Genomic DNA, 56,908 nt, shown 5'->3' with positions numbered 1-56,908 from the left:
GGCCTCCGGGGCATCCGCGCGTACGCCGGCTGAGCCGGTGCTGGAAGAATGGGCCGTCATCTCCCGTTCTGCCTGACATGAACCACCCGGCCTGAACCGCCTGGCTTGACCCCCGGAAGGATGCCCGCCGTGAGTCCCCGCCGTGCCCGCCGCCGCGGCCCGTTCGAACGCCCGGACGGCCGTGCCGTACGGCCGGTGGGCCCCCAGGTGGCCGGGGTGGACCGCGTGGAGAGCGCACACGACGGTGAGTGGGTCGTCCGCAACGTCTCCGGCGCCGCCCAGGGCAAGGCGTACCGGTGCCCGGGGTGCGAGCAGGAGATCAGGCCCGGGCTGCCGCACGTGGTGAGTTGGCCGGCCTGGACCGGGGGAGAGGACGAGCGGCGGCACTGGCACACCGCGTGCTGGCGCAACCGGGCCAACCGGGGTCCGGGCCGCAGCCGTTACTGACACGAGCTTTCGGAGTGGGAATGGACATCAGGGCGTCCACGGTGCTGCCTGCCCGGCGCGAGGACATCGAGCTGCAGACGGCCGACGGGCTGACCCTCGTCGGCGAGGTGGCGGTGCCGGAGAGCCGGCCGCCGGTGGCGACGCTGGTCTGCCTGCATCCTCTGCCCACCCACGGCGGGATGATGGACAGCCACGTGCTGCGCAAGGCGTCCTACCGGCTGCCCGCGCTCGCCGACATCGCGGTGCTGCGCTTCAACACCCGGGGCACGACCTCCGACCGGGGCACCTCCCAGGGCGCCTTCGACGGCGGCGAGGCAGAGCGGTGGGACGTCGCCGCCGCCCTGGAGTACGCCGACTTCCACGACCTGCCGAACCCCTGGCTGCTCGGCTGGTCGTTCGGCACGGAGCTGGCGCTGAAGTGGGGCCGCGACCCGATCGTGCGGGGCGCGATCCTGCTGTCGCCGCCGCTGAAGCGGGCCGGTGACAAAGACCTGGTCGCCTGGGGCGAGTTCGGCCGTCCTCTGGTGGCCCTGGTGCCGGAGCACGACGACTACCTGCGGCCGGAGGAGGCCGTACGCCGGTTCGCGACGGCGCCGCAGGCGGAGGTCGTCGGCGTGGAGGGGGCCAAGCACCTGTGGGTCGGCGAGCCGTACGTGCGGATCGTGCTGAACGAGATCGTCAAGCGCGTGAACCCGGCCGCCGCGCCGCTGCCGACCACGGTCTGAGCGTGACCGGCGGGCCGCCTGGGGTCGCGAATCGGTGACGAACGGCGGCGGCGGGCGCGCGGCGCGTTACCGTGACCTGATGCAGCTCTACTCGCGATCCGCCGGGAGCGGCCTGCCAGTCGTCCTGCTCCACGCGTTCCCCCTGTCATCCGCGATGTGGCTCGCCCAGCGCGAGGGCCTCGCGCCGGTCTGCCGGGTCATCACGCCGGACCTGCGCGGCTTCGGTGGCACGATGCTCGGCGACGACGAGCCCTCGGTCGACCTCATGGCCGACGACGTGGCGCACCTGCTCGACCAGGAGGGCGTCGACCGTGCCGTGGTCGGCGGCCTGTCCATGGGCGGCTATGTGGCGATGGCGCTGTGCCGCCGCCACCCGGACCGCGTACGCGGCCTCATCCTCGCCGACACCAAGGCCCAGGCCGACCCCGAGCCGGCCCGGGCGAACAGGGAGCGGATCGCCGCGGCGGTCCTGGAGAGCGGCACGGGCATCCTCGTGACCGAGTCGCTGCCCCCGATGCTCGGCGCGACCACCAGGGAGCGCAGGGGGATGGTCCTCGGGCGCGTCCGCGGGCTCGTCCAGGCGGCGCCGCCCGCGGCCGTCGCGTGGGCCCAGCGGGCGATGGCCGCAAGGCCGGACGCGTTCGGCACGTTGCGGTCCCTGACCGTTCCGGCGCTGGTGGTGGTGGGCGAGGAGGACGAGCTGTCGCCGCTCGCGGACGCCCAGGCGATGGCGGAGGCCATCCCGCAGGCGCGGCTCGCCGTCATCGAGAAGGCGGGCCACCTGTCCGCCATCGAGCAGCCCGAGGCGTTCAACCGCGTCGTCGCGGAGTTCGTCAAGTCTCTCGACTGAGCCGGGAGGCGGAGACGCTGACACGAGAACCGAGACGCGGCCACGAGAACCGAGACGCGGACACGAGAACGGGGCCCGGCGATGCCGGGCCCCGTTCGTTCAGCCGTCAGACTCCCCGATTGTGCCAGTGGCTACTCCTGCCACCATTCCGCGTCGTCGTCGCTCTTGGTGGAGCTGATCGGCTCGACGGCCGGAGCGGCGGGCACGGCCGGCTTGTCCACGACCGGCGGAGCCGACAGGGCCGGCTTCGCGGGGGCCGCGGCGACGGGCGCGGGCTCGGCGTCCATGCCCGGCAGCGGGGCGCCGCCGAGCAGCTGCCGGAGCTGGGCGAGGTGGCTGGTGATGCTGTCGCGCTGGCGGGTGAGCTCGTCCACCTGGCGCTGCATCGCCGTACGGGTGCGCTCGGCCTCGTTCTTGGCGTCGGTCACGATCGTGTCGGCGCTGGCCTTGGCGTCGGCCACGAGCTGGTCGGCGTTCTTGCGGGCGTTGGCCAGCAGCTGCTTGGCGTGGGTGTCGGCCTCGCGGCGGGTCTGCTCGGCCTGCTGCGTGGCCTTGGCGGCCCGCTGCTCGGCGGTGGCGGCGCGCTGCTCGGCCTCGGCGACCAGCTTCTGGGTGTTGGCCTGGGCGGTGGCGTGCCGCTCGGCCTCCTGGCGCTCGGCCTCCTCGCGGCGGGCGGCGAGCTGGATCTCGAACTCCGCCTCGTCCTGGGCGCGCTTGGCCTCCGACTCCTCCAGGATCCGCTGCGCCTGGGCCCGCATCTCGTCCGCCTGACGCTTGGCCGTGGTGAGCACCTCGTCGCGCTCGCGCTTGGTCGAGGCCCGCAGCTGGGCCACCTCGCGCTCGGTCGTGGTGCGCAGCTTGGCGATCTCGCGCTCGGCGTCCGCCCGCTTCTCCGCGACCTCGTGGTCGGCGGTGGCGCGGATCTTGGCGACCTCGCGCTCGGTCGTGGCGGTCAGCTCGTCGGCCTCACGCCGGGCCGTCGACCGGATCTCCTCCGCGTCGCGCTCGGCGGTGCTGCGCATCTCCTCGGCCTCGCGCGCCGCCAGCGCCCGCTTCTCCGCCGCCTCGTTCTCCGCGGCCGCCCGCAGGTCGGCGGCGTCCACCTTGGCGGCGGCGCGGATCTCGTTCGCCTCCGACCTTGCCGCCTGGACGAGCTCGGTGGCCTGCTCCTCCGCGAGCCTGAGCAACTGCTCGATGCGGGCGCCGAGACCGGAGTACGTCGGCCGCTCCTGCTCCTGCAACTGGCGCTGCGAGTCGGACAGCTCCCGCTGGAGGGCGCCGATCTGTTCCTTGGCCTGACGCAGTTCGGTGTCGAGGGTCTTCAGGTGGTCGTGGACCTGGTGCCGGTCATAACCCCGGAGCACCACGTCGAATTCGCGAGATGGGGCGTCCTCGAAGAAGTTGTTGAGCTGGGCGTCGATGTCGGACTGCATGAGGCTCGATCCTGGTTGTCGAGACGGCTACAGGGGCCGGACGGGGGGTCGGTTCCGAGGCGGGGAAGCCGGTCTGGCGTCCACGTCCGGTGGTACGCCAGCGTACTCCGGTACTGCCGCGTTGGAGGCCCCCTCCGACTTTCTGCGCGACTTGTTACGTATGAACGTTTCTTGCGTTTGTCTAGCGCCTGGACGTCTCGACGAGCTCGGTGAGAACCCCTCCCACATCCTTGGGATGCAGGAACGCGATCGAGGCTCCCATCGACCCGTGCCTGGGCCGCTCGTCGATCAGGCGCACGCCCTTCGCCCCGATCTCCTCCAGGGCCTTGGTGACGTCCGCCACGCCGTACCCGATATGATGCACGCCCTCGCCCCGCTTGGCGAGGAACCTGCCCACGGCGGTGTCGGGGTGCAGCGGTTCGAGGAGCTGGACGTACGACGCGCCCTGGTCGCCGTCGGCCACGTGCAGCATGGCCTCGCGGACGCCCTGTTCCTCGTTCACCTCCCGGCTGACGACGGTCAGGCCGAAGACGGACTCGTAGAACTCGATCTTCTCTTCCAGGTTGTGGCAGGCCACGCCCACGTGGTCGATGCGCAGCAGCATCGGGTCTCCCCTCGCCGTTCCCGTCCCGCCGCCCGATTCCGGGCGGCCGTACTACTCATGGGTATGGTGACACCGTCGCCCCGATCTCATAGTGGAGGGTCTCAATGTCTGGTTCCGTCATCGTCGCCGGAGCACGTACACCGATCGGACGGCTCCTCGGCTCGCTCTCCGACCTGTCCGCCGTCGAGCTGGGCGGGATCGCGATCAAGGCGGCGCTGGAACGGGCGGGCGTCTCCCCTGACCAGGTCCAGTACGTGATCATGGGACAGGTGCTCCAGGCCGGGGCCGGTCAGATCCCCTCGCGCCAGGCGGCGGTGAAGGCCGGCATCCCCATGACCGTGCCCTCCCTCACCATCAACAAGGTGTGCCTGTCGGGCCTCGACGCGATCGCGCTGGCCGACCAGCTCATCCGCGCGGGCGAGTTCGACATCGTCGTCGCGGGCGGCATGGAGTCGATGACCAACGCGCCGCACCTGCTGCCGGGCCTGCGCAAGGGCGTGAAGTACGGCAGCGCCGGGATCCTGGACGCGATGGCCTATGACGGGCTCACCGACGCGTTCGACCAGATCGCCATGGGGGAGTCGACCGAGCGCCACAACGCCAGGCTCGGCCTGACGAGGGAGGAGCAGGACGAGTTCTCCGCGCGGTCGCACCAGCGCGCCGCCGAGGCCACGGAGAAGGGCCTGTTCGACGACGAGATCGTCCCGGTGCCGCTGCCACAGCGAAAGGGCGGTGATCCGGTGCTGTTCTCCGCCGACGAGGGCATCCGCAAGGACACCACGGCAGAGGGCCTGGCGAAGCTGCGCCCGGCGTTCACCAAGGACGGCACCATCACGGCAGGATCTGCCTCGCAGATCTCCGACGGCGCCGTGGCCGTGGTCGTGATGTCGAAGGCCAAGGCCGAGGAGCTGGGCCTCGAATGGCTGGCCGAGATCGGCGCGCACGGCAACGTGGCCGGGCCGGACAACTCGCTGCAGTCCCAGCCCGCCAACGCCATCACACAGGCGCTGGCCAAGCAGGGGCTGACCGTCGGCGACCTCGACCTGCTCGAGATCAACGAGGCGTTCGCCCAGGTCGTGCTGCAGTCGGCGAAGGAGCTCGGCGTCCCGCTCGACAAGGTCAACGTCAACGGCGGCGGCATCGCGCTCGGCCACCCGATCGGCGCGTCCGGCGCGCGGATCGTGCTGACCCTGGCCCACGAGCTGAAGAGGCGCGGCGGCGGCCTCGGCGCGGCCGGCCTGTGCGGCGGCGGCGGCCAGGGCGACGCGCTCATCATCCGGGTTCCCGCGCCCGGCGCCTGATCGGAGCCGCAGGTGGACGTCCGTGAGCTTGTCGGCCAGGCGAGACAGGGACGGCCGCGCGCGGTGGCGCGGCTGATCTCGCTGGTGGAGAACGCCGTCGAGAACGCCGCGAACCCTGGCCACCCTGGGCACTTTGGGAACGCCGGGAACGCCGCGCAGGGCGCGGGCACCGCCGGGGAAGACCGGGCGGCGTCCGCGGCGGCGAGCCGTGCGCTGCGCGAGGCGATGGCCGAGCTCGCCACCGGCGCCGCCCGGCCGCACCCCGCCAGGGTCATCGGCCTGACCGGCTCTCCCGGCGTCGGCAAGTCGACCTCGACCGGCATGCTCATCCGCGCGTTCCGCAGGCGCGGCAGCACGGTGGGGGTGCTGGCGGTCGACCCGTCCAGCCCGTTCACCGGCGGCGCCCTGCTCGGCGACCGCGTACGCATGCAGGACCACGCGACCGACCCGGGCGTCTTCATCCGCAGCATGTCGAGCCGGGGGCACCTGGGCGGGCTCGCGTGGGCCACGCCGCAGGCGCTGCGCGTGCTGGAGGCCGCCGGGTGCGACGTGATCCTCGTCGAGACGGTCGGCGTCGGGCAGGCCGAGGTGGAGATCGCCCGCCTGGCCGACACGACCGTCGTCATCCTCGCGCCGGGCATGGGCGACGGCGTTCAGGCCGCCAAGGCGGGCATCCTCGAGGTCGCCGACGTCCTGGTGGTGAACAAGGCCGACCGCGATGGCGTCCAGACGACCGTGCGGGAGCTGCGGAACATGACGGGCCTCGTCGAGACGCCGTGGCGGCCCCCGATCGTCACGACCGTCGCCTCCAAGGGGGAGGGCGCCGACGACCTGCTCGCCGCGCTGGACAAGCACCAGGCATACCTGGAGGAGTCCGGCGAGGCGCGCAGGCGGCGGCTGGCCAGGGCCCGCGACGAGATCGAGGCCATCGCGCTGGCCCAGCTCCGGTCGCGCTTCGCCGTGCTCCACGGTGACCGTCTCGACGCGCTCGCCGAGCGGCTGCTGGGCGGGGAGACCGACCCCTACGCCGCCGCCGACGACCTCATCGCCGCGCTGCGCTGAGGTATCGGGCCGCGCTGAGCTGTCGGGCTGCGCTGAGCTGTCGGGCTGCGCTGAGCTGTCGGGCTGCGCTGAGCTGTCGGGCCGCGCTGCGGCACCGGGCCACGCCCCGGCCCGTACGGCTCTCGCATCGCGGCGGCCGACGGGTCAGGGCTCGCCGGCGTACTTGACCGTGATCTTCGTGAAGCCGAGGGACTTCAGCATGCCCTCCAGCATGGCCTTGGCGTTCTGGTCGGCCCGGGAGCGCAGGTCGCCGGCGGCGGCCGCGTCGCCGATCTTGCGTTCGGCCAGGACGTAGAGCTCCTGCTGGTTCTGCGGCGACGACGACAGGAAGTCGGAGATCCGGTCGAAGATGCCCCGCTCCTGCGCGAAGACGTACGACCGCTTGTTGTCGAGGTTCGGCTTCTCCAGCTCGGCGTGCGGCAGCCGCACCGTCACGGTCGTGCGGTCCGCAGAGACCGTGAAGGCGTCTTTGGGCAGCGACGAGAAGTCCACGTAGGCGTCCACGGTGCCGGCGCCCACGAAGAGCGTGCGGGAGCCCTTGATCGCGTCGGGGAGGAACTTCGCGTCCTTCTCCAGGTCGACGATGACCTGGAAGTCACCGGTCGCGGCCTCGAAGCGGCTCAGGTTCTGCACCGACCGGAGCAGCGCGGGGCCGCTGCGGTCGATGGTCTGCTCGCCCAGCGGGTTGAGCCAGGACAAGGTCAGCCGGGCGCCGACCACGAGCAGCAGGACCACGAACAGCAGGCCGGCGAGCACCCGCCAGCCGCGCCGGGAGCGGGGTGCGGGGGCCCCGGCGCGCGCCGTGGCGTCGGTGGCGGCGCCGGAGTCGGCCGGCGCGAACGAGGGACGGGTCTGACGGTCCACGGGAGGAATCTTCCCGGTATTCCCGCGATCTCACGCTCGGCAAGATCATTTCTGCCCCCAGGCCGTTCTTCGGCCATCCCAAAACCCGTCTTCCGCCCGGTCCACCGGCCGGACGGGCCCGCGCCGCAGCGCTCACGCCCTGCTTGGTTGCGGGGCGGGCTTCCATCGCCACGCTCCCGTTCCCGGCCCGGTGGCCGGGTGCGGCCTCGCCTGCAGTCCGGCGGCCTACCGCGCGTCGCGCCCGGGTCCGCCCGGTGCGGGGCGCGGACTGTGCGGCGGGGCGGGGCGCTGCCCGGTCTCGCTCACCGCCTGCGGGCACTATGTGGCGGGCGCCAGGAGCGTGCCGGGCACGCCCGCCACGCCGGGGTCGTCCTGGGGGCCGGCGTCGCCGGGGTCGGCGTCGCCCTTGGCAGGCTGGGCGCGGTCCGTGGGACCGCCGTCAGAACCGCCGTCACGTCCGCCGTCACGAACGTCGTCGCGTCCCCCGGGGCGTGCGACGTGTCCGGGACGCCCGTCGCCGCCGGGTTGCGAAACCCCGGACCGCGGACGGCCGGACCGGTGGCCCTTGACCGGTGAGGGTCTCGTGCCACCGGGCCGTGCCTGCGTGCCGGGCTGCGGGCGGCCGGGCCGGTTCTGGACCTGTGACGGGCTCGCGCCGACGCCGCCGGGCCGTGCCTGCGCTCCGGGCCTTTCCTGCGCACCGGACGCGCCGGGCCTTTCCTGCTGCGCTCCGGGACGGTCAGGGGAGGCGGCGTCACCGGGCCTGCCGGTCCTTCCGGGCCGCCAGGGGCGCGACGGCGCCTGGCCCGGGACCCACGGGCCGCCTCTCCGGGCGCCTTCGCCGTTCGGCGCGTCCCACCGGCCCGGATAACCCGGGCGGCCCATCGGACCCTGTCCCATCGGACCCTGTCCCATCGGACCTTGTCCCATCGGGCCCTGACCCGCCGGATCCTGGCCCGCCGGGCTCGCGGCGGGAGACGGCCACACCGGGGCGGCCGGACTCGGGCCGATCCACCCCGGACCGGTCTCGCCGCCACGCGGGTCCGCGTCCCGTTCCCAGTCGGCGGCGGGGCCGGTCGGCATGCCGGTGGCGACGGCCGTACCCGTAGGAGTCGGCTCGACCGGATAGTCCGGCGCGTACGCCGGGGTGGGGTTCACCGGATACCCCGACGCGACGGGGTCGGCGGGCCGGGTGCCGCCGCCGAAGTGCTTGGCCTGCAGGCCGCAGGAGACGAAGTCGGAGTAGAACATGCGCAGCCAGTCGTGCCGCTGGGCCTCGCTCAGTTCGGAGAACCAGATGGCCGCCTCGTGGTGCTCGCGCAACGGTCCGTTGGGCAGCGCGGCACCCCGCAGCCAGGCGACGACGATACCTCGGTAGCCCGCGGCCACGGTGCCCGTGCAGGGGCGGGCCAGGCGGTCGAGGAACTCGGTGGCCGCCCGCTGGGCGTACCCGGACCCGAGGTCGTCGATGTGGACGACGACCAGTCCCGGCCCCGCGGGGTCCTCCTCGCCGTACGCCCGCTGCTCGACCCTCTTGAAGGCGGCCGGCGTGCCGTTCAGGCGCATCGCGAGCGCGGTGAACACGGTGGCGAGCTCGGCCAGGCCCCCGCGCAGCGCCGGATGCACGCAGACGCTGATCGGCCATTCCTGGCAGACGAGGCGTTCGCTCACCGTTATCGTCCGCGGCCCGGTGACGAGCCGCGCCGCGCCGGTCCCGGCGGCCAGCACGGCGATCACCGCGGCGGCCAGCGCCAGTGTCCGCCGGGTCACCAGGGCCACCCACCCGAGCAGCAGCGCGGTGCTGAGCCCCAGCAGCCACAGCGTCTGGTCCGCGTAGGCGGTCTCGCTGACGCCGGAGAGCAGGTCGTACGGCTCCCCGGTGCCGGGCGCGAGCCGGTCGGCCCAGTTGGGCCCGGCGGCCAGCCAGGTGAACAGCCCGAATGTGCCGGCTCCCGCGATCAGCGGGACGACGACGACCGGCACGAGCCAGCCGAGGATCCAGCCGACCACGACGTACAGCCCCAGCCCGGCGACGGACATCGCGAGGCCGCCGGGCAGCAGCGGCCCGCCCTGCCCGGTCAGCGCGGCGCGCAGCCCGAGCAGCAGTACGGTGGCCCCGAAGGAACCGGTGACGACCGCGGTGATCGACAACGGCGCCCTGGCGGCCCGCCACGGCGTCAGGACACGGCCCTTTTCCGCGCGGCGCCTGCGGAACGCGACCCAGGCCGCGAACGCGGCGCCGAGCGGCCCCGTCAGGCGCAGCGAGCCGATGACGGCCGCCACTATGTCGTCCCAGTCCATGAAACCGGGAATGAGGACGCTCCACGCGGCGACGAGCGCGAGCACGAACAGCACGGTCGCCGCGACCAGCGCGCCGTGTCTCAGCTCACCGCGTGAACCGCCCCTATGCTCACCCACAGCAGGGCGCGGCCCCTGGCCACGCCGCCGAAGTCCGGCGCGCATGCGGCGCCGGGACAGCGATGCTGTCCATTGAGAATCTCCCCCGTGTCTGTGTGAGCGGTGCGCGAACCCACGCCGTTCCCCGTGGCGCTGGTTCGCCGGCCGGCCTCGCCTCGTCCGCCGTCGGACGCGTCCCCCGCGGACCCCCGTCCGCGAGACGTCCTCTAGCAGACGGGGTTCCCCGTGCCGCCGGGTTTGCCGCCGCCTCACCTTTCGACGTGGCAACCATAACGGAGCGTGACCCGCACGGGGGGAGTTCTGGGGTCAAGGAATGAATCCGGTTACGCTCGGTGCGCCGGTCGATCTTGGCCGGCGTCGCGCTACCGTATATCGCTGTGTCCGTTCCGCCCAGCTCAGAGCCGCCGCCCACGGGTGGCCCCCGGCCGCTCAAGCTCCCGTTCGACCCGATCGAGCGGGCGGCGCAGACCTGGCGTTCGACGTTCGGGCCGTCGTCCGCCATGGCCGCCGTCACTTCGATCATGAGAGCCCATCAGATCCTGCTGGCGCAACTGGACACGCTGCTCAAGCCGTACGACCTGACCTTCGCCCGGTATGAGGCGCTGGTGCTGCTCACGTTCAGCCGGGCCGGGTCGCTGCCGCTGTCGAAGATCGGCGAGCGGCTGATGGTGCACCCCACGAGCGTCACCAACACCGTGGACCGTCTCGAACGGGCCGGCCTGGTCCGCCGCATGCGCAACCCGCGGGACGGCCGCGGCGTGCTCGCCGAGATCACCGACGAGGGCCGGGACATCGTGCGACGGGCCACGGCCGACCTGATGAACGCGGGCTTCTGCATGGGCATGTACGACGACGCCGAGCTGGACGAGATGTTCGGCCTGCTCAGGACCCTGCGCGTCGCCGCGGGCGACTTCAGCTCCTGACGCGGGCCGGGGAATCAGACGCGGGCCAGCATCGCGAACGAGCCCCGGGCGAGGGCCTGCAACTCGGCCTCCGCCGAGGTCTCGTCCAGTGCGGCGCGGGGGTCGCCGGCGAGCGCGGTCACCACGTACGTCCTGCCCCCGGCGTCACGGGCGAGGAAGCCCATGGCGAGCACACCCGGCTCCGACCCGCCCTTGTACCAGACGGTGGGCCACGCCTTCGGGTCGAGCCCCAGCCCGGCGCCGCCGGCCGACAGGGCCTCGTCGAGGGGCGGCGTGTTCAGCGCCGACAGGCCCGCGTACGCGCGGCAGACGTCCTCCGGCGAGGCGAACCACTCCAGCCTGTCGATGTCCCTGGGCTTGTTCCACGGCTTCACCTCGGTCAGGGGCGTACGGGCGACGGTGGTGGCCAGGTAGCGGTACCGCCGGGAACGGTCGAGCGACAGGTACGTCTTCGCGAGGCGGGGATAGCCGGCGCCCTTGAGGAGGAAGAGCTCCCTGGTCGTGAGGAACGGCCGGTTCAGCGCCGCGTGGCCGGACCACCGCACTGCCTGGGCCTCCACACGGGCGCGGCCGACCTTGTCGATCAGCAGGTCGGCGCCCGTGTTGTCGCTGATCGAGATCATCAGCTTCGCTGCCTCGCGTACGGAGACCGTGCTGTTGTCCGGACGGTCCTGGAGCGTGCCGCTGGGCAGGCTCTTCAGCTCGGGCCGGATGGTCAGGGGCGTGTCCCAGGAGAGCCTGCCCTTCTTGACCTGCTCGGCCGTCGCGCCCAGCACGTACAGCTTGAACATCGAACCGAGCGGCCGGGGGGTGCGCGGCGCGACGGCGTGCACGGGACGGCATCCGCCGTCCGCGCGAACCTCGGCCGCCAGGAACCCCACCCGGGGCGCGAGCGCGTGCAGGCGCTTGTCCAGTTCGGCCCAGCTCCGCGGCGCCTCGCGCTGCTCCAGGCCGAACAGGAGCCCGGCGATCCGCCCGTCGCCGTCGACGGACATGGAGATCTGGAGACGTCCCTGGCCGGTCGTGACCACCCCGGTCAGGGAGGTGGGCGTGACGTCGGCCAGCGAGTCGAGCCGCAGGCCGCCCAGGCCCTGCAGGACCTCGTTGACCTGGGCCGGGGGAACCTGCGCGAGGAAGCCGGCGCTGAAGTGCGCCCTGATCTGGTCCTCGGGGATCGGCAGGGCGGCGGCCGCCGCCAGGAGCCAGCGAAGCTGCTCGCCCACCGGTGAGTGCGGAATGTCCGCTGTGCCGGTAGGGCTCGGCGTCGCGAGCGCCGCACCGGCGCTGACCGTGGCGGGAGCCGCACTGGCGCTGACGGCGGCGGGTGCGGCGGTGGTCGCCGCGGCGAGCGCGAGCGCCGCGCTCATGAGGGGAACGGTCCTGCTGCGCATCGATCTCGGCGCGATCGGCACGAGAAAGCTCCTTCGCGGTAGGGGGAATCCGGCGCCCGGGTGCGGGGCCGTCGGCGGTTCGCCGCGGCGGTGGGCGTCCACGTGATCCGACGCTAACGATCGCCGCGCCGTCCCGGTATCCGGCGGGCCCCCCGCCTGCGCGCTGCGGGAATCCGCACCGAATGTGAGGACAACCTCATGGACGGTGGACGCGCGCGCCCGTCAGGATGCCTGCCATGAAGTCCACGGCAGCGGCCCGGCCGCTCGCGGCGGGCATGGCCGCCGTCGCCGCCGCCGGGATCGTCGCCGGCGCGCTGCTCGAGACGGGGCTGCCGGTCCCCGCGTCGCAGTGGGCGTTCATGGTGATCGCCCTGCTCCTGCCCGCCCTCGGCTGGTTGATCGCGGCCCGGCGGCCGGACAACGCCTACGGCTGGCTGCTGCTGGCGGCCGCGGACTGTCTCGGGCTGGGCGGACTCGGCATCGGCCTGCTCATCCGGCTCGGCCCGGATCCGCACTGGCCGGTCGTCGTCGGCGCCGTGCTGAGCTCGGCGTTCCCGGTCTTCTACGGCCTGTCGTGGGTGTTCGTGCCGCTCCTGTTCCCCGACGGAAGGCTGCCGTCCCGGCGCTGGCGCGTCGTCGCGGTCGCGGCGGCCGCGGCGATCGCCGCGCACTGGCTGGGCGTGCTGTTCCTGCCCGCCGGATATCCGGAAGGGATCGAGCACGCCAACCCCCTCGGGCTGCGGGGACCGCTCGGCCTCGCCCCTGTGCTGCTGGTGACGGCCGGCCAGCTGGCCGCCTTCCTGCTGGCGCTGGTCGTGCTGGGCGGCCTTCTCACCCGTCTGCGGCGCAGCCGCCCGCCCGAGCGGGGCCGGCTCGGCTGGATGGTGGCGGGCCTGCTGGCCAATCTCGGTGCCTTCGTCGTGATCATGGTCGGGGGAGTGTCGGAAACGTACGACGCCGCCGACGTCGTCGGGGTGCTGGGCCTGGTCGGGGCGTTGCCGGCCGCCATAGGCGCCGCCGTGCTGCGGCACGACCTGCTCGACATCCGGGTCGGCGTCAAGGGCTCGCGTCTGTACCTCGTGTTCGACGTCCGTCCGACGGTCGACGAACTGCTGTCCCGCCTGGGCCCGGACCTGGAGGAGGCCGAGCCGGTCGAGCAGCTCGGCAGGCTGGCGCAGGCGGTGCGGGCGGGACTGGACGCCCGGTGGGCCGCCGTCGAGCTCGCGGACGGCACCCGCGTCGTGGCGGGGGAGGAGCGGGGCGAGGCCGTACTCACGGTCCCGGCCGGGCTGGGGCGCATCGGTTGCGGGCCCAAGACGGCGGGGCGGCTGACCCGCGACGACCGGCGGCTGCTCGCGGCCCTGGCCGTGCCGGTCGGGCTCGCGATCCGCAGCGCGGCGCTCGCCGCCCGGCTGGTGAACGCCCAGGAGGCCGAGCGGCGGCGGATCGAGCGCAACATCCACGACGGCGTGCAGCAGCAGCTCGTGGCGCTGATCGCCGGGCTGGAGCTGGCCCGCGCGACGGGGGGTGGAGCCGAGGCCCTGGCCCTGCTGCGGGAACAGGCCCGCCAGGCGCTGGCGGACCTGCGGGAGCTCGCGGCCGGCATCCATCCCTCCGTGCTGAGCCAGGGCGGGCTGGTGGAGGCCGTCGAGGGGCGGTGCTCGGGCCTGCCGGTCGCGACCACGGTGACGGCCGACCCGGCCCTGCGCGCCCGCAGGTTTCCCGACGAGATCGAGGGAGCGATGTATTTCGCGGTCAGCGAGGCGATCGCCAACGCGCTCAAGCACGCGGGGGCGTCGCGGATCGAGGTGCGGCTCTGGCACGACGGCGGCAGGCTCCAGGCGTCCGTGACCGACGACGGGACGGGGTTCGACCCCCGCGCCGTGGCCCGCCGCGGACTGGCCACGCTGGCCGACCGCATGGCGGCGCTCGGCGGCGGGCTGGAGACGGCGGCCGGGCCGGGAGAGGGGACGCGGGTGCGCGCCTGGGTGACCGCCGATGCCTGAAGGCGCCGCCGCGCCCGGCGCGGCGAGGCACCCGCGCAGGCTGCGCGCCCTGGTCGCCGACGATCACTACCTCGTGCGGGAGGGCACCCGGCAGTTGCTGGAGAGCTCGGGGGAGGTCGCGGTCGTCGGGGCGCTGGGAAGCGCGGAGGAACTCGTCGACGCGGCCAGGCGGCTCGATCCCGACGTGGTCGTCACCGACATCCGGATGCCGGGCGAGGGCTGGCGGCCGGGATTCGAGGGGATCGACGCCGCCCACCGGATCCGCGCGGCCGCTCCCCGCGTCGGCGTCGTCGTGCTGTCGCAGTTCGCCGACTCGATCTACGCCTTCGAACTGTTCAAGGGCGGCACCGAGGGCTTCGCGTACCTGCTGAAGGACCGGGTGGGGGACCTCGACGAGCTGCTCGGCGCGATCCGCTCGGTCGCCGAGGGCGGCTCGGTCATCGATCCCAAGGTGGTGGAGGGGCTGCTGGCGCGCCGCGCCGTACGGGGAGAGCGGGAGGCGTTCACGCCCCGGGAGCGTGACGTGCTGCGCGAGATGGCGCGCGGCAGGTCGAACGGCGGCATCGCGCGGGCGCTGTCCCTGTCGATCTCCGCGGTGGAGAAGAACGTGAACTCGATCTTCCTGAAGCTGGGGCTGGAGGCCAGCCCGGACATCCACCGCCGGGTCGCCGCCGTCCTCGCCTACCTCGGCGGTTCGTGATCCGCTCCGCCCTGGTGGGCCGGTGGCGCACCACCGCATGGGGTGCGCCACCGGCCCGGAATCAGCGGCCGGGAAATCAGCGGCCGACGGCGCGCAGGGCGTCGACGATGCCCCTGCCGTAGAAGCCGTTGGCGTCGGCGGTGCCCTCACAGGTGTGCGTGGCGGTCGCCGTGGTGCCGTCCGGCAGGTGACGGGTGTAGGTGTAGGCGGGCGGGTTCGGGCAGGCCGTCCTGGTGGCCGTGCCCTTGAGGATCGCCTCCACCTTGTCGGGGTCCATCGTCAGGCCGCCGTGGGCGCGGTCGTGCTTGCCGTACCGGCTGACGATCAGCGCCGCGACGCCCGCCGCGCGCGGTGAGGCCATCGAGGTGCCCTGCAGGTACTGGTAGTAGGCGCAGACCGAGCCCTTGCAGTCCTTCACCACGTACGGCACCGTCGGGTCGCCGTTCTCGTCGATCTCGCCGTTGGCGACGGCGAGCGCCTTGGGATAGGCCGAGAGCGTGGCCTTGGTGATGTCCCTCGTGTTGCCGGGGGTGTCGTAGACGTCGCCACCGGGCGAGGCCACGTCGACGTAGCCGTTGCCGTAGCTGGAGTAGTACGCCTTCCGCTTGCTGATGCCGGTCGAGGAGACCGCGATCACGTGCTCGGACTCGTTCGGCAGCGAGACGCACGACGGGGGGATGGTCCTGGTCCGCTCCGTCTGCTGGCCGGGGAAGGTGGCGTAGTCGGGGCTGCCGCCGTCGACGTTCGTCTTGGTGTAGTCGATCGCCTCGTTGCCCGCCGCGCTGACGAGCGTCACGCCGCGCGCGTGGGCGTAGTCGAGCGCCCGCTGGGTGGCGGCGATGTACAGCCGCTGCTGGGCCTGCTCCTCGGGGCTGTCGGCCGGGTTGTCGGCGCAGTTGAACAGCCACGGGTCGATGTAGTAGCTCATGTTGACCACGTCGACGCCGATGTCGCCCGCGTAGGTGAGGGCGTCGACGGTGGGCTGGAGGAAGAAGTAGCCCGAGTCCTGGCCGGCCCGCAGGTTCACGATCGTCACCTTCGGCGCGACGCCCGAGATGCCCAGCTTGTTGATGGGCGCGGCGATCGACGAGGCGACGTGGGTGCCGTGGCCGTCCTCGTCCACGTCGTTCGGGTCGGTGCAGGAGCCGTCGGGGTCCTCCTCGCACGGCCCGTCGATCGGGGCGCCGTTGGCGTCGGCGGGCAGGTCGACGGTGAAGTTCCGGCTCAGCCCGCGGTCGAAGTTGGGCGCGATGTCGGGGTGCGAGCCGTCGACGCCGGTGTCGAGGATGCCGACGAGGACGCGCTTGTCGCCCTGCTCGAACCTGTGGGCCTGATCCGCGTGGATCTGCTTCATGTCCCACTGCAGGTCGGCGAGCGGCTCGTCCTTGACGTTGCGGCCCCACTTGGGGCCCGTGGCGCCGCCGCGGCCCTCCTTCTCCACGGCCTTGCTCCTGGCCGCCTTCGCCACGGCCTTCCTCGCGGCGGCGGACGCCTTCGCGTCGTCCGGCGCGGTGCCGATCACGCGGTTGCGGGCGACCCCTTCGATGGCCGCCGCGCCCTGCAGGGCGTTGACGAAGTCGGCGTTGGCGGAGCTGACCGTGGCCAGCCCGACCTCCGCGTTCACCTTGATCACACTGCCGCCCGCCGCTTCGATCGCCTTCTGGGCGTCCGCCGCGGCCGCGCCTTCCTTGTACAAGACCACGTATTCGGTCTGGGTCGCCGACCCGGCGGCCGCCGGTACGGCCTGCGCGGGTGTGGCGAGGGTTGCCGCCACCATCGCCGCGGTCGCGGCGACGACTGTCAAGCGCTTCACATCCACCTCCGTGTGGACTTCGAGGGCGCTGACCATGGTTGAAGATTTCCTGGCTCTGTCAAAGGTCCGTGACAATTCGCGACCAAGGTGTGACATGACCGCCGGGGAGGCGGCCGGCTGGCCGGCCGGGGGAGCGGTGTGGCCGAATTTACTAGGACGTCCTAGTATTTTCTCGGAGAGTGAGACCCGGGGAGGGGTAGATGAAGCCGGATGCGACGAGCGCCGAGGCGACAGAGGCGGGGCGGGCCCGCTGGCAGGCGCGGTACGACGCCGCCTTCAAGCGGGACCGTGAGTTCCGGACCCTGTCGGGGCTGGAGGTGGACCCCGTCTACGGGCCGCCCGGGGACGATCCCCGACTGGAGCGCATCGGCTGGCCGGGGGAGTTCCCCTTCACCCGCGGCCTGTACGCCACCGGCTACCGCGGCCGCCCCTGGACCATCCGGCAGTTCGCCGGGTTCGGCAACGCCAGGCAGACCAACGAGCGCTACAAGATGATCCTCGGCGCCGGGGGCGGCGGCCTGTCGGTGGCGTTCGACATGCCGACGCTGATGGGCCGCGACTCCGACGACCCCCGCTCGCTCGGCGAGGTGGGCCACTGCGGCGTGGCGATCGACTCGGCCCTCGACATGGACCTGCTGTTCGACGGCATCCCGCTCGGCGAGGTCACCACGTCGATGACGATCAGCGGGCCCGCCGTACCGATCTTCTGCATGTACGTGGTCGCGGCCGAGCGGCAGGGCGTGCCGGTGGGCAGGCTGAACGGCACGCTCCAGACGGACATCTTCAAGGAGTACATCGCGCAGAAGGAGTGGCTGTTCGCCCCCGAGCCGCACCTGCGGCTGATCGGCGACCTGATGGAGTTCTGCGCCGCCGAGATCCCCGCGTACAAGCCGCTGTCGGTGTCGGGCTACCACATCCGCGAGGCGGGGGCCACGGCCGCGCAGGAGCTGGCCTTCACGCTCGCCGACGGCTTCGGCTACGTCGAGCTCGGCCTGTCGCGCGGCCTCGACGTGGACGTGTTCGCGCCGGGCCTGTCGTTCTTCTTCGACGCGCACATCGACTTCTTCGAGGAGATCGCGAAGTTCCGCGCCGCGCGGCGCGTATGGGCCCGCTGGATGCGCGACGTGTACGGCGCCCGCACCGAGAAGGCGCAGTGGCTGCGCTTCCACACCCAGACGGCGGGAGTGTCCCTGACCGCGCAGCAGCCGGACAACAACATCGTCCGCACCGCGATCGAGGCGCTGGCGGCCGTGCTCGGCGGCACCAACTCGCTGCACACCAACGCGCTGGACGAGGTGCTCGCGCTGCCGTCGGAGAAGGCCGCCGAGATCGCGCTGCGCACCCAGCAGGTGATCATGGAGGAGACGGAGGTCGTCAACGTCGTCGACCCGCTCGGCGGCTCCTGGTACGTCGAGGCGCTGACCGACCGGCTGGAGGCCGAGGCGGAGAAGATCTTCGCGAGGATCCGGGAGATGGGCGGCGACGGCACGATGACCGCCGGCATCCTGCGGGGCATCGAGGACGGCTGGTTCATGTCGGAGATCGCCGAGTCGGCCTTCGACTACCAGCGCAAGCTGGAGAAGGGCGACAAGCGGATCGTCGGCGTGAACTGCCACACCGCGACCGTGGAGCAGCCGCTGGAGATCCTGCGGATCAGCCACGAGGTCGAGGTCGAGCAGCGCAGGGTGCTGGCCGAGCGGCGCGCCGCGCGGGACCAGGCGGCCGTGGACGCGGCGCTGGCGGCCCTGCGCGCCGCGTCCAAGGGCGACGACAACATGATCCCGCCCATGCTGGAGGCCGTGCGGGCCGAGGCCACGCTGGGCGAGATCTGCGACGTCCTGCGTGAGGAGTGGGGCACCTACTCCGAGCCCGCCGCCTTCTGAAGTCCGGCCAGGCTTCTAGAGTCCGGCCAGGGCGGCGACGCGGTCGAGGAGGGCTTCGAGGGTCTTGTCGCCGGTGGCCGGGGCCATGACCGTCACCCGCAGGTGGCGGACGCCCCCGAGCTCGGTCGAGGTCAGGTGGAAGGAGCCCTCCTCCAGCAGGGTCTCGCGGATGGCGGCCTGGTCCCCGTCGCCGTAGCGGAAGCAGACGATGTTGCTCTCCGGCTCGTACGGGCAGTGGAAGCCGGGCCGCTCGCGGGCCAGTTCCCAGAAGCGGCGGGCCGTGGCGTACCGCCGCGCCACGTGCTCGCCGAGGCCGCGCTCACCCCGCCAGGCCAGGTTGAGGAAGACCTTCAGCCCGAGCGCGGCCTTGGTGCACTCCACGGTCCTGCCGATCAGGTCGAACCCCTGGTCGCCGTAGAACAGGTAGCTGGCCCGCTGCCGGAACGCGGCGTCCAGGTCGCCCTCCCGCCGGACGAGCACGGCCGCCGCGAGGGCGGAGGTGCGCAGCATCTTGTGCGCGTCCCAGATGACCGAGTCGGCCAGCTCGACGCCGTCGAGCAGGTGGCGGTGCTCCTCGCTGAGCAGCGCCGACGCTCCGTGCGCGCCGTCCACGTGGAACCACAGGCCGTGCTCGGCGCAGAACTCGCCGATGGGCCGCAGATCGTCGTACAGGCCGGTGCCGGTGGCGCACGCGGCCGCGACCAGGGCCATCGGCCGGCGTCCGGCCCGCCGCGCCCGGTCGAGGCCCTCGGGCAGCCGGGCCACGTCGATCCTGCCCAGGTCGTCCACGTCGAGCGGCACGACGGCGCGCTCGCCGAGGCCGAGGATCGCCGCCGCCCGGGTGACCGAGTAGTGCGCCGACGGCGGCGCGAGCACGGCGAGATCGCCGGGCACGCCCTCGGTCCACGCGTCCGGGGCGGCGGCGGCCCGCGCGGCGAGCAGCGCGGTCAGGTTGGCCAGCGACCCGCCGTGGGTGAGCACCCCGCCGCCCTCGGGGAAGCCGACCTTGCCGAGCATCCAGCGCAGCACCTCGAACTCGACCGTCGCCGCCGCGGCCCCCATCTCGTAGATCGCCATGGGGTTGTTGATCGCGCCGTGGACGAAGTCGGCCAGCGCGGCGGGGAAGTCGGGCGCGGCCGTCTGGTGGGCGAGGTAGGCCGGATGATGCAGCCGCGTGCCCTCCGCGAGATAGGCGTCGAGCCACTCCCGGTAGCTCTCCGGGGTCATGCCGCCCTCCCGGATCCAGCGGGTGAGCCCGAGCCGTCCGGCCAGCTCCCCGGGCGGCCTGCGGCGGATCACCGGCGCCGCCCCGTCCTGGCTCTCCCGCACGTACGCGGCGAGGCTCTGCACGGTCACCTCGGCGGCGTGGACGAAGTCGTCGATGTCCCAGGTGTGATTCGGGGTCATGCCGGGATGATGGCTGTAACAGACAGCCATTCGCCACACATGCCGAATCGACGAAGGAAACACACCGTGAGCGCCGAACTGGATTCGACCGACAAGAAGATCCTGGAGCTGCTGCAGAAGGACGCGCGGCTGCCCAACAAGGATCTCGCCGAGCGGGTCGGCGTCGCCCCCTCCACCGCTCTCGAACGCGTGCGGTCGCTGCGCCGGCGCGGCCTGATCACGGCCTTCCGCGCGGAGGTCGACACCCAGGCGCTCGGACGGCCGCTGGAGGCGCTGCTGGCGCTGCGCGTGCGGCCCCACACGAGCCAGCTGGTGGATCCGCTGCGGGCGTTCGTGCTCGGGCTCCCGGAGACGATCGCCCTGTTCCACGTGGCCGGCCCGCAGGACTTCCTGGTGCATGTCGCGGTGCCCGACGCCGATCACCTGCACCGCCTGATCCTCGAGCGCATCCTGGTCCGCCCGGAGATCGTCCATCTGGAGACCACACTGATCTTCCGCACCGAGCGCAGGACCGTCCAGGGCCCGGTGAGCTGAAGAGCCGGAGCGAGCCCCGTCTCAGACGCCCACGGTGCCGTCGACGCCCTCGCGCAGGAAGTCGGCGTGCCCGTTGTGCCGGGCGTACTCGTGGATCATGTGCAGCATGACCAGCCGCAGCGAGACCTCCTCGCCCCACCGGGGCTGGTAGGCCGTGACGTCGAGTGACTCCGCCGCCCGCTCGATCCTGCGGGAGTGCTCCACCTCCTCCTGCCAGACGGCGAACGCCTCCGCGCCGGTGGACCCGCTCGGGTCGTACGCCGCCTGGTAGTCGCCCTCCTCCGACCAGACGAGCGGCACGTCCTCCTTGGCGATCACACGGCGGAACCACGCGCGCTCGACCTCGGCCATGTGCCTGACCAGGCCGAGCAGCGTGAGCGTCGACGGCGGCATCGACCTGCGGCGCAGCTCCTCGTCCGACAGGCCTTCGCACTTCAGCGCGAGCGTGGCCCGGTGGTAGTCGAGGAACGCCCGCAGCATGTCGCGCTCACCGGCGACGGTCGGCGGGCCGATGCGTTCCACTGCCATGTCCTGCTCCCTCCACGCGGCAATCGTGCGCCGTTCACCCTACGGCGGGCGCCGGGCCGCCCGGATCGCCGGAGGAAGGCGGCGGGGATGGCACGGATCACGCGGGCGGGTACGGCAGGATTGGGGGTATGGCAGCGGAGTTCTCTCGACCTGGATCGCTCTACGGCGCCGTGGACCTCGGCGCGCGTAAGCAGGCACTCGAGGCGCAGGCGCGGCGTGAGGCCGCAGGGCCGTCCGGAGCCGCCTCGGCGGACGTCATCGAGGTGACCTCGGCCACCTTCAACACCGAGGTGGTGGAGCGCTCACTGAGCGTTCCCGTCATCGTCGAGGCGACGGTGAGCAGGGCCGAGCAGGTCCGGCAGTTCAGCGGCGTGATGGAGAAGCTGGCCGCGGAGGCGGCGGGCGCGTGGGTGCTGGCCAGGGTCGACGTGGAGGCCGACCCGCAGCTCGCCCAGGCGCTGCGGATGCGCGCGGTGCCCACCGTCTATCTGGCCTTCCAGGGGCAGCTCATGCCCCTGTTCGAGGGCCCGTTGCCGGAGTCGCAGCTCCGGCAGGCGCTGGCGCAGGTGTTCGAGCAGCTCGGCGTGGAGCTGGCCGCTCAGGGCGAGGACCAGCTCGCCGAGCCGCCGGTCGACCCCGAGCTCCTGGCGGCCGAGCAGGCCGTGGAGAAGGGCGACCTTGACGCCGCGGCCGCGGCGTACGAGCGCCTGCTGGCGAGGTCGCCGTCCGACGAGGGCGCGAAGATCGGCCTCGCGGGGGTCGGGCTGCTGCGGCGCACGCAGGACCTCGACCCGGCCGACGTGCTGCGCCGGGCCGCCGAGAACGCCGACGACGTGGACGCGCAGACCCGGGCCGCCGACCTTGAGATGGTTAACGGCCAGGTGGACGAGGCCTTCGATCGGCTCGTCGCGCTCGTGCGGCGCGTCAGGGGCGCCGACAGGGACAAGGCGCGGGTCCACCTGCTGGGGCTGTTCGACGCGCTGCCCGCCGACGATCCGTCGGTGTCGCGGGCGCGCAGGGCGCTGGCCAGCGCGCTCTTCTGACCGGTTCCCGCCCGCGCCCGCCCGGCCCCCGGGCACGGCGGTGCGCGGGCCGGGCGCGGCGCGTGGCGCAAACAGCACGGGCACGGGCTGAAACACCCCGCCGGTGGTGGCACGATGGATAGCACCCATGAGCCGTCCAGCCGGATGCGCGAGCGTGGCCGCCACGCGGAGGCCGCGCCCCACTGGAGCAGCCGGGAGAGCACGGCCAGGCATCACCCGCAAAGGAGCGGATAGACGTGGCCACCGTGCCCAGCGTGTCCTACTCGATCACCGTGCGCCTCGAGGTGCCCGCAGGGGGCAAGGCGGTCAGCCTGCTCACCCACGCGGTGGAGAACGCGGGCGGTGTGGTCACCGCCCTCGACGTGACCAACGCCGGTCACGAGAAGCTCCGCATCGACGTGACGTGCGCGGCCAAGGACGCCGACCACGTGCAGGCGATCGTGGACAGCCTCGGCGCGGTCGAGGACGTCGCGATCCACAAGGTCTCCGACCGGACCTTCCTCATGCACCTCGGCGGCAAGATCGAGATGCAGTCGAAGGTGCCCCTGCGCAACCGCGACGAGCTCTCGATGGCCTACACCCCGGGCGTGGCGCGGGTCAGCCTGGCGATCGCGCGCAACCCCGAGGACGCCCGCCGCCTCACGATCAAGCGGAACTCGGTCGCCGTCGTCACCGACGGCTCGGCCGTCCTCGGCCTCGGCAACATCGGCCCCGCCGCCGCACTGCCCGTGATGGAGGGCAAGGCCGCCCTGTTCAAGCGGTTCGCCGGCATCGACGCCTGGCCCATCTGCCTCGACACCCAGGACGTGGACGAGATCGTCGCGACCGTGCGGGCCATCGCGCCGGGCTTCGGCGGCATCAACCTGGAGGACATCTCGGCCCCGCGCTGCTTCGAGGTGGAGCGGCGGCTGCGCGAGCTGCTCGACATCCCGGTCTTCCACGACGACCAGCACGGCACCGCCATCTGCGTGCTCGCCGCGCTGACCAACGCGCTGAAGGTCGTCCGCAAGGAGCTCTCCGAGGTGCGGATCGCGATGGCCGGCGCCGGCGCGGCCGGCACCGCCGTCCTGCGCCTGCTGCTGGCGGCCGGGGCGAGGAACGTCGTCGTCTGCGACTACCGCGGAGCGGTGCACCTCGGCCGCGACGACCTCGACGACTCGCTGCGGTGGATCGCCGAGCACACCAACAGCGAGGGGTACGGCGGCGACCTGCGCGGCGCGGTCAAGGGCGCCGACGTCTTCATCGGCGTCTCCGCGCCGGGGATCCTCACCGGGGACGACGTCGCCGCCATGGCGCAGGACGCGGTGGTGTTCGCGCTGGCCAACCCCGAGCCGGAGGTGTCCCCCGACGACGCCCGCGAGCACGCGGCGGTCGTGGCCACGGGCCGGTCGGACTACCCCAACCAGATCAACAACGTGCTGGCGTTCCCGGGCGTGTTCCGCGGCCTGCTCGACGCCCAGGCGGACGGGGTCACACAGGAGATGCTCCTCGCGGCGGCCCGCGCGCTGGCCGCGGTCGTGACCAGCGAGGAGCTCGGCCCCAACTACATCATTCCCAGCGTCTTCCACCCCGACGTGGCCAACGCGGTGGCGGCGGCCGTACGAGAGTCGGCCGGCGGCAGGGCGCGCGGCTTCACCGAGGCCTAGGAGGATTCGCGAACGGTGGCGTCGCCGTCACGGTAAGTAATATGACGCGGCAAACCGGGGTCGGCGTACACGAATCCGCAATCCTCCCTCATGATGGGATGTATGGCGGAGGCGATCTACGTCGGCGGGTTGCTTGTAGCGACGCCACTGCTCGACGACCCCAACTTCCGGCGTAGCGTGGTGCTCGTCCTGGAGCACGACGAGGACGGCGGCACCTTGGGTGTGGTCCTCAACCGGCCCAGTGAGATCGCCGTGACCCAGGTCTTACCGTCCTGGGACGCCCTGGTCACGGGTCCTCCGGTGCTGTTCGAGGGGGGCCCGGTGCAGACGGACAGCGCGCTCGCGCTCGCCGTCGTGCTCAGCGGCGAGGAGCCGCTGGGCTGGCGCCGGCTGCAGGGCAGGGCGGCGGTCTCGCGCCTCGGCACGGTGGACCTCGACGCGCCCCCGGAGATCCTGGCGGGGGAGATCTCCCAGATGCGGATCTTCGCGGGCTACGCGGGCTGGACCGGCGGACAGCTCGAGAACGAGCTCCAGGAAGGCGCCTGGTACGTCGTGGACTCCGAGCCGGGGGACACCTTCCACCCGAACCCGGCCACGCTGTGGCGCACCGTGCTGCGCAGGCAGAAGGGGGACCTGGCGCTGGTCGCCACCTTCCCCGACGACCCCCTGCTCAACTGACCCCCGGCACGCCCCGCCCCGGGCCGCGCGGAGACACGCGGAGGCCGGACGCGGGGAACGCGCCCGGCCGTGGGTGACACGCCGCGTCTCAGCTCGCGGTGCAGCTCACCGCCGGCACCGCGTTGGTGCCGTTCGAGGAGCCGAGGAACCCGAACGAGGTGGACGCTCCGGCGCCGAGGCCGCCGTTGTAGCTCACGTTCTTGGCCGTGATCGTGGATCCGCTCGACGTCACCGTGGCGTTCCACACCTGGGTGATCGTCTGACCGTTGGCGTACGTCCAGGTCACGGTCCAGCCGGAGATGGCGCTGGCGCCGGCCTTGACGGTCACCTCGCCCTGGAAGCCGCCGCTCCACTGGTTGGCGACCTTGTACGTCGCCGAGCAGCCCTTGGCGCCGCCGCTCGGGGACGGGCTGGGGCTCGGGGACGCGCTCGGCGAGGCGCTGGGGGACGCGGACGGGCTGGGGGAGGCGGACGGGCTGGCCGACGGGCTCACCGGCGGCTGGCCGCTGTAGATCGTCGCCTCCGTGGCGGTCGGCTTGATGCCGTTGGCGCCGTTGAAGAGCCGCTGGCCCCACGAGGTGAGCTGGCCGACGTCGAAGTTCGTCACCTGGTCCAGGTATTCGACGCCGCCGCCGTTGCCGCTCCACGACCAGCCGAGGTAGCCGACGCCCCGCGACTGGGCCTGCGCCATGATCGTGTCCTCGTCGGGGTCGCCGTCCGAGTGCATGTTGCCGAACTCGCCGATCACCAGCGGCAGGCCGGCGGTCTGGAACGCCTGGAGGTAGCCGGTGACCTCGGCCGCCGTGTCGAAGACGCCGTACATGTGGATCGAGAAGACGGTGTTCTTCAGGGTGTCGGCGGCGAAGACCGAGGCGGCGTTGTCGCGCATGACGAACTGCCAGTCCTGGCCCCAGTTCGGCGCGTCGACCATCAGCAGGTGCTGGAATCCGGCCGCCCGCATCCTGCTGATCGCGGTCTTGGTCGCGCTGGTCCAGGCGGAGGGGTTGTTGTTGCCGTACGGCTCGTTGCCGATGTTGATGACGACGTAGTTCTCCTGGCCGGTCAGCACGCTCTTGAGGCCGACCCAGTAGTCGACCGCCTGGTCGAGCGTGTACGCGCCGCTCTGCTCGCCGTAGCCGGTGGTGTCGTGGTTCTCGAGCACGCAGATTAACCGGTTCTGCTTGCACAACGCGATGACGTTGGCGACGTCGCTCGCCGAGTTGGCCGTCCAGCGGCCGCCGCTCAGCACGACGCGCACGGTGTTCGCGCCCAGGGACTTGATGTTCGCGAACGAGCTCGTCTGGCTCGGATACCAGGTGTGGGCGTGGCTGGTGCCCCGCATGATGAACTGGTTTCCGTTGGCTTCGAGGATCTTCGTGCCGCTGACGTGGAGTCCGGTCGCGGCCTGCGCACTCTGGGTCATGGCGAGCACTGACATCAGGAGGGCGAGGAGGGCCGCGCCCGCGGCGATGAAACGTGTTCTCATTCTGTACCTCGGGTGGGGGTCTCGGCGCCGGTGGAAGCGCCGCACGCACCATAGGCAGGGGGAGCCGGGGCCGTACAGGAGACGGCTCTCGCGGGGTCGTCGACGGGCCCGGCCCCTACTGAACCGGTTCGGCGGGCGTGCCGCCGGACCAGCGCGGTCTCCCACCGCGGGCTCTCACCTGGGCCGCGTCATCCCGATGAAACGTTCACCGATCGGCCGGTGCCCGGGAGCGTGGAGGTCGCCGGTAGAGTCGGCTGCCATGCCCGATCTCGGCGTGCCCGGACCGCCCGATCTCGGCGTGCCCGAACCCCGCTGGGCGCCCCCGGGCGCCGTACGGTTCGTCGGCGGCGCGCCCGTCGCCCTGGTGGCGCCCGGAGCGGGGCTGCCGTCGCTGCCCGCGGCCGTGGCCGACATGGCGACGCTGCGCCACATCGACCTCGACGGGAACGCGCTCACGGCGTTGCCCGGCTGGATCGGGCGCCTGGAGCGGCTGCGGGTCCTGCTGCTCTACGGCAACCGGATCGCGACTCTCCCGCCCGAACTGGGCCGTCTCGCCTCGCTCGAACACCTCAGCGCGGGGCGCAACGCGCTGACCGCGGTGCCGGACGCGCTGTGGCGGCTGAGCCGGCTGCGGTCGCTCAACCTGGCGGAGAACGAGATCGCCGGCCTTCCTCCCGGCCTCGGCCGCCTCCGCGAGCTACGCATGCTCGACCTGGGGCACAACCGGCTGCGCGAGGTGCCCGCGGAGATCGGCGACCTGCCCCGCCTCACGGACTACCTCTACCTGAGCGACAACGGCTTCACCTCGGTGCCCGCCTCGCTGGGACGGCTCGACCGGCTCGGCTACCTCAACCTCGCGGAGAACCGGCTGACCGCGCTACCCGAGACCATCGGCGGCATGACCGGCCTGCACGAGCTGCGTGTCCACGACAACCGGCTGGCCGCGCTGCCCGAGGCGATCGGCCGCCTGGCCGGGCTGCGCGAGCTGCACCTCAGGAACAACCGTCTCACCGCGCTGCCCGAGGCGATCGGAGGGCTGCGCGCGCTGCGTCACCTGGACCTGCGCGGCAACCCCCTGGAACGGCTGCCCGGCTCGGTCGTACGCCTGACGGAGCTGACCCACCTCGACCTGCGGTCGACCCCTCTCGCCACGCTGCCCGACGGGCTCGCGGAGCTGCCGCGGCTGGAGAAGCTCGACCTGCGGTGGATCAAGTTCGACGAGGTCCCCTCTTGCGTCCGTCCGCTGCGCGAGCGCGGGTGCGTCGTCCTCCTGTGAGGACGTGCCGAGACGTCAGCCCGGGGCCGGGGCCGGGGCTGAGACGCGCTCGCCCGCCCCGGAGCGTACGGGCTGGTCCCAGCCGGGACACAGGGAACGCTCGGCCAGCGCGAGCAGGTCCTCCAGCCGCCGCGCCAGTACGGCGGGGTCCTGCGTGCGCTCGTCGAAGCAGGCGAGGGCCACGCTGACGAAGACGGCCACGATGAACTGCGGCTGCAGGTCGCACGGGTCCGCTCCCAGCCTGCGGGCCACCTCGGCGACCAGCTTGCGCTCGTTCTCCTTCACCAGCCGCATGGTCCCGGCGAGCAGGGCGGGCGTGGAGTGCACGACCTTCTGGCAACGCAGGTACCTGCCTGCCTCCGTGTCGTCCGCCTCTCGTAGCATCTTCAGCAACGACCGCATCGCCTGGCACAGGGCGGTGAACGGCGACTCCGACTCGGGACGTGAGGCCAGTTCGGCGAGGAGCATCCGCTGCTCGTCGGCGGTCAGCGAGAGCGCCACGTCCTCCTTGGAGGCGAAGTACCGGAAGAACGTCCTGGGCGAGACCTCCACCTCGGCGGCGATCTGGTCGATCGTCGTCGCCTCGTAGCCCCTGGTGAGGAAGAGGTCGAGGGCCGCGTCGATCAGCGCGTCCCGCGTCCGCTGCTTCTTGCGTTCGCGTAGACCCACGGCGGTCACCTCCTCGAAACTGCCGGTTCACAAACTCTCAGATGTCACCGTATGTCGGATAAAAGGATTTGTCATCTGTCATCGACTGACATAAATTACTGCCGGTCGACACAGTGGTGCTAAGGGGGAATCTCCATGACTCAAGCCGTATCGGTGGATGCCGACGCGCCTCCAGGACGAGGCCAGGGGCATCCATGGCTCACGCTGCTCGCCGTCTCGCTCGGCGTCATCATGGTCATGCTCGACGGCACGGTCGTGGCGATCGCGAACCCGGTCATCCAGGTCGAACTCAAGGCGACGCTGGCGGACCTGCAGTGGGTGACCAGCGGTTACCTGCTCGCGCTGGCGGTCTTCCTGATCACCGCCGGCAAGCTCGGCGACCTGTTCGGGCACAAGCGCGTCTTCTTGATCGGCGTCGCGGGTTTCGCGCTGACCTCGCTCGCCATCGGCCTGTCGTCCTCGATCGGCGTGCTGATCGCGCTGCGGGTGCTGCAGGGACTGTTCGGCGCGCTGCTCCAGCCCGCCGCGCTCGCGTTGCTCCGGTCGGCGTTCCCCGGTGAGAAGCTGAACATGGCCATGGGCGCGTGGGGTGCGATCATCGGCCTGTCGAGCGCGGCGGGCCCGATCATCGGCGGGCTCCTGGTGGAGAACGTGAGCTGGCAGTCGGTGTTCTTCATCAACGTGCCGGTGGGCGCGGCGGCTCTCGCCTTCGGGCTGTGGGCGCTGAAGGAGAGCAAGGCGCAGACCCTGTCCCGGGTCGACTGGCTCGGCGTCCTGCTGCTGACGTGGGTGATGTTCGATCTGGTGTGGGCCATCATCAAGGCTCCCGAGTGGGGCTGGGGCGACGCCAAGACGATCCTCTTCCTCGCCGGCGCCGTGGTGTTCGGGGCCGTGTTCGTGTTCTGGCAGTCGAGGGCGAGCGAGCCGCTGCTGCCGCTGAGCCTGTTCCGCAACGCCTCGGTCTCGATCGGGACCGTCCTCATGATCCTCATGTCGTTCGCGATGTTCGGCGCGATGTTCTTCCTCACGTTCTTCTTCCAGGGAGTGCACGGGCTCACGCCGCTCGACTCCGGCCTGCGGATGCTGCCCATGAGCGCCGGCATGATCGTCGCCTCGCCCATCGCGGGCGTCCTGATCGGCAAGCTCGGTCCGAAGATCACCATCGCGGGCGGCATGGTGATCAGCGCCTTCGCGATGTTCCTCATGTCGCGGCTGAGCGTCGAGGCCGCCTTCGCCGACAGCGCGATCCCGTTCGTGCTGCTCGCGTTCGGCCTGTCGCCGGTCTTCGTCGGTGCCACGGAGATCATCGTGGGCAACGCGCCGGAGGAGCTGAGCGGCGTCGCGGGCGGCGTGCAGAACTCCGCGATGCAGGTCGGCGGCGCGCTCGGCACCGCCATCCTGGGCGCGGTCGTGTCCGCCAAGGTGGCCGACGTGCTGCCCGGGTACCTCGGTCCGGCGGCGGCCGCCGTCCCGCCCGCCCAGATGGAGGGCCTGAAGGCTCTGGCCTCGGTGGGGCAGGCCCCGCCCGGGCTGACCGGGCCCGTGGCCAAGACGCTGGCCGACGCGGCGCACCTGTCCTTCATGGACGGCCTGCACCTCGGCTTCGTCGTGAGCACGGCGGTCGCCCTCGCCGCGGCGGTCCTGGCCCTGTTCGTCAAGGCCGGCCGCAAGACCGAGGGCGCCCCGGTCCACATGGGCTGACGTCCGGTCCCCTCCGTACGGCCCCCGCCACCCCGGCGGGGGCCGTACGCGCGTCAGGGCCGGGGCCGCCCGCTCGCTCAGTAGACTTGGTATCCGTGAGCGGCACGAAGATTCTTCCCGAGAGCGACGTAACACCCCGGCTCTCGCACGGCGACGGTGACCACGAGCGCTTCTCGCACTTCGCCGACAAGAACAAGATCACTGAGAGCTACGTGACCGGCGCGCCGGTGCGGGCCCTGTGCGGCAAGGTCTGGGTGCCCAGCCGCGACCCGAAGAAGTATCCGGTCTGCCCGGAGTGCAAGGAGATCTACGAGGGGTTGCCCAAGGGCGAACCGTCCGGCGAGTGAGTGTCGATACGGGATCATCGCCTCCCCGGCGGCTAGGGTCAGCCTTCTGACCAGCCGTATCGGGGGAACGAATGGTTCGGCGACCCATCGCCGTCTTCCTTGCATGCCTTTACGCGCTGGGCGGCGCCTGCGCCGCCCCGGCGTCCGCCGCCTCCCGGGCGGCCGGTGGTCTCACCGGCGCCGGACTGCGCGGATCGCCCGCCTCCCGGCCGGACGCCTGTCTCGTCCGTCACGCCGTCGCGCAGCGCCGGCACGGCGTAGGGGCGCTCACGCACGCCCTGGAGCCGCGTGAGCCGGGCCCGGACGAGGTCGCCCGGATGGCGGCCGACCTGGCCCGCAGGCTCGGCACCCCGCAGCCGAGAAGCACCGCGCAGCCCGGAGTCATCCCGCAGCAGGGAGCCACGGCGCGGCCGGGGAGCGTTGCGAGTGACCGGCGGAGCGTTGCCGGAGCCGTCGAGCGGATCACCGTCCCGGTGTGGGTGCACATCATCAGGGACCACGTGCTCGGCCTGCCCGACGCCGCCGTCTCCCGGCAGATCGCCGTGCTGAACACCGCCTACTCCGGCGGGTACGGCGGGGCCGACACCGGCGTGCGCTTCGAGCTCAAGGGCATCACGCACACCGACAACCGGAACTGGTTCCGCGACCCCCTCGGCTACGAGGAGCCGATGAAGAAGAAGCTGCGGGCCGGGGGTCCGGAGACGCTCAACCTGTACATCGCCCAGCTGAGCCGGCTCGTGCTCGGCTACTCCACCTACCCGTACTGGTACGACGACGAGCCCGTGCTGGACGGCGTGGTGATCGACTGGCGGAGCGTCCCCGGCGGCCCGCTGCGCGACTTCGCCAGAGGCTTCACCGCCGTGCACGAGATCGGCCACTGGCTGGGCCTGCTGCACACCTTCGAGAACGGCTGCAAGGCCCCGGGCGACTCGGTGGACGACACCCCCGCCGAGGCGTACCCGACGAACGGCTGCCCCGCCAAGAAGGACACCTGCCCCGCATCGGGCGGCGATCCGATCCACAACTTCATGGACTACGCGCAGGACCGCTGCATGCGCGAGTTCACGGCGGGCCAGGGCGTACGCGTCCACCAGATGTGGGACGCCTATCGCCGCCCCGCCCCGCAGGGAACCGACGCGGGGCTGAAGAAGGCCGCCGCGGGGCTTCAGGAGGTCGCCGCGGACGGCGCGGACGGCCCCACCGACCCTGTGCCGAGCCTCGCCGCCGCACAGGGCCCTGAGGACCCGGCCGACGACGCTCAAGGCGATGCGGAGTCGCCGCGAGGAACAGGGCGATGACGAATCGGCCGGAGCCGTTGACGTCGCGGCGCGGGTGTGAGTAACTCCACAGCAGCGTTCATGGTCACGAAGTCTCGCGCCCGGCCCTGAGCGCCGAGTCGCTCGCCGGTTCCGTCCCACGCGCCCGGCCAGGCCGCCCGGGGAGGCTTTGTGGATGACCAGTGGATGCGCCGGGTCTGGCCCCCCGCCGAGGAGGGGTCCCGGCCGTCCAAACAGGGCCCCACTCGCCCGTACGGCGTCCCGGACGGGTCGCCGCGGTCGTCCACGCCGCCCGCGTCCCCCCAGTGGCCCTCACGGCCGTATGGCGGCCGTGAGCCGGACCGGGACTCCGCGGAGGAGAGCCTCACCGGCCTGTACGGCGCGCCGGTCGCCGAGCGCGAGGTCGACCGCCCCGTCTGGCCCTCACTGGGCCTGGAGTCCCCGGAGCCCGAGGACGACCTGCCCCCCTCGGCCCGCCGCTACCGCGCGCCCGAGACGCCGCCCCGCCCGATGCCGCGGTGGCTGCGGCGCCTTCTCGTCGGCGGCCTCGCGCTGGTCTGCTCGGCCGCCGTCATCGGCGCGGTGGTGGTCACGGTCCTGCACCGCGCCGAGAGCGCGCCCCCCACGGTGATCCACGATCAGATCGCCGGGGTCGCCTACACGTTGCCGCCGCAGTGGCGGGAGGGGGTGGTCGCGCCCGTGACGGGTTTCACCTCCGTCGCCGCGCGCGGGGACAGCGCCACGGTCATGGCCCGGCCCGGCGACCGGGTGGACCCGCCCAACCTGCGGTCGGCCGTCATCGACCTGAGCGATCTCTACGCGCAGCTGCTGCTGCACGGGGACAAGGTCGAGGTGCTGGACGACCGCGCGGTGACCGTCGGCGGGCGGCCAGGTCACACGCGGGCCGTACGGGCGGAGTACACCGACGTGGTGAACGAACCCGCCTTCATGCGGGTGACCCTGCTGACCCGGCCGGACGGCGGCAGCACGGTCCTGCTCGGACTGGCCCATCCCGACCGTCCCCAGTCACGCGCCGAGATCGAGGGCCTGATGTGGGGAGCCCGCTGATGCCCCGCGGGCGGCTCGGGCGGCGGTGGATCGGATGATCCGGGACGACGCGGGGCGACGGCATGCCACGGCCTCCCGGAGGTCATCGCTCGTCGAAGGGGCTGTCTCCGGGAGGCCGTGGGTTCACACCGGCATAACGGCCGACGCGGTTCCCCGCCGTAGACGCGGCTCAGCGCATGACGACCCGCACGACGAGATCACGACGTCGCCCGATCGGCCGACCGCTTCTCAGGCGGCGCGCGACCGCGAGTCTCGGTGGCCTTGGATGGTGTCGTTCAGCGAGTGGGCTGATTCGCGAAGCCGGCGGCTCCGGACGATCCACTGCCGCCCAGTCCGATGGGAACGTCGGCGGGTCCGAACGACCGGCTGCCGGATGTGGCGGGTCCGAGCCCTCCGGCTCCGGGCGCTGTGGTGGGAACGTCGGCGGGTCCGAACGATCCGGGGTTGGCCAGCAGTGTGGTCGGTTCCGGTTCTCCGACGACGCTGATCCGCTCGCCGTCTCGGCGATCGTGCGCCTGCTGCGCCGCGACGGCGGGCAGGGCGGCCAGGGGCACCAGGCCGGCCGCCACGACCGCCGCTGCCAGGACTGACCGGCTGTGCGTCTCCCTTCGCGGGTTCTCTGTCATGTCTGCGATCCAACGCGTGATCAGCATGTGGGCCTCCTATCGAGATGGCGATCCCGTTCTATGTCGCGTGGCCGCGATGACGTTCACTCGCCACGCCGGGATGGCCGCTCCTGACCGAGAGCTTGATTTGTTCGTGGCGCGTGTCACGGTTCCACCGGCCAAGCCGGGGCGTATCGGATCGGCTCCGAAATTCCATAGGAAGCGTCGTGAATCGTCGCAAAAAGACGACGAGACGGGCGGGCGTGGAAAGATTTATAGAAAGTGGTCGGCTTTGAACTAGCCGTAACTTATGTTTGCCGTGCACCGAAAGGTGTCTCAGTGCCTTCGTTCCCATTGAGGGGTAGCTTCGGGGCTGCATCGCTCGAGAACGCGGTGACCCGGAAAGTCCAATTCTCGTCATTGGGAGGGAAATCAATTGATTTCTCGTAGGAGCACTTCGGTTTCAGGCCCGCACACCGTCGGTCGCCTCCTTACCTGGGCCGCCGCGACGACGGTGGCCGGTGCGCTTGTGGGACTGTCGGCTCCGCTGGCCGCCAGTGCCGACACCGCGACGACGAGGCCTGCCACGGAGCGCCAGCTCAGCGCGCCGGCGTCGGTGCCGCTTCACGTCAACGGGAACGACCCGAAGCGCGGGCGGGAGCCGGTCCGGTGGCTCGACTCCACCATCGTCTCGCGGGGCATGCCCAATGGTCCGGTCAACTTCGCCGTGTCCGCCAACAACGGGGCCCCGTTCGTCTTCGACCCGCGTAGCGAGCCGCTGGGCTGGCAGAGCCTGCGGCGCGTGCCGGGTAGCCGGGGAGCTTTCGTGACCAACATCACCGCGACCGAGGACGCAGGTTCGGAGACCGGCGGGACCCTCGCGATCGTCGCGCGGACGTCCGACAGCAACATCTTCTTCACGATCTGCAACGTGAGGAACGCTCTTCCGCAGGCGCCCGCGCCCTTGCCGTGCAGCCCCTGGCAGCGTCTGCGCGACTGACGGCGGACAGGACGAACTCACGACCACGGACCGACGGCCCGCAGGAGTCCAAATCTCCTGCGGGCCGCTCGCGGTTATTGACCGGTGACGGCCGGCAGGTCGGGCCGCATCCTCGTTTCCCGCGTCCGGTGACTGCCGGGGCAAATGCGCGAACCTTCGCTTGGGCGGCCGATATGACGGTAGGCGACTGTTTTCCCCGAAACGGCTTTGAGATAGGCATGACATCTGTTTGCCGGTATTCGATAGGTGGCTCGCTGTCCGCGTTTCTCTGGACAGGTATCTTCGAGGTCGCATCGCACGAAAACGCGGTGAACCCGAAAAGACCAATTCTCACCTTGGGGGGAAATGAAATTGGTTTCTCATAGGAGCGGCTCGGCCTCTGGTTCGCGTGGCGCCGGTCGCCTGCTGATGTGGTCCGCCGCGGTGGCGGTGACCTGTGCGACCGTGAGCCTGTCGGGCTCCTTCGCGGCGAGCGCCGCCCCGGCGAAGACCGCCCCCGCCGCGCCCTCGGCGACGAACCCTCAGGGCGGGGAGAAGAAGACCATTCCCTACCCGCGTCTCGACTCGGCGAACATCATCACCACTTTCACCGTGCCGGCAACGACCGGGACCGCCGTGACCCCGCTCACCTCGAACACCTTTACCGGGTCGGCGCGCAGGGGCCGCGTGTTCGTCAACGACGGCACGGGCTGGGCCGACATCACCTCGGTGTTCAGCCCGGGATACCTGTACGACATCACGCTGGCCCCCTCGCCAAGCACAGGTTTCACGCCCAACGGCACCACCGCTCTTTCCAACCTCGGAGCGAGCGGCATTCCGGCGGGGCGGCTGCGGGTCACCGTGCGGAAGGCCGACGGGGGCATCTACTACTCGGACTGCAGCGTCGCGAGCACAAGCGGTGCCTCGACCCTTCCGCTGACCGCCACCGACTGCACCAGGGCGACGCGCCTGTGACGACGAGCGCGGTCGGCTAGCCGATGTCGGGGCGGGGGACGCGGATACCGGACGGCTTCGCGGGCCCCCGCCCCGATCGTTCTTAAGGCGCCGATGTGCGGTCTCGGGTAGGGCTCGCCGGTGCGCGGCCGGAGGGCCTACCTCGGCGCCCGATCCTGACGCTGTGGGGATTGCCACACCGGGCTATTTCGGACCACCCTGCGCGTGGGCGGCACGTCTTGTCGGTCGGGCGGGCTAGTCTGAATCCACTGTGAGGGAGCGAACCGATAGAGACACCAGTGTTCCGATGAGTTCGGGGAGGCGTCGTTGAGCGTTTCGGCCGCGTCCCACCTCTCCCCGTCCTACCCCGACAGAGCCGCCTGGGGCACCGCCCCGAAGCTGCGCGCATGGCAGCAGCAGGCCTACGACCTCTACTTCAGCCGCGAGCCGCGCGACTTCCTGACCGTCGCCACCCCTGGCGCCGGCAAGACGACGTACGCACTGCGGATCGCCAGCGAACTGCTCAGCCGCGGGGTCGTGCGCGCCATCACGATCGTCACCCCCACCGAGCACCTCAAGCGGCAGTGGGCCGACGCCGCGGCCCGGGTCGGGATCAGCATCGACCCCGAGTTCAAGAACAGCCAGGGCGCCACCTCGCGCGACTACGTCGGCGTCGCGGTCACCTACGCGCAGATCGCCATGCACCCGGCGCTGCACCGGGCCCGCACCGAGGCGCGCAAGACCCTGGTGATCTTCGACGAGATCCACCACGCCGGCGACGCGAAGTCGTGGGGCGACGGCGTCCGCGAGGCGTTCGAGCCCGCGACCAGGCGCCTGGCGCTGACCGGCACGCCGTTCCGGTCCGACGACAGCCCGATCCCGTTCGTCACCTACGTGGAGGACGGCGAGGGGGCGATGCGAAGCGTCTCCGACTACTCCTACGGGTACGGCCCGGCCCTGGCCGACGGCGTCGTCCGGCCGGTCATCTTCCTGGCGTACTCGGGGGAGATGAAGTGGCGCACGCGCGCGGGCGACGAGATCGCCGCCACGCTCGGCACGCCGCTGACCAAGGACCAGCTCTCGCAGGCGTGGCGGGCCGCCCTCGACCCGAAGGGCGACTGGATCCGCCAGGTCATCCACGCGGCAGATCGCCGCCTCACCGAGGTGCGGCGGGGCGTGCCCGACGCGGGTGGCCTGGTCATCGCCTCCGACCACGAGGCGGCCCGGGCTTACGCGCGCCACATCCGCGCGGTTACCGGCGAGGGCGCCGAGGTCGTGCTCTCCGACGACCCGGGAGCGTCCAAGAAGATCAAGGACTTCGGCGCCTCCGACCGGCGCTGGCTGGTCGCGGTCCGGATGGTCTCCGAGGGCGTCGACATCCCCCGGCTGTGCGTCGGGGTCTACGCCACGAGCACCTCGACCCCGCTGTTCTTCGCCCAGGCCGTCGGGCGTTTCGTCCGCGCCCGCAAGCGGGGGGAGACCGCGTCGGTCTTCCTGCCCTCGGTGCCCGTCCTCATGGGCCTGGCGGGCGAGATGGAGGAGGAGCGCGACCACGTGCTGGGCCGTCGTCGCGACGAGGACGGCCTCGACGACCTGCTGCTGGAGCAGGCCCAGCAGGAGAAGAAGCAGCCCGACGCGCTCGGCGACGAGCTGCCTTTCCAGACGTTGGAGGCCTCGGCGACCTTCGACCGGGTGCTGTTCGACGGCGGTGAGTTCGGCACCGCCGCCGCGCCCGGCTCGCCGGAGGAGGAGGACTTCATCGGCCTGCCCGGCCTGCTGGAGCCCGACCAGGTGGCCTCGCTGCTGCGCAAGCGCCAGGCCGACCAGCAGGCGGCCAAGCGCAAGACCAAAAAGAGCGAGGAGCGTGCTCCGGCTCTCGCGCCGCACGAGCAGCTCGCCGAGCTCCGCAAGGAGCTGAACGGCCTCGTCGGCGCGTGGAACCACCGCACCGGCCAGCCGCACGGCGTCATCCACGCCGAGCTGCGCCGCGCCTGCGGCGGCCCCGCCATCGCGCAGGCCACCGCCGAGCAGGTCCGCGAGCGCATCGCGATGATCCGCAAGTGGGCGACCCAGCGCAGGTGACCGCGCGGCACGCCGGGCCCGCCCGCCCCACAGGCTGAGGCGGCGCGCCCGGCCCGCGGCCTGAAGCGTCCGCGCCCCGGCCTGCCCGGCCCGCGGTCCGAGCCGCACCCGATCGGCGGGCCGGTGCCTTCCGTGATTCCGTCTGTCATCCGAACGCGCCTCCCGGGCGGTAGTCATCGCCGGAGACGACGAGACGGAGATGATCGATGGACGACGGGTTCGCCGAATATGTGGCACAGCGGCATCTACGGCTGTGCCGGATGGCGTATCTCCTCGCCCGGGACTGGGGCACGGCCGAGGACCTGGTGCAGACGGCGCTGGCGAAGGCATGGGTCGCCTGGAGGCGGATCGAGGGCAACCCCGACCCCTACGTCTATCGCATCATCGTGAACACCCACGCCTCCTGGTGGCGCAGGCGCTGGCGCGGGGAGATCCCGGCCGAGACGATCCCCGAGGCGGCCGATCCTCGTGACGCGGCGACGGAGGTGGCCGATCAGGCCGCGCTGTGGAGCGCGATCGGCGCGCTGTCCCCGCGGCAGCGCGCGGTGATCGTCCTGCACTACTATGAGGGCCGGACGCTCACCCAGGTCGCCGACATCGTCGGCTGCTCGCTGGGAGCGGTGAAGACCCAGCTCAGCCGGGCCCTCGGCCGTCTTCGCGTCGATCCGGACATCCAGACCATGACGATGGGGAGGGCCCAGCGATGAGGCACACCGAAAGCGACCTGCGCACACTGCTGGATGAGCGCGGCCGGGAACGCGCCGGCCGGGAACCGGCCGCCCCTGTCGACGCGATCGTCCGGCGAGGCCGCCGCATCCGCCGCACGCGGCGGGCGGTGACGGCCGGAGCCGCCGTCGCCTTCACCATCGTGGCCGTCGCGCTGGGAAACGGCCTGCTGACCGGCCGACCCGGGGCCGACCGGACGACGGTCGCCGCTCAGCCCACCGGCTCCGCACAGCCCGCGCGCTGGCCGAAGCTTCCCGACAGGTTCTCTGTGGTGCTGGGAGCCGAGAAGTTCGACCTGCGTCCCATCAAGGCCTGGCGGTTCGAGACGATGGGCACCGGGCAGACCCTGACCTTCACTCCGACCAGTTACTACACGGGATACAAGGTGGTCTGCGACGACCCGCGGGCCTGGGTCGTCGTGGCGCTGCCGCTCAAGGGCGGAGAGACGGGCGGCTCCGCCGGACGGTGCGGGGACTCGCCGGGCGGGCACCACGACCGGCTGTCGGCGCCGTCCGGCTGGCTGCAGCCTGGACGGTCCTTGCGGATCTGGGTCTTTCCTTCGAACGCTCCGGTCCCCAAGGCGGCGTGCCCGGCCTCGGTGAAGTGCGACGAGACCGCTCAGGGCCGGGCGTTGCTGCGCCCTGAGGTGCGCGACCAGTTGTCGGCCGTGGTCGGCGAGCGACCGGGCAGGTGGACCGCCGCGGTCTACGACCGGGCAGACAAGCCCTCGCCCCTGCCGGACGGTGAACCGCTGCCCGACGGCGAATCTCTGACCGACGGCGACAGCCCGTTCGCGAGCGTATCGACGCCGGCAGGATGACCAGGGCGGCGGCCGCCGTCAGGAGGTGCGGGAGCGCAACGGGATCTTGTCGCCGGTGTGGCCGTTGATCGCCACGTAACGCCGGTGGTGCCGGGTGACCGGGCTGAGCCGGAGGCTGAGGGAGGCCACGCCCTGCTCCACGCGTACGGGAACGTTGTGCGCTCCCTCGTGCCGCCTCGCCTCGGTGCCCTCGCGCAGCCAGATGCGCAGCCGGTGCCCGGCCTGGTGGACGGCCACCGTCGCCGTGTCGCACTGTGCGGGCGACGCGGGCCAGTACACCGTGAGGCCGTGCAGGGCCCTGCCGTGGAACGACAGCCGTACGGCCTCGGGATCGGGGACGCGGGAATCGCAGGCGGGAGGGCCGCTCGGTGCCGGTGCCGGGGACGGAGACGGTGTCGCTTGGGGGGACTGCGCAGGCGGCACGCCTGGCGGCCGCCCGGCGCCGGCGCGCGGGTCGCGTACGGCGACCGTCTGGGCGGGGATCCGGGCGGGCTCCTGCGTGAATCCCACGACCATCGTGACCGCCTGCAGGGCCGCCAGCGTCAGCGCGCCCGTGGCGCGGAGCACGCCCCGGTGGCCGCGCCCGAAGAGCAGCCAGATGCAGACCGGGGTCAGGACGAGCCAGCTGAGGCCGAGCAGGAACGCGAACATCGGGGCCGCCAATCCACGAAGGGTCGTCGCTCTAGGTAATACACCCGTGACGCTTCGTGGTGAAGACATTGACGTCCCGATCGCGTGCGTGTCCCGGCTGGGCCGCCCGGGTCGCCGGATTCGCCGATCAGGAGCGGAGGACGGGCTCCCCGGTGAGCTCGACTCCGGCCTCGGCGAGGCGGGCGAGCGCCGACTCGGTCGTCTCCCGGGCCACGCCGGCCGTCAGGTCCAGCAGGACCCGTACGGCGAAGCCGCCTGCCGCCGCGTCCAGGGCGGTGGCCCGGACGCAGTGATCGGTGGCGATGCCGACGACGTCGACGGCCTCCACGCCGCGCTCGCGCAGCCACGCGGCCAGGTCCACGCCGTCGGCGGTGGCGCCCTCGAACCCGCTGTAGGCCGCCTGCCGCGCGCCCTTGCTGAAGACCTCCTCGACCTTCGCGGTGTCGAAGGCCGGGTGGAAGTCGGCGCCGGAGGTGCCGACCACGCAGTGCGGCGGCCAGGAGTCCACGAAATCGGGCTCGTCCGCGAAGTGGGCCCCGGGATCGACGTGGTAGTCGCGGGTCGCGACCACGTGGTCATAGGCGTGCTCGTGGACGTGGCGGCTGATCGCGGCGGCCACCTCGGCGCCGCCGCCGACCGGCAGGCTGCCGCCCTCGCAGAAGTCGTTCTGCACGTCCACGACGACGAGCGCGGTCTTCATGGGGTCACCTCACAGTGGCGATCACGGAGGACCGGCGTCGTCCTCATGCGCCGGTCCCCCGCGATCACTTGAAGATAGTAGGGACTGCGGGGTCTCCAGGGGAGAGGCTGCACGCCTCCAGTGGCAACTCGGCCAAAGTCGCCCGGTGACGGTCGCGGGCGGCCTCCAGGCTCTCGCGGCCGACGACCTTGCCGTCCCGCACGAGTTCGGCCAGCAGCGGGCGGTCGCCGGTCTCCAAGGGCTCGCGGGTGACCACCTCGGCGGTCGCGGTGCCGCCGCTGGTCCTGCGGTAGGCCCACTTGCGCCCGCCGACGCTCGGCTTGCCGACCGACGCCTTGGCGACGGGCTGGAGCTGTCCCGCGCGGTCCTCCCGGGCGACGAGCTTGTAGACGAGGCTGGCCGTCGGATGGCCGGAACCCGTGGACAGGGCGGTGCCGACGCCGTAGGCGTCCACCGGCGCGGCGGCCAGCGCCGCGATCGCGAACTCGTCCAGGTCGCTGGTGACGACGATCCGGGTGTGGCTCGCGCCCAGTTCGTCGAGCAGGCGGCGTGCCTCCACCGCCACCACCGCGAGGTCGCCGGAGTCGATGCGCACAGCGCCGAGGTCGGGCCCGGCCAGTTCCACCGCGGTGCGTACGGCCTTCGCCACGTCGTAGGTGTCCACGAGCAGGGTGGTGCCGAGCCCGAGGGAGTCGATCTGGGCCCGGAAGGCGTCCTCCTCCGAGTCGTGGAGCAGGGTGAACGCGTGGGCGGCGGTGCCGGCGGTCGGCACGCCGTGGAGGCGGCCGGCCATGAGGTTGGAGGTGAAGGCGAAGCCGCACAGGTAGGCGGCCCTGGCGGCGGCCACCGCGGCGTACTCGTGGGTGCGGCGCGAGCCCATCTCGATGAGCGGACGCTCGCCGGCCGCCTGGGCCATCCGGGAGGCGGCCGCCGCGATCGCGCAGTCGTGGTTGAGTATCGACAGGGCCACGGTCTCCAGCAGCACGGCCTCGGCGAACGTCCCCTCCACCACCAAGATCGGCGAGCCGGGGAAGAACGCCTCGCCCTCGCGGTAGCCGTACACGTTGCCGGAGAAGCGGTAGCCGGCGAGGAACTCGCCGGTCGGCTCGTCCACGATCCCTGAGGAGCACAGGAACTCGATGTCCTGCTCCTCGAAGCGGAAGTCCTCGAGCGCGTCGAGGAACCGCCCGGTGCCGGCCACCACTCCGTAGCGCCGTCCTCCGGGCAGCCGCCGGGCGAACACCTCGAAGACCGCCCGCCGATCGGCCGCGCCACTGGCGAGCGCGGCCTGGAGCATCGTCAGTTCGTACTGGTCGGTCAGCAGGGCCGTGCCCGTGGTCATGCGCACGTGTCGAAGACTACGACGGTCGTGGTGCAGGATGGGTACGTGGGTAGCACAGCTCCAACCGAGGTCGAGCGTCCGTCGTCGGACGTGCGGCCCGATCTGCCGTGGCTCACGATCGTGTGGAACGACCCGGTCAACCTGATGTCGTACGTCACGTACGTCTTCCAGACCGTGTTCGGCTATCCCCGGCAGAAGGCGGAGAAGCTGATGATGGACGTCCACCACAAGGGCAAGGCCGTCGTCGCCAGCGGCACCCGGGAGGAGATGGAGCGGGACGTGCAGATCCTCCATTCCTACGGCCTGTGGGCGACCGTCCAGCAGGACACGTGATGAGCACGGGATTCAAGGCGACGCGCGACGGGGTGACCGTCCAGCTCGACGCGGGCGAGGTGTCGATCCTGCGATCGCTGGTGTCGCAGGTGCTCGGCCTGGTCGAGCCGGGGACGACCGGCGACGATCCGCTGGAGCGCGCCCTGGGCATCGGCTCCGCGGCCCCACCGGCCGACCCAGTGCTCGCGCGGCTGTTCCCCTCGGCGTACGCCGACGACGAGGACGCGGCGCAGGAGTTCCGGCGCTACACGGAGGCGACGCTGCGCGACGGCAAGCGGGCCGACGCCACGACGCTGCTGGAGACGGCGGCGCCGGGCCGGCTGACGCTGACCGCCGAGCAGGGGCAGGCGTGGCTGCGGGCGATCAACGACGTCCGCCTCGCGCTCGGCGTGCGGCTGGAGGTCACCGAGGAGGTCCACGAGGAGATCGCCTCGATGTCCGAGGAGGACCCCCGCTATCCGGCGTTCGTGACCTACGACTGGCTGACCTACCTGCAGGACACCCTTGTCAGGGCGCTTTGGTAGGTTTCCCAGCATGCTGACGATCTCACGCGAGCTGGTCGACAAGATCGTGGCCCATGCCCGGGCCGACCACCCCGACGAGGCGTGCGGCGTCGTGGCCGGGCCCGCCGGGTCCGACCGTCCCGAGCGGTTCGTCCCCATGGAGAACGCCGAGCGCTCCCCGACGTTCTACCGGTTCGACTCGATGGAGCAGTTCCGCGTGTGGCGGGAGATGGACGACCGCGACGAGGTACCGGTCGTGATCTACCACTCCCACACCGCCACCGAGGCGTACCCGTCCCGCACGGACATCAGCTACGCCTCCGAGCCCGACGCCCACTATGTGCTGGTGTCGACCGCCTCCGAGGAGGAGACGCCCTTCCGGTCCTACCGGATCGTGGACGGGGTCGTGACCGAGGAGGAAGTCAAGATCGTAGAGTCGTACGGTTAAACTTGAACCATGGCTAACGATGACGCTCGTCCCGTGTCGTCACCGGCTGTCCTGTCGCGCCGGGTACGCCCGGAATCTCCTGTTCAGGCGTTCCTCTTCGCGCACACGCCGTCTGTCGTCGTCTACGACTGTCGCTGAACCCGGCCGCCCGCTCGGCGCCGGGGAAGAAGACCGCTGGAATCGCCGCCCGCCCGCCCCTGTTCAGAGCAGGTGGACGCCCACCATAACGACGACCACTGATCAAGGAGATTGAGCCGACATGGCCATCGAGGTCCGCATTCCTACCATCCTCCGCAGCTACACCGATGGCGCCAAGGCGGTCAACGCCAAGGGATCGACCCTCGAAGAGCTGATCGGCGACCTGGAGTCGCGCCACCCCGGCCTGAAGGACCGGCTGGTGGACGAGTCCGGGCTGCGCCGCTTCGTCAACGTCTACCTCAACGACGAGGACGTACGTTTCCTCGGCGGGCTCGGCACGCCCGTCGCCGACGGCGACACCGTGACCGTGCTCCCGGCCGTCGCGGGCGGAGCGCGCTAGATGCGCTTCGACTCGTTGATCGACTCGGTCGGGCGCACTCCGCTGGTGGGTCTGCCCCGGCTCTCGCCGTCTCCGGACGTACGGATATGGGCGAAGCTGGAGGACCGCAACCCGACCGGGTCGATCAAGGACCGGCCGGCGCTGTGGATGATCGAGCAGGCCGAGAAGGACGGGCTGCTCACGCCGGGCTGCACGATCCTGGAGCCGACCTCCGGCAACACCGGCATCTCGCTGGCGATGTCGGCCCGGCTCAAGGGCTACAAGCTGATCTGCGTCATGCCGGAGAACACCTCCGAGGAGCGCCGTCAGCTGCTGCGCATGTGGGGCGCCGAGATCATCTCCTCGCCGGCGGCGGGGGGCTCCAACGAGGCCGTACGGGTGGCCAAGGGCCTCGCGGCCGAGCATCCCGACTGGGTCATGCTCTACCAGTACGGCAACCCCGCCAACTGGCGCTCCCACTATGAGTCGACCGGGCCCGAGATCCTCGCCGACCTGCCGACCGTGACCCACTTCGTCGCCGGGCTCGGCACGACCGGCACGCTCATGGGCGTCGGCCGCTACCTGCGCGAGCAGGTCCCGGACGTGAAGATCGTGGCCGCCGAGCCGCGGTACGGCGAACTGGTCTACGGCCTGCGCAACGTGGACGAGGGGTTCGTGCCCGAGCTGTACGACGCGTCCGTGCTGACCACCCGCTACTCGGTGACCTCGGCCGACGCGCTGCGCCGGACCCGGGAGCTGCTGGCCGCTGAGGGCATCTTCGCGGGCATCTCGACGGGCTGTGCCCTGCACGCGGCCCTCGGCATGGCCCGCAAGGCCGTCCAGGCGGGGGAGCGGGCCGACATCGTGTTCATCGTGGCCGACGGCGGCTGGAAGTACCTGTCCACCGGGGCCTACGAGGGCACCCTCGACGAGGCGGAGGACCGCCTCGAAGGCCAGCTCTGGGCCTGACGCCCCACCGGCGGAAGACCGACCGGCTCACCCCGCCCGCTCCGGCATGGGTGGGCCGGAGTTCCGGTTCGGACGGGGTGAGCCGGAGTATGGCGATCAGTTGAACACGACCCGGAGGGTGAAGGTCGAGCCGTCCTCGCCGTGGGTGCCGCTCAGGCCGACCGCCCGCAGCTTCTCGACGTCGGCGCGCTCCTGGCCGTTCAGGCCGTTCAGGTACAGCTTCTCCAGCCGGTCGAGGTCGGCGTACACGGCGTAGGCGGCGTTCGCGGCGTCCGGGACGGCCAGGCGGAAGGTTTCGTTCTCGCCGAGCGTGCCGCCGCCGTTGAGCGTGTCGGCGTACTCCTGGGTGCTCGCGATCACGAACCGTCCGTCGCCCTCGGCGGTGGAGATGTCGGCCGGCCTCTCCATGCCGTTCAGGTGGCTCTTGACCCGGTCCACCACGTCGCGCGCCTTGGCGGTGTCCGTCGTGAGCACGGCGCCGACCCGGGGCTGTGCGCCGTCCAGGTCCTGCTCGTCCAGGGCGAGCGTGAGGGTGCGGCCGAGCAGCGTGACGAGGTCGTCCGGCAGGGACAGGCCGTACTGCGCCCGCGCCTGGTCGAGGGCCTGCCTGACCGTCTCGCCGCCCGGGCCGCTCGCCGTCCGTTCGAGGGACGGCCACTGCTCGCGCAGCAGGTCGCCCAGGCCGGAGATCGAGGCCGCCGCGACCGTGGAGGCGGGCAGCTCGCCGATCTTCACCGGCTCGGGCCGGCCCGGCGTGGCCGTCCCGCCGCGGGTGATGCCGGCCAGCTCGGCGTAGTCCCCGGAGAACCGGAGGGCGCCGGCGAACCGCATGCCCCTGATCTGCTGCAGCACGGGCGTCGCGGCGACCTCGCTCCAGCCGGCGTCGGCGACCTTCTCCACGTCCATCCAGAACGACAGCACGCCCTGCTCGCCCAGCGCGCCGAGGTCGGCGGCGAAACGGGGCTCGCCGGACAGCGGCGCCGCCTTGACGTACTCGTCGGCCAGCTTCTGGCTCGTGGCGATGACCGCGTACCCGTCGCGGAACGCCAGGCCGCCCCTCCCGCCGCCGAGGCCCATCTTGGCGATGCCGGTCCGGGCCGCCGCCTCGTCCTTCACCTGTACGGCGAGCGCACCGACGGGGTCGCCGCCGCCGTCCGCGGGCAGCACGGCGAGACCGACGCGGTCGCCGAGCCAGGGTTCGACGTCCCTGGCGTAGTCGACCTTCGAGAGGTCGGGCTCGTCCTTTTGCAGCGCGGTGACGACAGCCTTGCGCGGGTCGTCGCCGCCGAAGGAGTCGCGGGTGGCCGAGAACTTGCGGGCGATGCCGAACAACGCGAGCTTCTGCCCGGCCGACGGGTCGAGGTCGAGCCGGACGTAGGCCATCGCGTTCGCGGGCAGCACGTCCTGGGGTTGCGTGCCGCCGCCGCTGAGCTTCGAGGCGGCCCACACGCCGCCGCCCCCGACCACGCCGACGAGCACGGCGGCCACCAGCGCGAGGATCCAGCCGCGCCCCCGCCGGCCCCGGTCCTGAGGCGGCGCCGGAGGGGCGGGCACGGTGGCGAAGCCGATCTCCTCCGGCTCCGTCCAGGACGGCAGCCGCACGGTGTGCGCCTCGTTCGCCGGCGGGCGGGGAACGCGATAGGCGACGGTGCGGTCGAGGTCGGGTTCGTCGCCCGGCCGCCAGGGGCTCGGGTCGTGCGGGGAGGTGTCGGGGGACATGGGGCTCACTCACAGGCGTCGTCGTCGGGGTACGCCGCGAAGCTAGGCCCGGCCGGTAGCGGCGCGCTTGCAGCCCGCTTGACCGCGAGCGCGGGGCCGGCCCTCCCGGGAGCGTGGTGCCAGACTCCGCGAGCTCGGTGCCGGCCCCTGCGAGCGCGGCGCCGGCCCCCCGGGCGAGCCCACCGCGCCCTCCAGTGGAGCGCCACGCTAGAGTAATGAGCAGAACAATATTCGGTAGAGCGGCGAGGGACGCATGACCAAGTTCGACGAGGCGACGCAGGCCATCCGGGTCGACGACACCACCTATGACGTGTGTCTCGACGACGGATACTCCCTCGGAGGGCCGCTGAACGGCGGCTATCTCATGGCCACGATGCTGCGCGCCGTGGTGGACGCCTCGCCCCACGCGCACCCGGTCTCCACGAGTGCCCAGTTTCTCCGGGTGGCCCGCCCCGGCCCGGCCCGGGTGGTGCTCGAGCCGCTCAAGACGGGCCGTACGGCGGCGATGGCCCGGGCGCGGCTGGTCCAGGACGGCGAGTCGTTCATCGAGATGCTCGTCACGACCGCGACGCTGGACGGGGAGGCGGCCCCCGAATGGACGGACGGCCCGTCGGCCGTCATGCCGGACCTGGCCGACTGCGTGCGCCTGCCGCAGCCCAAGCCCGAGTCGAACATGAACTTCAGCGCCCAGATAGAGCTCGCGTTCGACCCGCCCACGATCGGCTGGCTCACCGGCGCGCCGACCGGGCGGCCCGAGTCGCGGGCGTACTTCCGGCTGGCCGAGCCGCAGGACCCCGACCCGTACGTGCTGGCGCTCGCGGTGGACGCGCTGCCGCCGGTCGTGTTCTCCGCGGGGGCGCGGGGATGGGCGCCGACCGTGGAGCTCACCTGGCACCTGCGGGCCCTGCCCGCGCCGGGGTGGCTGACCCTGATCGGCGGCGGACGGCTGATCAGCGACGGCTGGTTCGACGAGGAGGTCGAGGTGTGGGACTCGGCGGGCCGGCTGGTCGCCCAGTCTCGCCAGATCGCGCGGCTCGGCCGCGGCTGAGCCGCGTTCGCCCGCCGCGCCTGCGGCCCGGCGGCTCCGGGCGCTGCTCGGCCCAGGGCGCAGCCGCGCCCCTCGCGGCCCGGCGCGCGATGTGAGCATTCTTACCGTCGGCGGCGGGGATCAGTCCCCTAACCTTGGGAAGCGTGCCGGAGGACAACACCAGGGCGATCGGGATCTTTGACAGCGGCGTGGGCGGCCTGACGGTCGCCCGGGCGATCATCGACCAGCTGCCCCACGAATCGATCTTCTACGTGGCCGACACGGCCCACCAGCCGTACGGGCCAAAGAGCATCGCCGAGCTCCGCGCGTACGCGCTGGAGGTCATGGACCACCTGGTCGAGCACGACGTGAAGATGCTGGTCATCGCGTGCAACAGCGCGAGCTCGGCCGTGCTCAGGGACGCCAGGGAGCGCTACGACGTCCCGGTCGTCGAGGTGATCCAGCCGGCCACCCGGCGGGCCGTGCGGGCCACGAGGAACGGCAGGGTCGGCGTGATCGCCACGCGGGCCACCATCGAGTCGATGGCCTACCACGACGCCTTCGCCGCCGCCCCCGACGTCGAGCTGGTCGCGGTGGCCGCCCCCCTGCTCGTGGAGTTCGTCGAACGGGGCGAGACGATGAGCGAGGAGCTCATCGAGGTGGTCAGGGGCTATCTCAAGCCGATCCAGGACGCGGGCTGCGACACGTTGATCCTCGGCTGCACGCACTATCCGCTGCTCACCGGCGCCCTGTCGTACGTCGCCGGGGACGGGGTCACGCTGGTGTCCAGCGCCGAGGAGACGGCCAAGGACGTCTACCGCATCCTGCACGACCGCGGGCTGTCCAACGGCGCGGGCGAGCCGGGGCACCGCTTCCGGGCGACCGGCGACACCGAGCTGTTCGAACGGCTCGGGCAGCGCTTCCTCGGTCCCGAGCTCCAGTCGGTGGAGCGGACCGCCTCCGGCATCGGCGACGTCAGCGGCGTAGGGAGTTCGCGATGAAGTTGACGATCATCGGGTGCTCGGGCAGCTTCCCCGGCCCCGACAGCCCGTCCTCCTGCTACCTGCTGGAGGCCGAGGGCTTCCGGCTGCTGCTCGACTTCGGCAACGGCTCGCTGGGCGCGCTGCAGCGGCACGCCGGGCTCTACGACGTCGACGCCATCCTCCTGTCCCACCTGCACGCCGACCACTGCCTCGACCTGTGCGCCTACCACGTCGTGCGCACCTACACCCCTGACGGCCCGCTCCCGAAGGTGCCCGTCCACGCCCCCGCCGGCGCCTCCAAGCGGCTCAACGCGGCGTACGCGATGCCGGACGAGCCCGTGCTGGAGAACTCCTTCGACTTCGTACGGCTGTCGCCCGGCACCCGGCACGTCGGCCCGTTCGAGGTGACGGCCGCCCCGATGAACCACCCGGTGGAGACCTACGGCTTCCGCGTCGCCCACCAGGGGCGTTCCGTCGCGTACTCGGCGGACACCGGCGAGTCGGCCGAGCTGGTCAAGCTGGCCCACGAGGCCGACGTGCTGCTGTGCGAGGCGTCCTTCCTCGACCAGCCGGGCCTGACCCCCGGCCTGCACCTGAGCGGCAGGCAGGCGGCCGAGCACGCCGCCCGTGCCGAGGCCGGCGCGCTCGTCCTCACCCATCTCGTCCCGTGGTACGACAAGTCCCGCATCCTGGAGGACGCCTCGCGCGGCGGCTTCGCCGGCCCGATGGAGTTGGCGCGGAGCGGGGCCGTGTATGACCTAGGGTGACCCGTATGGCTCGTTCACACGGTCGTCGTTCCGACCAGCTTCGCCCCGTGACCATCACCCGGAACTGGCTCGCCCACGCGGAGGGTTCCGTCCTGGTGGAGTTCGGGGGCACCAGGGTGTTGTGCGCCGCGACGGTGGAGAGCGGCGTGCCCCGCTGGCGCAAGGGCAGCGGCCTTGGCTGGGTGACGGCCGAGTACGCCATGCTGCCCCGGTCGACCAACACCCGCAACGATCGCGAGTCGGTCCGCGGCAAGATCGGCGGGCGCACCCACGAGATCTCCCGGCTGATCGGCAGGTCCCTGCGGGCCTGCGTCGACTACAAGGCCCTGGGGGAGAACTCCGTCCTGCTCGACTGCGACGTGCTGCAGGCCGACGGCGGCACCCGCACCGCCGCCATCACCGGCGCGTACGTCGCCCTCGCCGACGCGATCGCCTGGATGCGGCAGCGCCGGATGTGCCCCGGCGACCCGCTGGTGAACTCGGTCGCCGCCGTCTCGGTCGGCGTCGTCGGCACCGAGCCGATGCTCGACCTCGACTACAGCGAGGACGTCAAGGCCGAGACCGACATGAACGTGGTGATGACCGGCAGGGGCGACTACGTCGAGGTGCAGGGCACCGCCGAGGGCACGCCGTTCGACCGGACGACGCTCAACGGCCTGCTCGACCTCGCCGCGGCCGGCTGCGCGGAGCTCACCCGCCTGCAGGCCGAGGCCCTCGCCTGATCCACGGGAGAACGACAGCATGAACAAGGTGGTCCTGGCCACCCGGAACACCGGGAAGATCGTAGAGCTGCGCCGGATCCTCGCCGACGCCGGTGTGCCGGTCGAACTCGTCGGCCTGGAGGCGTTCCCGCACATCGGCGACGTGGCCGAGACCGGCCTCACGTTCGCCGAGAACGCGCTGCTCAAGGCGCACGCGGTCGCCTCGCAGAGCGGCCTGCCCGCCATCGCCGACGACTCCGGCCTGTGTGTCGAGGCGCTGAACGGCATGCCGGGCATCTTCTCCGCCCGCTGGTCGGGCCGCCACGGCGACGACGACGCCAACCTCGACCTGCTGCTCGCGCAGATCGCCGACGTGCCGGACGGCCGCCGCCAGGCCCACTTCGCCTGCACGGCCGCGCTCGCGCTGCCGACGGGGGAGGAGCACGTGGTGGAGGGGGCCGTGCACGGCCACCTCATCCGCGAACGGCGCGGCACGGGCGGCTTCGGCTACGACCCGATCTTCGTGCCGGACGGCGACACCCGCACGACGTCCGAGATGTCGGCCGAGGAGAAGGACGCCATCAGCCACCGGGGCAAGGCGTTCCGGGCGATCGCCCCGGTGATCGCCGAGGTCGTCTCGTAATACCGCCGTAAGACCCCGGCGGGCGGGCGGGCGTAGCGTTCGGAACGTGAACGCAGCAGGCACCCGCATGCCCGCCTGGGCGGCCGCGCTGACCGGCCTCGTCGCCGGCGCGGTGGCGCTCGGGGCGGCCCAGATCGTCGCCGGTCTGATCGATCCCGGCGCCGCGCCGGTCGTCGCCGTGGGCGGTGCGACGGTCGACGCCACGCCCGCCGGCCTCAAGGAATGGGCGATCCGCACCTTCGGCTCCAACGACAAGCCGGTCCTGCTCGGCGGCATCGTCGTCGTGCTCGCGCTCGTCGCCGCCGGTCTCGGCCTGCTCGCCCGGCGCCGGACGGCGTACGGCACGCTGGGACTGGCCCTGTTCGGACTCGTCGGCGCCGCCGCGGCGCTGTCCCGGCCGGACGCGGGGGCGGCGCACGTCCTGCCCTCTCTCGCGGGCGCCGCGGCCGGCGCCTGGACGCTGTCGCGCCTGACGCGCCGCGCCATGGGCAGCGGCGAGGAGGAGTACGTGGCCGCCAGCCGGGCCGCCGACCGGGGCACGGGTGACTCGGTCTTGGTGGTGCCCGCGCCGGCCGAGAGCGCGGAGGAGAGCGGGCCCGGGAATCGGCGCGCGGGGGAGAGCCGCGCGGCGGATCCCGGCCCCGCCGTGCCGGCTGTCATGCGGGCGGGAGCGGGGCCGGGCGCGGGATCGGACTCCGCGCCGTACGCCTTCGACCGGCGCAGGCTCCTGACCGGGGCGGCCGCGGGGGTCGCGGTGGCGGGCGTCGCAGGCTTCGGCGGATGGCTGCTGTCGGGCTCCAAGGACGCCGAACTGGCCCGGCGCGGCGTGGCCAGGATGCTGCCGCGCGCCGCGCGCCCGGCCGCGCCGATCCCCGCCGGGGCGGACCTGCGGATTCCCGGCCTCACGCCGTTCGTCACGCCCAACGCGGAGTTCTACCGCGTGGACACCGCACTCGTCGTGCCGTCGGTGGACCCGGCCCGCTGGACCTTGAAGATCCATGGGCTGGTCGACAGGCCGGTCGAGCTGACCTTCGCCGACCTGCTCAAACGCCCCCTGACGGAGGCGGACGTCACGCTGACCTGCGTGTCCAACGACGTCGGCGGGCCGTACGCGGGCAACGCCCGCTGGCTCGGCGCCCGGCTCGCCGACGTGCTGCGCGAGGCCGGGATCCGCCGCGAGGCCGACATGCTGCTCAGCGTCTCCGACGACGGCTGGACCTGCGGGACACCGGTCGACGTGGTCATGGACGGCCGCGACGCGCTGCTCGCCGTGGCCATGAACGGCGAGGTGCTCCCGGAGGCCCACGGCTTCCCGGTCCGCCAGGTCGTGCCCGGACTGTACGGATACGTGTCGGCGACGAAGTGGGTCACCGAGATCAGGGTCACCCGGTTCGACCGCGACGAGGCCTACTGGACGCCGCGCGGCTGGGCACCCCGGGGCCCGATCAAGACCCAGTCCAGGATCGACCTGCCCCGTGACGGGGACAAGGTCACGGCGGGCCGTACGACCGCGGCGGGGGTCGCCTGGGCCCAGCACCGCGGCGTCGACGCGGTCGAGGTGCGGGTGGACGGCGGCGCGTGGCGGCAGGCGAGGCTCGCCGACGCCCCCGGCCCGGACACCTGGCGGCAGTGGTCGCTCGACCTGGACCTGACGCCGGGCCGGCACACGATCTCCGTACGGGCCACCGACGCGACGGGCTACACCCAGACCGCGGACGAGGCCCCGCCCGCCCCCGACGGCGCCACGGGCTTCCACACGGTCACCGTCACGGCCGGCTGACCATCCCCCGCACGGGCTCCGGCGGAGAGCCGGGTCTGGAGTTGGGAAAACCCGCCGTGCCTCGGACTGCCCGCCTCTACCATCGGCACCCTGATGTGCGCGAGGAGGGGGGCCAAGCGCGTGAACCAGGAGAGGGCGCGCCGGCATGCGAGGTGGCGGTTGCCGTCCGGTGTGTACAACCCGGTCGTGTCGGCCGACGGCCGGCGATGGCGGGACTACGAGCAGGCCGCCGAGGCGCCTGCTCCCTCGCTGGAGGACCGCCGCCTGGAAGTGCGGCTCGCGGCGCTGCCGCTGGGCGTGGACACCGTGACCATGCCCGTGGTGCCGGCCGCCAGGAACGGCGAGAAGGGGGGACGCGGGGGCCACGGCATGGGGGCGCCGGCCGGGCGGCGCGCCGGGTCGCCAGACCCCAGGGAAGCAGAGCCGCCAGACCCCAGGGAAGCCGTCCCCGACGTGACGCCCGCCGACGCCGGGAACACCGGGGATAGAGGGGACATCGCGGACCCGGGGGATCGGGAAGACGCCGAGGGCTGCGAAGACTTCGGGGACTTCGAAGACGCCGGGGACGCCGGGGACGCCCAGGAGACGGCGGAAGAGGCGGCGGCCGGGGAGATCGCCGAGGAAGCCACCGCGGGGACCGCCACCGACGCCGCACCCGGCGGCACGCCGCCGCCCCTGGAGGAGTCCGTTGCGGAAGAGCCCGGCACGGAAGAGCCCGATGCGGAGGAGCCGGGCTCGGGGGAGCCGGGCGCACATGACTCGGGCTCGCCTGACTCGGGCCCGTATGACTCAGACCTGGGGGAGTACGGCTCGCCTGACTCCGGTGACCTCGCGCACGGGGAGGAGCGGCCTGCCGCCGGGATCGAGGCGGCCGATGACGAGGCCGGCGCCGAGGCCGGTGACGAGACCGGCACCGGGGCCGGCGACGCCGAGCACGCGGACGACGTCGACGACCCGGCCGAGCCCGAGGATCAACCGGAGATCGCCGCCGGGACGCCGGACGGTTCGGCGGCGGACCAGACCATGGCGGCCGTGGCGTCCGCCGAAGGCGATCGGCCGGGCGAGCCGTTGTCCAGGGCGGGACACGACGTCGTCGGGGAGACCGGGCAGAGCGAGTGGCTCGCCGAGACGGCGCCGGCGCCGCGACTGTCCGCGCAGCCGGGCAGGGCCGCGGCCGAGGTGGAGCGTTCCGGACACCTGAACGGTGCCGTCGGCGGAGCCGGACAGGGGCAACCGCCCAGTGCGACGGCGCCTGCGACGGCGCCTGCGACGGCGCCTGCGGCCGCACCTGAGGCCGTGTCCGGGGCGGCGGGGACGAGCCGGGGTGAGTGGCACGAGGAGACGCCCGGCGGGATCGTGGACGACGGTCCTGAGGCGGACGACCTCGCGGACGCCGACGACTTCTGGTCGGCCGTGCTGCACGACGAGACCGAGCGCGACTGGCTGGACGGCCCGGGCCGCCCGCGACGGCTGGAGGACACCCGCCCGTACGGCAGGCCCGGCGGCCTGGCCGAGGCGGATCCGGACGGCCAGGTGAGCCTCGCGCAGGCGGTGAGCGGGCGCTTCCCGGACCCGCGCGGCACCTGGATCCGCCTGATCAACGCCGAAGGCCCGACGGAGGACGCGTTCAGGTCCAACAACGCCGTCGACTGCGCGCTGTCGGTGATGTCCACCTGGCACGGCGAGCCCGTCGTGGCGGCACGCAGGCAGCCGGAGTACGACGGGTCGGGACGCCCGCTGCTGACCGGGGAGACCGGAGGCGTCGCCCGCGCCGAGGAGTGGCTCGGGCACCGCTTCGAATACGTGGGCCACGGCCGCCGGGCGTACGTGGCCATCGCGCAGCGGCTGATCTTCGGCGGCCACGGCGCCGCCGCCGTCCTCATCACCCGCTGGGCCGGGGGAGGCAGCCACGCCTGGAACGCCGTCAACTGCCGGGGCGAGGTCCTGTGGATCGACGCCCAGCGGGGTCACATGGCGGTGGAACCGCCGTACGAGGACGTCACGGGGGTCTTCGCGGTGGTGATCGACCGCCAGGGCCGCCGCCTCTGACCGCCCGTGTGTGAGGGGCGCCGCCGCCCGCCCGGGGCATAGGCGCCGACTGCAATCCGCGTCGCCTGGGCATCCGCGTCTGCCCTAGGCATCTGTGTCGCTTGGGGCCTCCGCGCCGCCCGGGGCGCCCGCTCGCGCGGGCGGCCCGGGCGGCCGCAGTCCCGGCCCATCCCGGTGGGGCGGGCGGCGTCAGGAGGCGGCCAGCGCTCCGACGACCGAGGCCCGGGCGGCACGGCGGGCGGGCAGCAGCGCGGCGAGCACTCCGGCCAGGCCCGAAGCGGCGATGAAGATCAGGATCTGCCCGATCGGAAGCTGGAAGGAGACGTTCTCCGTGAGCGTCGTCGTCGCCGCCCAGCCGTAGGCGACGCCGAGCGCGACGCCGACGATCGCGCCCACCAGGCCGAGGACCAGCGCCTCGATCGAGAGCATGCCCCGCAGTTGCGGCCGGGTCAGGCCCAGGGCGCGCAGCAGCGCGGACTCGCGGGTGCGCTCGTGCACCGACAGCGACAGCGTGTTCGCGATGCCGAGCAGCGAGATCACGATCGCGAGGGCCAGCAGCCCGGTGACCACCATGAGTATCGAGTCGATCGCCTCGTCGAACTGGCCGCGGATCTCGGTGGTGCTGCCGACCTTGACCGCCGGGTAGGCCGCCGTGGCGTCGTCCACCACCTTGCGCGCCCGCTCGGGGGCCACGCCGTCCGCGGCGTCCACCAGGATCTGCGCGTCGCCCACCGTGCCGAAGTGCCGCTCGAACGCCTGCTCGGCCATGGTGAAGGGCGGCAGCAGGGACACATCGGCCTTCAGCACCGCGACGACCGTGAGCGGTGTCTTCCGGCCGCCCGACGCTACGGTCACGGTGTCGCCCACCTTGACCCCGAGGTCCTGGGCCACGGAGTCGGCCACCGCGACCTCGCCCGCGCCGAAGCCGTCCATGGTGCCCGACGACGCCTCCGGCTTGATGGCGGTGCCGATGGCCGACTGGGTGACCGTGCCCACCTCGAACTCGCGGCCGTTCACCTTGGCCTTCTTCCCGCGGAACTCGGTCACCGCGGCCAGGTCGCGGCTCGCGCGCAGCGTGTCGGCGACCGAGCGGGGAATCGTGCCCGTCTGCGCCGACAGGATGTAGTCGGCCGGGAACTGCTGGTCGAGCTGGCCGTTCACGGTGGTCCGCACCGTGGAGGTCAGGACCGCCATGAACGTCATCAGCGTCACGCCGACCGTCAGGGCCACCGTCGTGGTCGCCGCCCGCTTCGGATTGCGCCGCGAGTTGTCCACGGCCAGCCGCCCCGGCACGCCGAACAGCCGCGCCGGCACCCAGCCGGCCAGCCCGCTCAGCGGCCGTACGATCACCGGGCCGAGGATGAGCACCGCGAAGAACACGAGCACGCCGCCCGCCATGACCGTCAGCAGCGCCGCCTGGCCCGGCTTCTGCAGCACGCCCGCCGCGGTGAGGCCGGCCCCCGCGAGCACGAACAGGGCGGCGGCGACCACCCGTACGACCCCGGTGCGGAACGCGTGCTCCTCGACCTGGGTGCGCAGCGCCGCGACGGGCGGCACGCGGGTGGCCTGCCGCGCCGGGAGCAGGGCGGCCGCCATCGTCACGACGACGCCGGTGCACATGCCGACGGCGATCGTCTGGGGAGACAGGCTCACGGTGCCCGTGGGGATGTCCGTCCCGACCGATCGCAGCACGGCGACCGCGGCGGCCCCGAGACCGAGACCCGTCAGCAGGCCGAGCACCGACGACAGCAGGCCGACCACGGCGGACTCCAGCACGATCGAGCCGAAGACCTGCCGCCTGGTGGCGCCGATGCAGCGCAGCAGCGCCATCTCGCGCATCCGCTGCGCGACCAGGATGTTGAAGGTGTTGTAGATCACGAGCGCGGCGACGAGCAGCGCGACCGCGCCGAACAGCAGCAGGCCCAGCCGGATGAAGGACGTGTCCATGTGGTTGCGCTTGGCCACTTCGTCGGCGCGTTCCCGCCCGGTCACGACCTTCGCGTCACCGGCGGCCGCCGCGACGGCCGTACGCAGGCTCTCCGGCGAGGGCCCCGAGGAGACGACGTCGATCTCGGTGAAGCCCTTGGCGCCGGTGACGCGCCGCGCCGTGTCGGGAGTGAAGGCGACCGCTCCCCGGTAGGCGAGGTTCTGGTCGAGGCCCACGTCGAAGATCCCGACGAGCTGGAACTCCTGTCGCTTGCCGGCCTGGTCGAGCACCGTGACGGTGGCTCCGGGCGCGAACCCCTGCGTCTTGGCGGTGTTCTTGTCGAGCACCGCCTCGCCGGCGGCCGAGGGGGCCCTCCCGGAGGTGATCTTGATGCGGCCGGCCGGGATGGACACCCCGGCGGTGGGGGAGTCCCCCACGACCTTGCCGTCCTTGCCGATCAGCGGCGCGTCCCCGGACACCATCGGCTGGGCGTCCTTGACGCCCTGCACCGCCTTGACCGCGGCGAGCGCGCTCTCCGGCAGGGTCTCGTCGGGCTCGGCGCCGTCCTTGGGAGTCACCACCACGTCCACCTTGTCGGCGTCCGCGGCGAACGACTGGGTGAACCCGGCGTCGATGGTGTCGGTCAGCACGAACGTGCCCGCGATGAAGCCGACCCCGAGCACGATCGCCAGGGAGGTGAGCACCAGGCGCAGGCGGTGCGCCAGGAGCCCGGTGAGAGTGGTCCTGAACACGGCTCAGGCCTCCAGCGCCATCAGCGTGTCGAGCACGGTCTGCGGCGTCGGCCGTTCGACCTCGCTGACCAGCAGCCCGTCCCTGAGGAAGACCACCCGGTCGGCGTACGACGCCGCCACGGGGTCGTGCGTCACCATCACGATCGTCTGCCCGAGCTCGCGCACGGACCTGCGCAGGAACGCCAGCACCTCGGCGCCGCTGCGCGAGTCGAGGTTGCCGGTCGGCTCGTCGGCGAAGATCACCTCGGGCTTGCTGATGAGCGCCCGCGCCACGGCGACGCGCTGCTGCTGGCCGCCCGACAGCTCGCTCGGCTTGTGCCTGAGCCGGTCCCGCAGGCCGACCGTCTCGATCACGCGGTCGAACAACGCCGGGTCGGCCTGGCGGCTCGCGATCTCCAGGGGGAGCCTGATGTTCTGCTCGGCCGTCAGCGTCGGCAGCAGGTTGAACGCCTGGAAGATGAAACCGACGCGCTCGCGCCGCAGGAGCGTGAGCTGCTTGTCGTTCAGACCGGTGATCTCGACGTCGCCGATGACCACCTGGCCGTCCGTCACGGTGTCCAATCCGGCCAGACAATGCATCAGCGTGGACTTGCCGGAGCCGGACGGCCCCATGATCGCGGTGAACTCCTCGGCGGCGAAGCCGACGTCGATGCCGCGCAGCGCGTGCACCGCCGCGTCGCCCTCGCCGTACACCTTCGTCAGTCCCCGCGCGACGACCGCGGTGCGAACCTGGGTTGTTGTGGTCATGACGCCACGCTATGGCCGTGATCAGGGCGTTTCCTCGGCCTCGCGGACGTTCTCGGCGTGCGGCCCGGGGACGGGCCGGCCGGGACGTGTGCGACTTGTGAGGT

General features: G+C 72.4%; 52 protein-coding genes. 35 read left to right on the top strand and 17 right to left on the bottom strand.

What is annotated here, in order from left to right:
* The first annotated feature begins 129 nt into the window (after positions 1-129).
* The 3 genes from ABZ860_RS24855 to ABZ860_RS24845 all read left to right on the top strand — a co-directional run bounded on the left by ABZ860_RS24855 (position 130) and on the right by ABZ860_RS24845 (position 2,022).
* Positions 130-447, top strand: a complete 318-nt coding sequence (locus tag ABZ860_RS24855) for an ATP/GTP-binding protein (RefSeq protein WP_357224311.1) — start codon at positions 130-132, stop codon at positions 445-447.
* A 20-nt stretch (positions 448-467) separates the two neighbouring features.
* Entirely contained in the window at positions 468-1,172 is a 705-nt protein-coding gene (locus ABZ860_RS24850; RefSeq protein WP_357224310.1) for an alpha/beta hydrolase, read from the top strand.
* A gap of 79 nt (positions 1,173-1,251) precedes the next feature.
* Positions 1,252-2,022: an alpha/beta fold hydrolase gene (locus ABZ860_RS24845; protein ID WP_357224307.1), complete on the top strand. Its 771-nt coding sequence runs from the start codon at positions 1,252-1,254 to the stop codon at positions 2,020-2,022.
* Positions 2,023-2,153: 131 nt separating this feature from the next.
* On the opposite strand, the gene ABZ860_RS24840 is transcribed toward ABZ860_RS24845, so the two are convergent.
* Both ABZ860_RS24840 and mce read right to left on the bottom strand, forming a co-directional pair.
* Positions 2,154-3,455, bottom strand: coding sequence for a DivIVA domain-containing protein (locus ABZ860_RS24840; RefSeq protein WP_357224306.1), 1,302 nt, complete (start codon positions 3,453-3,455; stop codon positions 2,154-2,156).
* A gap of 181 nt (positions 3,456-3,636) precedes the next feature.
* Positions 3,637-4,059: a methylmalonyl-CoA epimerase gene (gene mce, locus ABZ860_RS24835; protein ID WP_139575889.1), complete on the bottom strand. Its 423-nt coding sequence runs from the start codon at positions 4,057-4,059 to the stop codon at positions 3,637-3,639.
* A 104-nt stretch (positions 4,060-4,163) separates the two neighbouring features.
* Between mce and ABZ860_RS24830 the strand changes: the two genes are divergently transcribed.
* Both ABZ860_RS24830 and meaB read left to right on the top strand, forming a co-directional pair.
* On the top strand, positions 4,164-5,360 hold the full coding sequence (locus ABZ860_RS24830; RefSeq protein ID WP_357224303.1) for an acetyl-CoA C-acetyltransferase: 1,197 nt from the start codon (positions 4,164-4,166) through the stop codon (positions 5,358-5,360).
* 12 nt (positions 5,361-5,372) lie between these two features.
* The gene (gene meaB / locus ABZ860_RS24825; RefSeq protein ID WP_357224302.1) at positions 5,373-6,422 is read left to right on the top strand and encodes a methylmalonyl Co-A mutase-associated GTPase MeaB; all 1,050 of its coding nucleotides are present in this window, start codon (positions 5,373-5,375) and stop codon (positions 6,420-6,422) included.
* 144 nt (positions 6,423-6,566) lie between these two features.
* Here meaB and ABZ860_RS24820 read toward each other — a convergent pair whose 3' ends face one another.
* Both ABZ860_RS24820 and ABZ860_RS24815 read right to left on the bottom strand, forming a co-directional pair.
* Positions 6,567-7,286, bottom strand: a complete 720-nt coding sequence (locus tag ABZ860_RS24820; protein ID WP_357224300.1) for a DUF4230 domain-containing protein — start codon at positions 7,284-7,286, stop codon at positions 6,567-6,569.
* Between the two features lie 318 nt (positions 7,287-7,604).
* Complete coding sequence (locus ABZ860_RS24815) at positions 7,605-9,704, bottom strand: hypothetical protein (RefSeq protein ID WP_357224299.1); 2,100 nt, start codon at positions 9,702-9,704, stop codon at positions 7,605-7,607.
* Positions 9,705-10,081: 377 nt separating this feature from the next.
* Here ABZ860_RS24815 and ABZ860_RS24810 point away from each other — a divergent pair, with 377 nt between their 5' ends.
* Positions 10,082-10,627, top strand: a complete 546-nt coding sequence (locus ABZ860_RS24810) for a MarR family transcriptional regulator (protein ID WP_357224296.1) — start codon at positions 10,082-10,084, stop codon at positions 10,625-10,627.
* A 14-nt stretch (positions 10,628-10,641) separates the two neighbouring features.
* On the opposite strand, the gene ABZ860_RS24805 is transcribed toward ABZ860_RS24810, so the two are convergent.
* Positions 10,642-12,039 carry a serine hydrolase gene (locus ABZ860_RS24805; RefSeq protein ID WP_357224295.1) on the bottom strand — a complete coding sequence of 466 codons (1,398 nt, stop codon included), beginning with the start codon at positions 12,037-12,039 and terminating at the stop codon, positions 10,642-10,644.
* 215 nt (positions 12,040-12,254) lie between these two features.
* On the opposite strand from ABZ860_RS24805, the gene ABZ860_RS24800 reads away from it, so the two are divergent.
* Both ABZ860_RS24800 and ABZ860_RS24795 read left to right on the top strand, forming a co-directional pair.
* Positions 12,255-14,024 carry a histidine kinase gene (locus ABZ860_RS24800; RefSeq protein ID WP_357224293.1) on the top strand — a complete coding sequence of 590 codons (1,770 nt, stop codon included), beginning with the start codon at positions 12,255-12,257 and terminating at the stop codon, positions 14,022-14,024.
* Positions 14,017-14,724: a response regulator transcription factor gene (locus tag ABZ860_RS24795; protein ID WP_357224291.1), complete on the top strand. Its 708-nt coding sequence runs from the start codon at positions 14,017-14,019 to the stop codon at positions 14,722-14,724. Before ABZ860_RS24800 ends, ABZ860_RS24795 begins: the two co-directional genes overlap by 8 nt.
* 76 nt (positions 14,725-14,800) lie before the next feature.
* Here ABZ860_RS24795 and ABZ860_RS24790 read toward each other — a convergent pair whose 3' ends face one another.
* Complete coding sequence (locus tag ABZ860_RS24790) at positions 14,801-16,537, bottom strand: S8 family serine peptidase (protein ID WP_357224290.1); 1,737 nt, start codon at positions 16,535-16,537, stop codon at positions 14,801-14,803.
* 200 nt (positions 16,538-16,737) lie between these two features.
* Between ABZ860_RS24790 and ABZ860_RS24785 the strand changes: the two genes are divergently transcribed.
* Positions 16,738-18,420: a methylmalonyl-CoA mutase family protein gene (locus ABZ860_RS24785; RefSeq protein WP_357224287.1), complete on the top strand. Its 1,683-nt coding sequence runs from the start codon at positions 16,738-16,740 to the stop codon at positions 18,418-18,420.
* Positions 18,421-18,435: 15 nt separating this feature from the next.
* On the opposite strand, the gene ABZ860_RS24780 is transcribed toward ABZ860_RS24785, so the two are convergent.
* Positions 18,436-19,827 (bottom strand): pyridoxal-dependent decarboxylase, encoded by a 1,392-nt coding sequence (locus ABZ860_RS24780; RefSeq protein ID WP_357224285.1) that lies wholly within the window; start codon positions 19,825-19,827, stop codon positions 18,436-18,438.
* A gap of 66 nt (positions 19,828-19,893) precedes the next feature.
* Here ABZ860_RS24780 and ABZ860_RS24775 point away from each other — a divergent pair, with 66 nt between their 5' ends.
* Positions 19,894-20,361 carry an Lrp/AsnC family transcriptional regulator gene (locus ABZ860_RS24775; RefSeq protein ID WP_357224282.1) on the top strand — a complete coding sequence of 156 codons (468 nt, stop codon included), beginning with the start codon at positions 19,894-19,896 and terminating at the stop codon, positions 20,359-20,361.
* 21 nt (positions 20,362-20,382) lie between these two features.
* On the opposite strand, the gene ABZ860_RS24770 is transcribed toward ABZ860_RS24775, so the two are convergent.
* The gene (locus tag ABZ860_RS24770; RefSeq protein WP_357224281.1) at positions 20,383-20,889 is read right to left on the bottom strand and encodes a DinB family protein; all 507 of its coding nucleotides are present in this window, start codon (positions 20,887-20,889) and stop codon (positions 20,383-20,385) included.
* A 128-nt stretch (positions 20,890-21,017) separates the two neighbouring features.
* Between ABZ860_RS24770 and ABZ860_RS24765 the strand changes: the two genes are divergently transcribed.
* The 3 genes from ABZ860_RS24765 (at position 21,018) to ABZ860_RS24755 (ending at position 24,256) form a co-directional block, all read left to right on the top strand.
* Positions 21,018-21,932: a tetratricopeptide repeat protein gene (locus tag ABZ860_RS24765; protein WP_357224278.1), complete on the top strand. Its 915-nt coding sequence runs from the start codon at positions 21,018-21,020 to the stop codon at positions 21,930-21,932.
* Positions 21,933-22,168: 236 nt separating this feature from the next.
* Positions 22,169-23,578 (top strand): NAD-dependent malic enzyme, encoded by a 1,410-nt coding sequence (locus ABZ860_RS24760; protein ID WP_357224276.1) that lies wholly within the window; start codon positions 22,169-22,171, stop codon positions 23,576-23,578.
* A gap of 102 nt (positions 23,579-23,680) precedes the next feature.
* Entirely contained in the window at positions 23,681-24,256 is a 576-nt protein-coding gene (locus ABZ860_RS24755; RefSeq protein WP_139575901.1) for a YqgE/AlgH family protein, read from the top strand.
* An 88-nt stretch (positions 24,257-24,344) separates the two neighbouring features.
* Here ABZ860_RS24755 and ABZ860_RS24750 read toward each other — a convergent pair whose 3' ends face one another.
* Positions 24,345-25,742, bottom strand: coding sequence for a cellulase family glycosylhydrolase (locus ABZ860_RS24750; RefSeq protein WP_357224273.1), 1,398 nt, complete (start codon positions 25,740-25,742; stop codon positions 24,345-24,347).
* Between the two features lie 259 nt (positions 25,743-26,001).
* Between ABZ860_RS24750 and ABZ860_RS24745 the strand changes: the two genes are divergently transcribed.
* Positions 26,002-27,018 carry a leucine-rich repeat domain-containing protein gene (locus tag ABZ860_RS24745; RefSeq protein WP_357224272.1) on the top strand — a complete coding sequence of 339 codons (1,017 nt, stop codon included), beginning with the start codon at positions 26,002-26,004 and terminating at the stop codon, positions 27,016-27,018.
* A gap of 15 nt (positions 27,019-27,033) precedes the next feature.
* Here the strand turns inward: ABZ860_RS24745 and ABZ860_RS24740 are convergent, their stop codons facing one another.
* On the bottom strand, positions 27,034-27,687 hold the full coding sequence (locus tag ABZ860_RS24740) for a TetR family transcriptional regulator (RefSeq protein ID WP_357224269.1): 654 nt from the start codon (positions 27,685-27,687) through the stop codon (positions 27,034-27,036).
* Between the two features lie 135 nt (positions 27,688-27,822).
* Here ABZ860_RS24740 and ABZ860_RS24735 point away from each other — a divergent pair, with 135 nt between their 5' ends.
* The 4 genes from ABZ860_RS24735 to ABZ860_RS24720 all read left to right on the top strand — a co-directional run bounded on the left by ABZ860_RS24735 (position 27,823) and on the right by ABZ860_RS24720 (position 32,080).
* Positions 27,823-29,388 (top strand): DHA2 family efflux MFS transporter permease subunit, encoded by a 1,566-nt coding sequence (locus ABZ860_RS24735; RefSeq protein WP_357224267.1) that lies wholly within the window; start codon positions 27,823-27,825, stop codon positions 29,386-29,388.
* Positions 29,389-29,474: 86 nt separating this feature from the next.
* The gene (locus tag ABZ860_RS24730; protein WP_030510937.1) at positions 29,475-29,735 is read left to right on the top strand and encodes a DUF3039 domain-containing protein; all 261 of its coding nucleotides are present in this window, start codon (positions 29,475-29,477) and stop codon (positions 29,733-29,735) included.
* A 71-nt stretch (positions 29,736-29,806) separates the two neighbouring features.
* A complete protein-coding gene (locus ABZ860_RS24725; protein WP_357224264.1) occupies positions 29,807-31,033 on the top strand; it encodes a zinc metalloprotease in 1,227 nt (408 codons plus the stop codon).
* Positions 31,034-31,183: 150 nt separating this feature from the next.
* A complete protein-coding gene (locus ABZ860_RS24720) occupies positions 31,184-32,080 on the top strand; it encodes a hypothetical protein (RefSeq protein WP_357224263.1) in 897 nt (298 codons plus the stop codon).
* 275 nt (positions 32,081-32,355) lie between these two features.
* On the opposite strand, the gene ABZ860_RS24715 is transcribed toward ABZ860_RS24720, so the two are convergent.
* Positions 32,356-32,733: a hypothetical protein gene (locus ABZ860_RS24715; protein WP_357224261.1), complete on the bottom strand. Its 378-nt coding sequence runs from the start codon at positions 32,731-32,733 to the stop codon at positions 32,356-32,358.
* Between the two features lie 481 nt (positions 32,734-33,214).
* On the opposite strand from ABZ860_RS24715, the gene ABZ860_RS24710 reads away from it, so the two are divergent.
* The 5 genes from ABZ860_RS24710 to ABZ860_RS24690 all read left to right on the top strand — a co-directional run bounded on the left by ABZ860_RS24710 (position 33,215) and on the right by ABZ860_RS24690 (position 38,246).
* A complete protein-coding gene (locus tag ABZ860_RS24710; protein WP_357224259.1) occupies positions 33,215-33,685 on the top strand; it encodes a hypothetical protein in 471 nt (156 codons plus the stop codon).
* A gap of 423 nt (positions 33,686-34,108) precedes the next feature.
* A complete protein-coding gene (locus ABZ860_RS24705) occupies positions 34,109-34,639 on the top strand; it encodes a hypothetical protein (RefSeq protein ID WP_357224256.1) in 531 nt (176 codons plus the stop codon).
* 306 nt (positions 34,640-34,945) lie between these two features.
* A complete protein-coding gene (locus ABZ860_RS24700) occupies positions 34,946-36,700 on the top strand; it encodes a DEAD/DEAH box helicase (RefSeq protein WP_357224254.1) in 1,755 nt (584 codons plus the stop codon).
* Between the two features lie 206 nt (positions 36,701-36,906).
* On the top strand, positions 36,907-37,407 hold the full coding sequence (locus ABZ860_RS24695; protein ID WP_357224252.1) for a SigE family RNA polymerase sigma factor: 501 nt from the start codon (positions 36,907-36,909) through the stop codon (positions 37,405-37,407).
* Positions 37,404-38,246 carry a hypothetical protein gene (locus tag ABZ860_RS24690; RefSeq protein ID WP_357224250.1) on the top strand — a complete coding sequence of 281 codons (843 nt, stop codon included), beginning with the start codon at positions 37,404-37,406 and terminating at the stop codon, positions 38,244-38,246. Before ABZ860_RS24695 ends, ABZ860_RS24690 begins: the two co-directional genes overlap by 4 nt.
* An 18-nt stretch (positions 38,247-38,264) precedes the next feature.
* Here the strand turns inward: ABZ860_RS24690 and ABZ860_RS24685 are convergent, their stop codons facing one another.
* The 3 genes from ABZ860_RS24685 to ABZ860_RS24675 all read right to left on the bottom strand — a co-directional run bounded on the left by ABZ860_RS24685 (position 38,265) and on the right by ABZ860_RS24675 (position 40,939).
* On the bottom strand, positions 38,265-38,909 hold the full coding sequence (locus ABZ860_RS24685; protein ID WP_357224247.1) for a hypothetical protein: 645 nt from the start codon (positions 38,907-38,909) through the stop codon (positions 38,265-38,267).
* Positions 38,910-39,024: 115 nt separating this feature from the next.
* Positions 39,025-39,597 (bottom strand): nicotinamidase, encoded by a 573-nt coding sequence (locus ABZ860_RS24680; protein ID WP_357224244.1) that lies wholly within the window; start codon positions 39,595-39,597, stop codon positions 39,025-39,027.
* A 64-nt stretch (positions 39,598-39,661) separates the two neighbouring features.
* Entirely contained in the window at positions 39,662-40,939 is a 1,278-nt protein-coding gene (locus ABZ860_RS24675; RefSeq protein WP_357224513.1) for a nicotinate phosphoribosyltransferase, read from the bottom strand.
* Positions 40,940-40,984: 45 nt separating this feature from the next.
* Between ABZ860_RS24675 and clpS the strand changes: the two genes are divergently transcribed.
* The 5 genes from clpS (at position 40,985) to ABZ860_RS24650 (ending at position 43,709) form a co-directional block, all read left to right on the top strand.
* Complete coding sequence (gene clpS, locus ABZ860_RS24670; RefSeq protein ID WP_357224242.1) at positions 40,985-41,272, top strand: ATP-dependent Clp protease adapter ClpS; 288 nt, start codon at positions 40,985-40,987, stop codon at positions 41,270-41,272.
* Positions 41,272-41,796, top strand: a complete 525-nt coding sequence (locus tag ABZ860_RS24665; protein ID WP_357224240.1) for a DUF2017 domain-containing protein — start codon at positions 41,272-41,274, stop codon at positions 41,794-41,796. The genes clpS and ABZ860_RS24665 overlap by 1 nt, the downstream gene beginning before the upstream one ends.
* Before the next feature lie 10 nt (positions 41,797-41,806).
* Positions 41,807-42,223 carry a M67 family metallopeptidase gene (locus tag ABZ860_RS24660; protein WP_142560302.1) on the top strand — a complete coding sequence of 139 codons (417 nt, stop codon included), beginning with the start codon at positions 41,807-41,809 and terminating at the stop codon, positions 42,221-42,223.
* Between the two features lie 259 nt (positions 42,224-42,482).
* Entirely contained in the window at positions 42,483-42,761 is a 279-nt protein-coding gene (locus tag ABZ860_RS24655; protein WP_079315318.1) for a MoaD/ThiS family protein, read from the top strand.
* Positions 42,762-43,709 (top strand): cysteine synthase, encoded by a 948-nt coding sequence (locus ABZ860_RS24650; RefSeq protein WP_357224237.1) that lies wholly within the window; start codon positions 42,762-42,764, stop codon positions 43,707-43,709.
* Between the two features lie 96 nt (positions 43,710-43,805).
* On the opposite strand, the gene ABZ860_RS24645 is transcribed toward ABZ860_RS24650, so the two are convergent.
* On the bottom strand, positions 43,806-45,428 hold the full coding sequence (locus tag ABZ860_RS24645; RefSeq protein WP_357224236.1) for a DUF3352 domain-containing protein: 1,623 nt from the start codon (positions 45,426-45,428) through the stop codon (positions 43,806-43,808).
* 253 nt (positions 45,429-45,681) lie between these two features.
* On the opposite strand from ABZ860_RS24645, the gene ABZ860_RS24640 reads away from it, so the two are divergent.
* The 7 genes from ABZ860_RS24640 (at position 45,682) to ABZ860_RS24610 (ending at position 53,378) form a co-directional block, all read left to right on the top strand.
* Positions 45,682-46,476: a thioesterase family protein gene (locus ABZ860_RS24640; protein ID WP_357224233.1), complete on the top strand. Its 795-nt coding sequence runs from the start codon at positions 45,682-45,684 to the stop codon at positions 46,474-46,476.
* Between the two features lie 134 nt (positions 46,477-46,610).
* Entirely contained in the window at positions 46,611-47,456 is an 846-nt protein-coding gene (murI, locus tag ABZ860_RS24635) for a glutamate racemase (RefSeq protein WP_357224230.1), read from the top strand.
* Positions 47,453-48,205, top strand: a complete 753-nt coding sequence (locus tag ABZ860_RS24630; protein WP_357224229.1) for an MBL fold metallo-hydrolase — start codon at positions 47,453-47,455, stop codon at positions 48,203-48,205. Before murI ends, ABZ860_RS24630 begins: the two co-directional genes overlap by 4 nt.
* Positions 48,206-48,210: 5 nt before the next feature.
* Positions 48,211-48,927, top strand: coding sequence for a ribonuclease PH (gene rph / locus ABZ860_RS24625; protein ID WP_357224226.1), 717 nt, complete (start codon positions 48,211-48,213; stop codon positions 48,925-48,927).
* A gap of 19 nt (positions 48,928-48,946) precedes the next feature.
* Complete coding sequence (gene rdgB / locus ABZ860_RS24620) at positions 48,947-49,549, top strand: RdgB/HAM1 family non-canonical purine NTP pyrophosphatase (RefSeq protein ID WP_142560294.1); 603 nt, start codon at positions 48,947-48,949, stop codon at positions 49,547-49,549.
* A gap of 46 nt (positions 49,550-49,595) precedes the next feature.
* The gene (locus ABZ860_RS24615; protein WP_357224224.1) at positions 49,596-51,329 is read left to right on the top strand and encodes a molybdopterin-dependent oxidoreductase; all 1,734 of its coding nucleotides are present in this window, start codon (positions 49,596-49,598) and stop codon (positions 51,327-51,329) included.
* 120 nt (positions 51,330-51,449) lie between these two features.
* Complete coding sequence (locus ABZ860_RS24610) at positions 51,450-53,378, top strand: toxin glutamine deamidase domain-containing protein (RefSeq protein WP_357224223.1); 1,929 nt, start codon at positions 51,450-51,452, stop codon at positions 53,376-53,378.
* A 189-nt stretch (positions 53,379-53,567) separates the two neighbouring features.
* Here ABZ860_RS24610 and ABZ860_RS24605 read toward each other — a convergent pair whose 3' ends face one another.
* Both ABZ860_RS24605 and ABZ860_RS24600 read right to left on the bottom strand, forming a co-directional pair.
* Positions 53,568-56,057, bottom strand: a complete 2,490-nt coding sequence (locus ABZ860_RS24605) for an FtsX-like permease family protein (protein ID WP_357224221.1) — start codon at positions 56,055-56,057, stop codon at positions 53,568-53,570.
* A 3-nt stretch (positions 56,058-56,060) separates the two neighbouring features.
* Positions 56,061-56,804 carry an ABC transporter ATP-binding protein gene (locus ABZ860_RS24600; protein WP_357224219.1) on the bottom strand — a complete coding sequence of 248 codons (744 nt, stop codon included), beginning with the start codon at positions 56,802-56,804 and terminating at the stop codon, positions 56,061-56,063.
* Positions 56,805-56,908: the final 104 nt, after the last annotated feature.

It is taken from the genome of Microbispora sp. NPDC046973, from assembly GCF_040644495.1.
GTDB lineage: Bacteria > Actinomycetota > Actinomycetes > Streptosporangiales > Streptosporangiaceae > Microbispora.
The sequence above is the reverse complement of the archived record's forward strand: the minus strand, read 5'-3'. Positions and strand labels throughout refer to the sequence as shown.

Coding starts and splice junctions, on each gene's coding strand:
- ABZ860_RS24850 (WP_357224310.1), top strand. CDS start 468: ATGGACATCAGGGCGTCCACGGTGCTGCCTGCCCGGCGCGAGGACATC.
- ABZ860_RS24845 (WP_357224307.1), top strand. CDS start 1,252: ATGCAGCTCTACTCGCGATCCGCCGGGAGCGGCCTGCCAGTCGTCCTG.
- ABZ860_RS24840 (WP_357224306.1), bottom strand. CDS start 3,455: ATGCAGTCCGACATCGACGCCCAGCTCAACAACTTCTTCGAGGACGCC.
- mce (WP_139575889.1), bottom strand. CDS start 4,059: ATGCTGCTGCGCATCGACCACGTGGGCGTGGCCTGCCACAACCTGGAA.
- ABZ860_RS24830 (WP_357224303.1), top strand. CDS start 4,164: ATGTCTGGTTCCGTCATCGTCGCCGGAGCACGTACACCGATCGGACGG.
- ABZ860_RS24800 (WP_357224293.1), top strand. CDS start 12,255: ATGAAGTCCACGGCAGCGGCCCGGCCGCTCGCGGCGGGCATGGCCGCC.
- ABZ860_RS24795 (WP_357224291.1), top strand. CDS start 14,017: ATGCCTGAAGGCGCCGCCGCGCCCGGCGCGGCGAGGCACCCGCGCAGG.
- ABZ860_RS24785 (WP_357224287.1), top strand. CDS start 16,738: ATGAAGCCGGATGCGACGAGCGCCGAGGCGACAGAGGCGGGGCGGGCC.
- ABZ860_RS24780 (WP_357224285.1), bottom strand. CDS start 19,827: ATGACCCCGAATCACACCTGGGACATCGACGACTTCGTCCACGCCGCC.
- ABZ860_RS24770 (WP_357224281.1), bottom strand. CDS start 20,889: ATGGCAGTGGAACGCATCGGCCCGCCGACCGTCGCCGGTGAGCGCGAC.
- ABZ860_RS24765 (WP_357224278.1), top strand. CDS start 21,018: ATGGCAGCGGAGTTCTCTCGACCTGGATCGCTCTACGGCGCCGTGGAC.
- ABZ860_RS24755 (WP_139575901.1), top strand. CDS start 23,681: ATGGCGGAGGCGATCTACGTCGGCGGGTTGCTTGTAGCGACGCCACTG.
- ABZ860_RS24750 (WP_357224273.1), bottom strand. CDS start 25,742: ATGAGAACACGTTTCATCGCCGCGGGCGCGGCCCTCCTCGCCCTCCTG.
- ABZ860_RS24745 (WP_357224272.1), top strand. CDS start 26,002: ATGCCCGATCTCGGCGTGCCCGGACCGCCCGATCTCGGCGTGCCCGAA.
- ABZ860_RS24735 (WP_357224267.1), top strand. CDS start 27,823: ATGACTCAAGCCGTATCGGTGGATGCCGACGCGCCTCCAGGACGAGGC.
- ABZ860_RS24725 (WP_357224264.1), top strand. CDS start 29,807: ATGGTTCGGCGACCCATCGCCGTCTTCCTTGCATGCCTTTACGCGCTG.
- ABZ860_RS24715 (WP_357224261.1), bottom strand. CDS start 32,733: ATGCTGATCACGCGTTGGATCGCAGACATGACAGAGAACCCGCGAAGG.
- ABZ860_RS24695 (WP_357224252.1), top strand. CDS start 36,907: ATGGACGACGGGTTCGCCGAATATGTGGCACAGCGGCATCTACGGCTG.
- ABZ860_RS24690 (WP_357224250.1), top strand. CDS start 37,404: ATGAGGCACACCGAAAGCGACCTGCGCACACTGCTGGATGAGCGCGGC.
- ABZ860_RS24680 (WP_357224244.1), bottom strand. CDS start 39,597: ATGAAGACCGCGCTCGTCGTCGTGGACGTGCAGAACGACTTCTGCGAG.
- ABZ860_RS24675 (WP_357224513.1), bottom strand. CDS start 40,939: ATGACCACGGGCACGGCCCTGCTGACCGACCAGTACGAACTGACGATG.
- ABZ860_RS24665 (WP_357224240.1), top strand. CDS start 41,272: ATGAGCACGGGATTCAAGGCGACGCGCGACGGGGTGACCGTCCAGCTC.
- ABZ860_RS24660 (WP_142560302.1), top strand. CDS start 41,807: ATGCTGACGATCTCACGCGAGCTGGTCGACAAGATCGTGGCCCATGCC.
- ABZ860_RS24655 (WP_079315318.1), top strand. CDS start 42,483: ATGGCCATCGAGGTCCGCATTCCTACCATCCTCCGCAGCTACACCGAT.
- ABZ860_RS24650 (WP_357224237.1), top strand. CDS start 42,762: ATGCGCTTCGACTCGTTGATCGACTCGGTCGGGCGCACTCCGCTGGTG.
- ABZ860_RS24645 (WP_357224236.1), bottom strand. CDS start 45,428: ATGTCCCCCGACACCTCCCCGCACGACCCGAGCCCCTGGCGGCCGGGC.
- ABZ860_RS24640 (WP_357224233.1), top strand. CDS start 45,682: ATGACCAAGTTCGACGAGGCGACGCAGGCCATCCGGGTCGACGACACC.
- ABZ860_RS24630 (WP_357224229.1), top strand. CDS start 47,453: ATGAAGTTGACGATCATCGGGTGCTCGGGCAGCTTCCCCGGCCCCGAC.
- rph (WP_357224226.1), top strand. CDS start 48,211: ATGGCTCGTTCACACGGTCGTCGTTCCGACCAGCTTCGCCCCGTGACC.
- rdgB (WP_142560294.1), top strand. CDS start 48,947: ATGAACAAGGTGGTCCTGGCCACCCGGAACACCGGGAAGATCGTAGAG.
- ABZ860_RS24600 (WP_357224219.1), bottom strand. CDS start 56,804: ATGACCACAACAACCCAGGTTCGCACCGCGGTCGTCGCGCGGGGACTG.